Consider the following 57,671-nt stretch of genomic DNA (forward strand, 5'->3'; position numbering starts at 1 on the left):
CCTGTCCTACGTGGCGATCAACCCCAAGGTCGCGCCGTTCGACAAGGTGGAGTGCCGCAAGGCCGTGCAGCACGCGGTCGACAAGAAGGCCGTGCAGACCGCGCAGGGCGGGCCGATCCGCGGTGACATCGCCACCACCGTGCTGCCCACCGACCTCGACGGGTACCGGAAGTTCGACCTGTACCCGCAGAAGTACAACGGTGACGCCCTCGACCTGACCGAGGCCAAGAAGCAGTGGCAGGCGTGCGGCGCCGGCAACGTGAGCACCACGATCAGCGCCCGCAGCGACCGGCAGGACGAGGTGGACGCGGCGACCTCGGTGGTCGGCTCGCTGAAGAAGATCGGCATCGACGCCAAGATCCAGACGTACCCGAGCGGCAAGTACTTCTCGGACTACGCGGGCGTGCCGGAGTTCACCAAGAAGAACAACATCGGTCTGATGATGATGCAGTGGGGCTCGGACTACCCGACCGGCTTCGGTTACCTGAACCAGATCGTCAACGGCAAGGCGATCCAGAAGTCCGGCAACTCCAACCTCTCCGAGCTGGACGACGAGGCCATCAACAAGCTGCTCGACGACGCCATCGCCACCAGCGACAAGGCGCAGCGCGAGAAGGACTACGCGGAGATCGACAAGAAGACGATGGAGCAAGCGGTCATCGTCCCGCTGACCTACTTCAAGATCCTGCTGTACCGCTCGCCGAAGGCCACCAACCTGGTGTCCACCTCCGCCTACAGCGGTGAGTACGACTACCTCAACATCGGCGTCAAGAAGTAGCAGCCCCGGAAGGCAGGTGAAGGCATTGGTGTCCGCGGGCCGGCCGGTCCGGCCCGCGGCCCCGACGCCGCAGTCCCGTGTTCGCGTACATCATCCGCAGGTTGATCAGCGCTGTGATTCTGCTGCTGATCGTCAGCGCGGTCACCTTCGGCATCTTCTTCGTGCTGCCGAAACTGGCCGGACAGACCGCTGACCAGTTGGCCGCGCAGTACATCGGAAAGGCCCCATCGGCCGCGGACCTCGCCGCGGTGAAGAAGAACCTCGGCTTGGACAAGCCGGTCTTCGTACAGTACTGGGACTTCCTGAAAGGCATCTTCGCCGGGGTCGACTACAAGTTCGGCCCGGAAGCCGCCACATGCAACCGGCCGTGCTTCGGCTACTCCTTCAAGACCCACCTGGAGGTCTGGCCGGAGATCCAGACCCGGCTCCCGGTGACCGTCTCGCTGGCCGCCGGCGCGGCCGTCGTGTGGCTGGTCTCCGGCGTCGCCACCGGCGTGCTCTCCGCGCTGCGCCCGGGCTCGGTCTTCGACCGGGTGGCCATGAGCATCGCGCTGGCCGGCGTGTCACTGCCCATGTTCTTCACCGGCGCGCTGGCGCTGGCCCTGTTCACCTACCAGTGGCCGATCATCGAGCGCAGCGACTACGTACCGCTCTTCGAGGACCCCTTCATGTGGGCCCAGACGCTGGTGCTCCCCTGGATCACCCTGGCCTTCCTCTACTCCGCCCTCTATGCACGCCTGACCAGAGCGGGCATGTTGGAGACGCTGAGCGAGGACTACATCCGTACCGCGCGCGCCAAGGGTCTGGGCGAGCGCAAGGTCGTGGTGCGCCACGGCCTGCGTGCCGCGCTCACCCCGATCATCACGGTGTTCGGCATGGACGTGGGCCTGCTGCTCGGCGGTGCGCTCATCACCGAACAGGTCTTCTCCCTCAAGGGGGTCGGCGCGTTCGCCGTCGAGGCGATCAACGCCAACGACCTGCCGAACATCCTCGGCGTCACCTTGCTCGCCGCGTTCTTCATCGTCATATGCAACCTGGTGGTGGACGTTCTGTACGCCGCCGTCGACCCGCGGGTGAGGCTCTCGTGACCGACTCCCCAGACTCCACCGCCGGCCCGGGCGCCGGTGGCACCACCCCGGAGACCACCGCCCCGGACGGCACCACGGCCGGACCGCCCGCCGCCGCGACGGACCTGACGAAGACGGGCGCCGCGGTCGGCGAACCGGCCCCGGCCGGTTCGGGGGCGCCCACCGCCTTCCTCGAAGTGCGCGACCTGAAGGTGCACTTCCCCACCGACGACGGCATCGTGAAGTCCGTGGACGGCCTCTCCTTCACCCTGGAGAAGGGCCGCACCCTCGGCATCGTCGGCGAGTCCGGCTCCGGCAAATCCGTCACCTCGCTCGCCGTCATGGGCCTGCACCGGGCCTCCCGGCGGCAGCGCGCCAAGGTGGACATGTCGGGGGAGATCTGGCTGGACGGCAAGGAGCTGGTCGGCGCCGACCCGGACGAGGTGCGCCGGCTGCGCGGCCGCGAAATGGCGATGATCTTCCAGGACCCGCTGTCCGCGCTGCACCCGTACTACACGGTCGGCAACCAGATCGTCGAGGCGTACCGGGTTCACAACGACGTCGGCAAGAAGACCGCGCGCAAGCGGGCGGTCGAGATGCTGGACCGGGTGGGCATCCCGCAGCCCGACAAGCGGGTGGACGACCACCCGCACCAGTTCTCCGGCGGAATGCGCCAGCGCGCGATGATCGCCATGGCGCTGGTCAACAACCCCGAGCTGCTCATCGCCGACGAGCCGACCACCGCCCTGGACGTGACGGTCCAGGCGCAGATCCTCGACCTGATCCGCGACCTCCAGAAGGAGTTCGGCTCGGCGGTCATCATCATCACCCACGATCTGGGCGTGGTCGCCGAGCTCGCGGACCAGCTCCTGGTGATGTACGGCGGCCGGTGCATCGAGCGCGGCCCGGCGGAGAAGGTCTTCCACGAGCCGCAGCACCCCTACACCTGGGGCCTGCTCGGATCGATGCCGCGCATCGACCGGGAGCAGACCGAGCGCCTGATCCCGGTCAAGGGATCACCGCCCAGCCTGATCAACGTCCCCGGCGGATGTGCCTTCAATCCCCGCTGCCCGTACGCGGACGTCCCCAAGGACAACGTCACCCGCACGGTCCGCCCCGACCTGCGCGAGGCCGGCGGCGGCGGACACTTCGCCGCGTGCCACATGGCGCAGGAGGAGCGGGAGCGTATCTGGACCCAAGAGATTGCGCCGAAGCTGTGACCGAGACAGATGAGACCGGCGTCGCCGCCGGCACGACGGACGAGAGCGCCGACGCCGCGCCGCTGCTGAAGGTGCGCGGCCTGGTGCGGCACTTCCCGATCACCAAGGGCCTGCTCAAGCGGCAGGTGGGCGCGGTGCAGGCGGTCGACGGCATCGACTTCGACGTACGGCCGGGGGAGACCCTGGGCGTGGTCGGCGAGTCCGGCTGCGGCAAGTCGACGATGGGCCGGCTGATCACGCGGCTGGACGAGCCGACCGGCGGCCGCATCGAGTTCGAGGGCCGGGACATCACCCACCTGTCGTCGGGGCGGCTGCGGCCGATGCGCCGCGACGTACAGATGATCTTCCAGGACCCGTACGGCTCGCTGAACCCGCGGCACACCATCGGCGGCATCGTCGGCACTCCCTTCCGCCTCCAGGGCGTCGAGCCCGAGGGCGGGGTGAAGAAGGAGGTACAGCGGCTGCTGGAGCTGGTGGGCCTGAGCCCGGAGCACTACAACCGCTATCCGCACGAGTTCTCCGGCGGCCAGCGGCAGCGCATCGGCATCGCGCGGGCGCTGGCCCTCAAGCCCAAGCTGGTCGTTGCAGACGAGCCGGTCTCCGCGCTGGACGTCTCCATCCAGGCGCAGGTCGTCAACCTCATGGACGATCTCCAGGACGAACTGGGCCTGACCTACGTCATCATCGCGCACGACCTGTCCGTCATCCGGCACGTCTCGGACCGGATCGCGGTGATGTACCTCGGCAAGATCGTGGAGCTGGCCGACCGCAAGGCGCTGTACGAGGCGCCGATGCACCCGTACACCAAGGCGCTGCTGTCCGCCGTGCCGGTGCCCGACCCCAAGCGGCGCACCCAGCGCGACCGCATCCTGCTCACGGGCGACGTGCCCTCGCCGATCAACCCGCCCTCGGGCTGCCGGTTCCGTACCCGCTGCTGGAAGGCGACCGAGGTGTGCCAGACCACAGAACCCCCGCTGGTGGCACTGCGCAGCGGGCACAAGGTGGCCTGCCACCACCCGGAGAACGCGCCGGAGAGCGCCGGCGCGGGGGCCCCGGGGGCCGCGGGGAGCTGAGGCCGCACCGGAGGACGTGAGAGGCGCGGGGCCGGTACGGGGCGGGCGGGAACGCCGTCCGCGTACCGGCCCTCTCGCCTTCGCCACCGCCCTTGACCGGCCGGTTTTACCGACCATAGATTCAGCGGCGCCCCGGCGGCGCCCGCCGCGACAGCATCCGGGCGGCACCATCCGGGCGGCAGCCGCGCCGGTGCCCGCCGGCCGGTCCCATGGAGAGGTAGTGCCTTGTCCGCGCAGCACGAAGACCACGACGCCACGGCCACCGACCCCGCGCTGACCGCCTACGCGGCGGTGGCGGCGGACTACGACACCATCGTCGAGGACCCGTACCTGCTGCGCTGGGTCACCTTCTACCGCAAGCTCATCGAGCGGTACGGGCCGGCCGGCAAGCGGCTGCTGGACGCGGGGTGCGGCACCGGGCGCGGCACCTTCGCCCTGCGGGACCACCTGGGGTTCACGGTGACGGGCTGCGACCTCTCTCCGGAGATGATCGAGGCCGCCCGCGCCAAGCCGGAGGCGGCCGGCACCCCGTTCGTCGTCGCCGACCTGCGGGACATGCCGGGCCTCGGCTCCTTCGACGTCGTCACGTGCATGGGCGAGCCGCTGAGTTACCTGTCCGGTGAGGAGCTGGCGGCCGCGTTCGCGGGACTGGGCCGGCAGCTCGCGGACGGGGGTGTCGTGGTCTTCGACATGACCACGCTGGGCAGTTTCCGGCGTGACTACGCGGTGACCAAGGTCGTGGACCGGGACGGCCGGTTCGACGTGTGGCGGGGCGGGCCCGTACCGGTCGAACCGGACACGGTCGTGGACGTCACCCACGACTACTTCGCGCGCACCGGCGACGACTCATGGCGCCGGGTGTCCTCCCGGCACCTCTACCACCACCACTCCGACGCCACGGTGCGCCGCCGGCTGGCCGCCGGGGGCCTGCGCCTGATCGCGGCACACGGTGTGGAGGGCCGCAAGCTGACCGACACCCCGGACGAGGACGCCTGCCGCAAGATTCTCTACGTGGCCGGAAAGCAGTCCGGGTGAAGCGCCAACCGGTCTGACCGGTCTGAGTGGCATGACGAGTTGGCAAAGTCCGCCGTGAAGAGCGACAGAGGAGTGCAGAGTCGGCGCGGTTGTTCACCAGACGACATCCGTGTGTTCGAAGGGACGGCTCATGGCACTCTCCCGTTCAGCACGTCGCCCCGCTCGTCTGCTCCCGCTCGCCACGGCGGCGGCCGCCGCCTTCTCGATCGCCGCGGCCCCCGCCGCCGCGCCCGGCGCCCCGGGCGTCGGCGACCCGTACTTCCCGAACCTCGGCAACGGCGGCTTCGACGCCCTGCACTACGACCTCGGCGTCAGCTACCAGCCCGCCACCGGCCGCCTCGACGGCCGTACGGAACTGACCGCGCGCGCCACCCAGGACCTCAGCTCCTTCCACCTCGACCTGCAGAAGCTGGAGGTCACCTCGGTCGAGGTGGACGGCAGACGCGCGCGGTTCACCCGCTCCGGCGACGAGATCACCGTCACACCCAAGTGGCCGCTGGAAGAGGGTGAACGTTTCACCGTCGAGGTGGTCTACGGAGGCGTGCCGCTGCCGCTCAGCGGGCCCATCGTCTTCGGCTCGGACTACGGCTGGATGAAGACCGACGACGGAGTCTTCGTGGCCTGCGAGCCGAACGCCGCGTCCACCTGGTTCCCCTCCAGCGACCACCCGGGCGACAAGGCCACGTACGACATCCGCATCGACGCGCCCGAGGGGCTGACCGGCGTCTCCAACGGGCGGCTGGTGGACCGCTACGACGAGGACGGGCGCTCGTACTTCCACTGGCGCGAGCGCAAGCCGATGGCGACGTACCTGGCCACCGCCACGATCGGGAAGTTCGACGTGCGGACGGGCACCACCCCCGGCGGCGTCCCCGTCTACGTCGCCACCGACCCGAAGCTGCCGACCGGGACCGTCGACGTCTACGGCATCACCGCCGCCACCACCGACTACTTCTCGCAGGTCTTCGGCCCGTACCCGTTCGAGGAGACCGGCGCGATCGTCGACGACATGCCGCAGGCGGGCTTCTCCCTGGAGACCCAGACCAAACCGGTCTACTCGGCCGTCCGCAGCGAGACGACCATCGCCCACGAGGTCGCCCACCAGTGGTTCGGCGACTCCGTCACGCCCCGCGACTGGCGGCACATCTGGCTGAACGAGGGCTTCGCCTCGTACGCGCAGTGGCTGTGGGACGAGCACAAGGGCACCCGGACCGCCCACGACGCCTTCCGCGCGGCGTACGCGGCCCGGCCGGCCGAGTCGGACTTCTGGAAGGTGAGGATCGGCGACCCGCAGCGGGACACCATGTTCGCGCCGGCGGTCTACACGCGCGGCGCGATGACGCTCCAGGTGCTGCGCGAGCGGATCGGCGACCGGGCGTTCTTCAAGCTGCTGCCCGCGTGGACGAAGCAGCACCGCCACGGCAACGCGGACACCCGGCAGTTCGTCGCGCTGGCCGAGAAGGTCTCCGGACAGCGGCTCGGCGACCTCTTCCACACCTGGCTGGACACCACCGGCAAGCCGGCCCTGCCCTGACGCACCGGCGGGCCCGCGCGGCGCAGCCCTTCCGGCGCGCGGGCCCGCACCCGGGGCGCGACAGGTCATGTCACGTACCGTCGGAGGCGGTACGCGCGGTGGAAGGGGACGCGGATGAGCCTGACCGGAACCCCGTTCTTCGTGGTGCTGGTGATCGCGACGGTCCTCGCGGTCCTCGCCACGCTGCTGCTGTGGGGGAGAGTCCGGGGGCCGCGACGCCTGCGCCGGCTGGCCCGGGTCGTCCTGATCGTCCTGTGCCGGCTCACCGCCGTCTGCGTCGTCGCGGTCGCCATCTTCGGATACTGGAGCGGCAGCTTGGCCGCGCAGTACCCGCCCGTGGAGAAGCCCAGCAGGCCCCGGTTCCCGGGCCCGGCGCGGTACGGAAGTGGTGGCTGATCAGGTCCGTGACGTCGGTCGCGAGCCAGGTGGCGGTCTTGCGGTGCGGGGTGTCGGAGCAGTCCGTGTCCACGCTGACGTTCCGCGCGGGCGTGGCCTTCGACCCCGACCCGCTGACCGGCGACCCGGACGTGCTCACCGACCCGGCGCTGCGGCACCGCAACAGCCCGCAGTGGCTGGTCCGGCACGCCCAGGCCGACGTGGGGCTGTTCCTGGCGACCTCGGCACAGGGTCCGATCAGCCCGCCCGCCGGCATCGAGCGCTTCAAGAAGGCCGCCGAGGGCACCAGGACCCGGGTCAGGACGCTGGTGCTGCCGACCGGCGGCCACCATTACGGCACTTGGACGCGGATGTATCCGGCGGCCTTCGGCTGGCTGAGCGAGGAACTGGAGTCGCCACGGCCGGCGGCGTAGTACGGGCAGGGTGTGTTGCCCGGTGAGACCGGTGACGATCCCTTGGGAGCGCCGCGCACCACCGAGCCACCTCCCGGCAGGAGCCGCGCCCGTCGGCCCAGCAGGCCGTCAGCGCGGAGGCGCCTCTTCCTGGCCGCCGTGATCCGTGCGGCGAATGCGCACCGTGCCGGTGTCCAGGTCCACCCGCACGGGCGGGTCCTGCGCCGGCCTGACGTTCTTGCGCACGCGTTCCTGCTCCATGGCGCGCTTGACGGCCTGCGCCCCCGGGAGAGCCCTCCTGGACCAGGTCGACGCCGATGGACGACAGACGCTTGGTCTTGCGCCAGTAGATCCAGCCCCGTGCCTCCATCGCCAGCAGAACACGGTCCGCCAGGAACACCGCGGGGATCGCGAGCAGAACCAAGAACGGTAAGAACGCACCCATGGGCAGGAGCCTACTTCGCTGATCCTGCCCGCGGCGCCTCCGCCGCATGGGGGAGACGGCTCGTCCTCGGGGCCGATCCCCGCGCGCCGCGGACCCGGAACAGTGGTCCCCATGGTGATCAACGGGACGCGTGCGACTGCGGTACGGACGGCGGGGGGCCGCCCGTGACGGTCTGGCTCATGTCGTTCCCGGCCTTCGCGTGTCTGCTGACCTTGTTCGCCCTGGTGGAGAGCGGATGGCGGTGGCTCACGGGACTCGGCTTGATCCCGTGGCTGCGCAGGCGCTCGGGGCCTTCGTTGTCGAGCATCGCCTTCGACGAGTTCACGGCGGTGGTCAACGGGAACAAGGCGGCGGAGCTGGAGCAGCGGCGGGTGGAGCTGCTGCGGCGGGACGACGAGAGCGACGGTGCGCCGCCCTGCTCCCGTATCGACCTGACCGGTGGCACGGCGTTCATCGTGGTGCCGGAGGAGGCGGGCGGCCCGTGCGCTGAGCGGGACGATGTCCGCGGGGGCCGGCGGTGAGCCGCGGACCGGAGGGCGCAGGCGGGCGACGCTCCCCGTGGTGGGGGCACATCGCGTGCTCGTGGGCGGCCGCATTCGCCGGTCTGCACTTCTACTGGGCCGTCGGCGGCGAGGTGGGGCTGAGCGTCTCCGCCGGTCCGCTGGCCACCGAGCGCCCGCTGTGGTTCGTCGTGGCCGGCTTGTGGGGCGTGGGGGCGCTCTGTCTTCTCGGCGCCTTGCTGGGATGGCTGCTCGCCCACCCCGGGCTCCGGGGCGTTCCCGCTCTTCCGGTCAGGTGGCTGGGGTGGAGCGTCAGTGCCCTCCTGCTGGCCCGGGGCATCGGTATCGAGGTACTGCTGCTGACCGGCACGACGCCCCTGGACACTTCGGTGAGCCAGGAGCAGCGGGCCTGGACGCTGGTCCTGTGGAACCCCTGGTTCATCGCCGGAGGCCTGGCCTTCGGCCTCGCGGCCCTCCGATTCCGCAGCCGCGCGTCGATTACCTAGGGCGCTTCTGATAGATCTCCGTGGCCTCGCGACGCCCGGCACGCACCCTCGCCGCACGGCGCGAAGGGACAGGTGGCTCCGCCACATGACCCTTCACACCGCACTCCCCCAAGCTCTTCGAGCAGGGGGACCCCCAAGCGCACGCACCGAACGCCGCTCGGTGCCCTCCACGGAGATCCATCAGAAACGCCCTAGCCCCGCGGCTTGAGCTGCTGCGGGCGCGGCAGGTGGAAGTTGAAGTAGACCGCTGCCATGCGGAGCGCGAAGACCAGCCCGGCGCAGACCACGGCGGCGACGTCGGCGCGTACGTGGAGGTGGTGCAGGCCCAGGTAGGAGGCGGCGCCGGCGAGGGCCGCGATGGCGTACACGTCCTCGCGCAGCAGCAGCGGCGGGAACTCGCCGCACAGCACGTCGCGGATCACCTCGCCCGCCACCCCGCTCATCACCGCGAGGATGATCACCGCCAGGGGGGTCACGCCCGCCGAGATGGCGGCGCGGGCGGCGATGACGGTGACGACGGAGAGCCCGACCGCGTCGACCACCAGCAGCGACTTGCGGGGCAGCTGCCAGTACCGCAGGTAGATGATGGTGCCCACGCTGACGCAGACGATCAGTGTGAGCAGGACCCAGTCGTGCGTCCAGTACAGCGGGTGGTCGTCGAGGATCAGGCTGCGCAGGGTGCCGCCGGAGGTGGCGGCGGCGAAGGCGAGCACCAGGCCGCCGAACGGGTCCATGTTGGCGCGGTACGCGGCCAGCACCCCGCTCGCGGCGAAGGCCGAGATGCCGACCAGGTAGAGCACGTGAAGCATGGGCCCATGATCTCAGGCCGCCGGGGCGCGGCGCGCGGGCCGCGGGCAGGCGGCGGGCGGGAAGGCCCGAAGGTTGAAGAAAAAAGGGTCTACCGGTCAGTAACAAATCCGTGTAGCGTGCCGCGCATGGCACAGGTGACCATAGGTAACAGCGAATTCGACCGTGACACGGCGGTCGTCCGCCGGGCCCCCGGCCACTACGAGGCGGACCTCTCCGCCGGCTGGACGATCATCCACGCGGTCAACGGCGGCTACCTGCTCGCCCTGATGGGCCGCGCCCTGGGCGACGCCCTTCCGCACCCGGACCCCTTCTCGGTCACCGCGCACTACCTGACCGCCTCGGTCCCCGGCCCCGCCGTCATCCGTACCGAAACCGTCCGCACCGGCCGCACCATGTCCACCGGCACCGCCACCCTCGTCCAGTTCGAGGAGGACGGCAGCGAGGTCGAGCGGATGCGCGTGCTCGCCGCGTACGGCGACCTCGATACGCTCACCGACGACGTACGGACCACCGCCAAGCCGCCCGTCATCCCCCCGTACGAGCACTGCCTCGGTACGGACAGCGCGCCCGAAGGGCAGCCCGCCATCCCCGGCAGCACCGCCATCGCCGACCGGCTCACCATCCGGCTGGACCCGGCCACCTGCGGCTGGGCCGTCGGCACGCCCTCCGGCAACGGCGAGATGCGCGGCTGGTTCGGCCTCGCCGACGGCCGCGACCCCGACCCGCTGTCACTGCTCCTGACGGTCGACGCGCTGCCGCCCACCGCCTTCGAGATCGGCCTGACCGGCTGGGTCCCCACCGTCGAACTGACCACCCACATCCGCCGCCGCCCGGCCCCCGGCCCGCTGCGCGTCGCCATCACCACCCGCAACCTGGCGGGCGGCTTCCTGGAGGAGGACGCGGAGGTCTGGGACAGCGCGGACCAACTGGTCGCCCAGTCCCGTCAGCTGGCCCGCGCGCCGAGGGCGGCCGCCGGCGCGGCGTGAACAGCTCCTCCAAAGGGGGCGCGGCGGTCCCGATGACGTGCCAGACTGATCACATGGGGGACATGCCACTGAGCATCGACGAAGGCACCGGCGAAAGCACGGTCGTCTGGCTGCACTTGGCCCCGGCCGGCGCGCACGGCGGCAACGGCACGCAGCGGCCCGCGGACGCGCCCGACCGCAAGCCCGACGAGGACGACACCGGACTGGAGCTGCCCGACGGCTTCGGCCACTCCCGCCCGGTCAGCGTGGACGGACGGGTCGCCCGGGCGCTGACCCGGGGCGGCGAGGCGCTGGAGGGCGCGCTGCGGCCGCTGGGCGCCGTACTGGGCAGCATCCACCGCTCGCTCGCCGCCGGCGACCACCGGCCGGACGAGGTCACGGTGGAGTTCGGGGTCACCCTCGGCTCGGACCTGAGCCTGGGGGTCTTCTCCGGCACCGGCGAGGCCAGCTTCAAGGTCTCCGCCACCTGGAACCTCGGCAGCGGCAGCACGACCTGAGGACGGCATGGTGGTGTCCGGCGTGGATCAGCCGCTGTACCGATCCTTCGTCTCGGTCCGCGACACCGGACGGGCCGTGGGCGCCGGCGTCCTGCTCGGTGACGACCTCGTACTCACCTGCGCGCACGTCGTCAACAGCGCGCTGGGCCGGGACCGTTACGACCAGACGCTGCCGGGACCGGGCCACACCGTCCGCGTCCGGCTGCCGCACGTCGCGCCCGACCGGGACCTGACCGCCCAGGTCGAGCCCGCCCTGTGGAGCCCGCCGCGGGCCACGGCGGGCGGCAGCGGACCCGTACCGCCCGGCGCGCTGCTCTACCACGGCGACCTGGCCGTCCTGCGCCTGCCGGGCGCCGCGCCCGCCGGCGCCGAACCGGCCCCCTTCCTCCCGCACGCGTACGGCAACGAGGTCATCGCCCTGTGGGCCAGCGGCCACCCGCTGCCCACCGTGCGCGCGGTGCCCCGGGTCTCCGCGCCGCCCTGGGTGGCGCTGGACGTCGTCGGCGGCACGGAGGTCAAGGAGGGGTTCAGCGGCGGGCCGCTGTGGGACCGCGACCGGCAGGCCGTCGTCGGCCTCGTGGTGGCCGACCTCCAGGCACCGCCCGGCGCCCGGCAGTCCCACGCCGCGGCCACCCTGTACGCGATCAGCGTCCCCGCGATCGAGGCCGAACTGCCCGACCTGCCGCCGCCCGTGGTGCCCACCGCCCGGCGCGGCGTCCAGCAGCTGCTGGCCGTCCTGGAGACGGTCCTGACCACCCCGGACGTGGTCCGCGCCTGCGAGGAACTGCTCGCCTCCCGGCTGCGGCGGCCCTCCCAGGGCCCCGGCGCCGACCTCGACCGGCTGGTCGGCCTGGCCGTGGGCGTCCGGCGCGGCGTGCCCGAACTCCTCCAGGCCGTACGGGAGGTGATGCCGGCCGGCAGCGGGCCGCAGTGGGAGCGGCTGCGCCGGGTGGCCCGCGCCGTCAGCCCCGGCGAGTGCCTGACCCGAAAGCAGCAGCGCGACCTGACCGGCCTGCTGGCGCACTGCGGCCGCACGGACCCGCGGGAGCTGCTCACCGCCGTACTGCCGCACGCCATCGAACTGCCCGCGGTCACCGGTCTGGCCGACGCCGTCGACGTCCTGGAGGGCTTCGAGGCCCAGGGCGCACAGCCCATGCCGCCGCTGCTGCAAGGCGTGGTGCGCATCGGGGTGGACGAGAGCGAGGCGGGCGCGTACCCGGCCGAGGACCTGGAGGCCTGGACGGAGCGGACCGCCTTACGGCTGGGCGTGGACGTGGCCGCCGTACGCCAGTACACGGCCGACGTACGGGGCTACCGTGCGGAACGGGCCCGGTACGCGGCGGCGGAACACCCGGCCCACCACGGCGCCCACCACGCCGCCCACCACACCGCCCGTCCCGGCGTGCGGCCGCCCGCCGGCTGGGCGGGGACCGGGAGCACGGCGGTCGGGGGCGCCGGGACAGGGATGGCAGAGGTGGGCGGGGGCCTGGCGGACGTGGCCCCCTCACCGAACGGCAGCCGTCCGCCCCACGCCACGGCCCGGGGCGGCACGCGGCTGTCGAAGGTGCCGCGCGTCCAGGTGGAGCTGCTGCCCACCGCCACCGGACGGCACTACACGTACCAGGTCTGGGCGTGGAGCGGCGGTGACGCGCCGCACCACCTCGTCCTCGCCCGGGACACCGAGGTGACCAGCGAACAGGTCGTGGACGACATCCACCGCGTCCTGGTCGACGAGATCCGCGAGGACCCCGAGCCCGCACTCGTCGAGTTCTTCCTGCCCGCCGCCTGGCTCGGCCTGCCGGTGGACCGCTGGGAGTCCTTCGACACCGACGAGGACGGCCCCTTCGGACTGGGCTTCACCCGCCGGGTGGTGATCCGTACCGCCCGGCGCTCCCGCGAGAGCTACGCCGGGTGGAAGCGGCGCACCGCCGCGCTGGACACCGCCCGCAGCCTCGTCCTGGACCACGGCTGCACCGACCGCAAGGTGGCCCGCGCCCGCCTGGAGATGCAGCCCGAGGTCGGCACGGTGATCGTCTGCTGCGAGCCCCGCCACCACGGCGCGCTGCTGCGCCAGTGCGTCCAGGCGGGCGTCCACACGGTCCTGTGGCACCGCGAGGAGCACGGCGAGAGCGTCGCGGCGGGCCTGCTCGAACTGGTCGAGGGCGGGCACCACACCCAGCTCCCCGAGACGGTGCGGCTGGAGCGGGCCAAGGCGGTCGCCGAGATCGCCTCCGCCGGCCACCGCGGACGCCAGCTCTCCTTGATGTACGACGCGCCGGACCACCGGCCACCGCAACTGGCCCCGGACGCCTGGGTACTGACCCAGCCATGACGCAGCACCTGAGCAAGGACGAAGGAGAACGCCCCGTGGCCCGACAGAGCACACCCGATCACGGCCCGGGAGCCGGGCCGCAGCCCGAGGGCTGGTGGGTGTTCCGCGGCCCCGCACCCCTGCCGGCGGCGCCCCCGTGGCGGTACTTCGCCGCCGCCCGCAGGAGGGCCGAGGCGCCCGCGCCGTACCTGATGGACCGCAACGAGGTGTCCGTCGTCAACGCGGCCCTGCACCTGCACCGCCCCCTGCTGGTCACCGGCCGCCCGGGCACCGGCAAGAGCTCGCTGGCCCGCGCCATCGCCGCCGAGCTGGGGCTGGGCGACGTCCTGCGCTGGTCCGTCAACTCCCGCTCCACCCTCGCCGACGCGCTCTACCGCTACGACGCGGTGGGCCGGCTGCGGGAGGCGTCGCTGCGCCGCGAGCGGGAGGCGGCCCGTACGGCGCCGCGTCGGCTCAAGGAGCACCGCGGCTCCTACACCACCGACATCGGCCACTACCTGCGCCTGGGGCCGCTCGGTACGGCGCTGGCCGCCACCGAGCGCCCCCGGGTGCTGCTCGTCGACGAGCTGGACAAGTCCGACATCGACCTGCCCAACGACCTGCTGGTGGTCCTGGAGGAGGGCGAGTTCGAGATCCCGGAGCTGGCCCGGCTGTCCGAACAGCACCAGGACGTGCACGTGCTCACCGACGGCAGCCGGGAGCGGGTACGGGTGCACCGCGGCGTCGTCTCCTGCGCGCACTTCCCGGTCGTGGTGATGACCAGCAACGGCGAACGGGAGTTCCCGCCCGCCTTCCTGCGCCGCTGCGTCCGCCTGGACCTGCCCGACCCGACGCCCGAGCGGCTGCGCGAGATCATCGCCCACAATCTGGGCCCGGCGGCGCTCGCCGAGGCCGAGGACCTCATCGACGGCTTTTTGCAGCGGTCCAAGACCGAGACGCTCGCCACGGACCAGCTGCTGGCCGCCGTCCACCTGCGCATCACCGGCGCCGACCTGACCAAGGACGAACTGCTCTCCGCGGTCATGCACCGCCTGGACGAACCCATGTCGCCATGATCGACCGGCTGCGGCAGGTCCTCGCAGGCCAGGGGTACGACCTGGGCGCGAGCGAACTGCTGGACGTCCTGTGGCTGGCCCGCGCGGTGCGCGAGGGCGAGCGCCGCGCCGCGCTGCCCGGAGAGCGGCGGGGAGAGGATGGCGGGTCAGGGCAGGACGGCGGCCCGGCGCCGGTCGCGGAACCGGCGGACGCGCGCGCGGACGGGGCCGGTGGCGGACCGGGCGAGGCCGACGGCCCGGACGGTACGGGCGGTACGCGGGAGGACGAAGGGGACGAGGGTCTGCCCGACGGTGTCTCCGCGGCCGCACTGCCGTCGCAGCGTGCCCTGTACGCGATGGGCAGCGAGGGCGGCAGCGCGCTCAGCCGCCGGGCCCGGCCCGCCCGGGCCCCTGGCCGCCGCGCGCTCGCCAGGCCCCAGCACCTGTCCCGGGCCCTGCGCCCGCTGCGCCGGTTCGAGCCGCACCCCGACCGCTCGGTGCCCGACGTGGAAGCCACCGTCCGGCTCGCCGCGGAGACCGCGCTGTTCGACGTCGTCTCCCGGCCGGACCAGGAACACCGCTGGTCCGCCGTCCTGCTGGTGGACGACGCGCCGTCGATGCAGGTGTGGAGCCAGCTCGCCGGTGAGCTGCGGGCGGTGCTGGACCGGGGCGGCATCTTCCGCGGCGTGCGGGTGTGTTCCTTCGACCCCCGGGACATGGCCGTCCTGGGCCGGCTTCCGTGGGCCGCGGGCCCCACCCTGACCTTCGTCCTCACCGACGGCACGAGCCCGGGATGGCGGACCCCGGACGCGGCGCGCGCCGTGCGCCGCTGGGGCCGGTACGGGCCGGTGGCGGTGCTGCATCCACTGCCGCGGCGGCTGTGGCGGGGCACCGCGCTGGACGCCCAGCCCCGGCTGCTGACCTCCCCCGTGGAGTTCGGCGGCCCCGGCCGGACCACCGTGCTCGACCCGCTGACGGGCGAGCCGGACCCGGAGGCCGAGGAGCCGGGCACGGTCGCGCTGCCCGTCGTCCCGCTGACCCCCGGCGGGCTCGGCCAGTGGGCCGCGCTGCTGACCCGCCCCGGCGTCCCACGCCTGGTCGACACGGTGCTGCTGGGCGAGGACCCGGAGCAGGACCCGCCGCGGCCCGCGGGCTCGGCGGCGGACCTGGTCGCGCACTTCCGCGGCGCGTTCTCGCCCGAGTCGTACCGCCTGGCCGTACGGCTCTCCGCCATCAACCCGCTCACCGTGCCCCTGATGCAGCTGGTGCGGGCCGCCACGATGAGCGACGCCGGACCGACCCAGGTCGCCGAGATCCTCCTCGGCGGCCTGCTGGAACGCGTCCCCGCCCCGCGCGGGGCACGGTCCCTCGGCGGGCTCGACGGGCCGCTGGGCACCGGCTCGGGGCAGCCCGTCTACGACTTCCGGCCCGGCGTGCGCGAACTCCTCTTCAGCGGCCTCGGCACCCAGCAGTCCCTGGCCGTCGTCGAGGCGGTCGGGCGCGCGCTGGAGCCGTACATGGGACGGCTGCCCGACTTCCCGGCCCTGGTCGCCGACGACACCGGGGAGATGCGGCTCCAGGAGTCGGCGCAGGCGTTCGCGGTGCTCGCCAGTCCCGTACTGGAGCGGCTGGGCGGCAGCGTGCCGGGGGTGACGGACGTACGGGGTACGGGCACGGGGGCCGGGGACGGGCGCCCGGGGGCGGAGGGCGGACTGCCGGGCGCATTCGGGGGAACGGCTGTGGTGGACGCGGCCGTCGAGGCGGCCGAGTCGGTGGTGGCGCCCGTGGAGGCTCCGGGCGAGGGCGCCAGGGCCGTCGAGGAGCCCGCCCGTACGGGGGCCGGGGCGTCCACCCGTACGGAGGCCGAAGAACGCATCCGTACGGAGGCCGAGGAGCCCGCCCGTACGGAGCCGGACGCACCCGCAGAGCACCCGGGAGCACCGGAGGATCACCCAGGAGCACCGGAGGAGCGTCCGGAGGCGCCGGAGGAGCCCGCCGCCGAGCCCGCTCCGCCCCCGGCCGCGGCCCGGCCCCTCCCCGTCCTGCCCGGCGAGGAACTGCGCGAGCCGCTGCGCTTCACCGTGCTCGGGCCGGTCGGGCTGTGGCGGGGCGACCAGCGGATCGAGATCCCGTCCCGCATGGACCGGGCGCTGCTCGCCGCGCTCCTGCTGCGCCACGAAGGTGTCGCCTCCGAGGCCGAACTGCTCAACGCGCTCTGGGGCGGCGACCCGCCGCGCAGCGCCCGTTCGATGCTGGACCACAGCGTCGCGCGGCTGCGCAAGGCCCTCGGCGAGGACGAACACGTCCTGGTCCGCGAGCGCGTCGGCTACGCCCTGCGCGGTGACGCCGGAACCGACATAGACATGGACCTGGAACGCGCCCAGGGGTACGAGCGAGCCGCCCGCGCCGCCCGGGACGCGGGGGAGTGGGGCCGCGCCCGCACGCTGCTGAACGCCGCCCTCGCCCTGTGGCGCGGCGAGCCGCTGGCCGGGCTCCCCGGCCCGTACGCGCAGTCCGAACGGCTCCGGCTGGCCGAGTGGCGGCACACCCTCGTCGAGGACCGCATCGAGTGCGACCTGTGGCTCCGCCGGTACGACGAAGTCCAGGCCGAGCTGACCGAGCTGCTCGCCCGCGCCCCCTCCCGCCCCCGCCTGCGCGAACTGCTGACGCTCGCGCGCGCCCAGGGCAAGGCCCGGCGGAGCGACCCGGCCCTGCGGCCCCCGCGCGAGCCGCTGCGCATCACCGTGCTCGGGCCGGTGCGGATGCTGCGCGGCGGTGTGGACCTGGCGACCGGCTCACCACAGCAGCGCGCGCTGCTCGCCGTCCTGGTGCTGCGCGCGGGCCGCGTCATCTCCGAAGCCGACCTGATCGACGCTTTGTGGGGCGACGACCCGCCGAACTCCGCGCACGCCGCCCTGCGTACGTACGCCTCCCGGCTGCGCAAGGCCCTGGGGCCGGATGCGGAGGTTCTCGTCGGTGAGGACGGCGGTTACGCGCTGCGCCGGACCGCCAGGACCGACCTGGACGTGGACCTGCGCCGGGCCGACGACCTGGTCACCGCCGCCCGTGACGCCCGCGCCGCCCGGGACTGGGCCCGCGCCAGGGACCTGCTGGACGCGGCCGTCGCCCTGTGGCGGGGCGGTCAGCCGCTGGCGGGCCTGCCCGGGCCGTATCTGCGCGCCGAGTCCCGGCGGCTGGCCGACCGGCGGCGCACCCTGGTCGAGGACCGTACCGAGATGGAGCTGCGCCTGGGCCGGCACGCCGCCGCCGAAGAGGCGCTGACCTGGCTGCTGTACCTGGATCCGGCCCGCGAACGCACCCGTGAACTCCTCGCGCGCGCCCTGGCCCACGACGAGCCGGTCTCCCCCGGGCTGCGCAGCCTCCTGCGGGCCGGCCGGTACGGGCCCCGGCAGGACCGCGCGGGCGGCAGCCGGACGGCCGAGCTGGGGCAGCTGGCGGACCACCTGACGCGGCAGCGGCCGACGGTACGCAACGCCTGTGTCATCTCCGGGGGCGCGGGCGTCGGCAAGACGAGCCTGGCAGCGCGGGTGGCCGACGCCGTGCAGGAGTGGTTCCCTGACGGGCGGCTGTACGCGATCATGCCGGCGGACGGCGGACCGGAGGCCGCGGTACCGCAGCTGGCCGGTGTGCTGCTGCGCCAACTCGGCTACCGCGACGAGGAGATCCCCGCCGCGGCCGGGGAGCGGGTGGCGTTCTACCGGTCGGCGGTCGGCGCCCTGCGCCTGGTCGTCGTCCTGGACGAGGTGCGCGAGGTGCTCCCCGTCCTGCCGCTCCTCCCGGACGCCACGGGCGCCGCCCTGGTCATCGGCCGCGACCGGCCGCCGGCCGGCCTGACCGGCGTCCTGTCCCTGCACCTGGAGAGCCTGAGCCTCACCGACGCGCTGGAGCTCCTCGCGCTGCGGGTGGGCGAGGAGCGGGTCGCGGCCCGCCGCGCGGTGGCGCGCGCGGCGCTGGAGGCGTGCGGCTGTTCGGAGGCCGCGGTCGAGGCGGTGGCCGCGGAACTGATGCTGGACGGGCCTGCGGACCGTACGGCGGCCGAGGCCATGATCAACAGCACCGCGCTGCGCCTCACCCACGACCTCGCCCCGCCGGCACTCGCCGCCTTCCGGCTGCTGGCCCTGCCGCACTGTCCCGACCTGCCGGCCGCCGCCGTCGCCGCCCTGACCGGCACCGGTCCCGCCACCGCCCGCACGCACCTGGACACCCTGGTGCGGACCGGCCTGCTGAAGACCTCGGCCCCCGGCCGCTACCGGCACCGCGAGGCGCTCGCCACCTTCGCGTACGACGAGCTGACCCGCCACACCACGCCCGAAGACCGCAACGCCGCGCTGTCCCGGCTGCTCGACTGGTACATGGTCACCGCCCACCGGGCGTACGGCCTCGACGCGCCCGGCGCCCTGCTGCTCGAACACACCGCCTCGCCCGCTTCGTCCGTCCCGGACCTCCCGCTCGCGGACCGCAGGGCGGCGTCGGACTGGTGGGCGGCGGAGGGGCCCGGCGCGCTGTCCGTCGTCCGGCAGACGGTGGAACTGCCGTCCGGGGCACACGCCGCCCGGTGCGCCGACACGCTGCTCCTCCTCGAACCGCTGCTGGGGACCGGGCGCTTGACGGACCGGTACGAGCAGGCCGCGCTGGCCGTGGCCGGCCGGGCCGTCGCAGGGCGCGACAAGCGCGCGGAGGCGCGGGCCCGGCTGGCCCGCGCCCGTGCCTGCCTGACCGCCGACCGGTTCGCCGAAGCGGACGACGAGGCCCGCCGCGCGTACCGGCTGGGCCTCGATGTGGGAGACCCGGTGACCAGTGGCCGGGCACCGCTGGTGCGCGGCGCCTGCGCGGCCGGCCTGCGCAGGCCCGACGCCGAACAGCACTTCACCCTGGCCATGAGCCACTGCCAGGTGCAGGGCGACCGTCTGGGCGAGGCCGCCGTACTGATGGAGCGCTCCCGGCTGTGCGTCCGCGACCGGGACGTGGCGCGGGCCGTCGGACTCGCACGGCAGGGCGTGGACATCTACCGGGCCGCGGGGCAGGGTCAGCGCCTCGGCACGGGCCTGTACTTCCTCGCGGTGGCGCAGGCCGAAGCGGGCCGTCACGAGGAAGCGCTGGTCGCCCTCCAGGAGGCCATGCCCCTCTTGGACGGGGCCGGACAGCGGCTCTGGACGGGCCTGGCCCAGTTGCGGACCGCCGAGTCCTGCCTGGCCACCAACTGGGCGGACGGCGCCGTACAAGCGGCGGAGGAGGCGGTACGCCTGTTCGCGGAGGCGGGCGGCGACCGGCGGACGGCCGACGGCCTGAGCCTCCTGGCCCACGCACTGGACGCCCTGGGCCAGGAGAAGCGGGCCCGGGAGCGCTGGAGCGAGGCCCTCGCCCTGTACGAGACGCTGAACGTGACCGGCGCGGGGGGACCGCGGGTGCGGCCGCCCTTGGAGCCGGGCGGGGCGTAGGGGACGGATCCCTACGCCGCGAACGCCGCCAGCAGCCCCGTCAGTTCCGCCGGGGCGTCCTCCTGTACGAGGTGCCCGGCCCCCTCGAAGAGGTGCAGGCGGGCGCCGGGGATCATCGCTGTGAGGTCGTGTGCCAGTGCGGCGGGGTTCCAGGCGTCCTCCGCTCCCCAGGAGACCAGGGTCGGTACGGAGATTCTGCTGTACTCCTCCTTGAGGTCCGCCGTGGCGAGCAGCCCGTTCTGCTCGATCTGCCGGTAGAAGGCGGGCTGCCCCTCTTCCGTGCACCACGGTTCGACGAGCTGTTCCAGGACGAACGGGTGCAGGCCGGGGCTGCTCGCGGAGGAGATGTACTCCGTCACCAGAGCGCGGTGCAGGGCGGTGGGCAGCTGCGCGAAGACGCCGGAGTGCGCGCCGAGCAGGCGGTACGTGGCGGAGCCCCAGCCGGGGAGGGTGGTGGGGCCGACGAGGGCGAGGCGCCCGTAGCGCGCGCCGTGCGCGAGGTGGGCGCGCAGGGCCACGTAGCCGCCGAAGTCGTGGGCGACGACGGTGGGTTCCCGGTCGGTGAGTTTCCAGTGGGCGAGCAGTTCGGTGAAGACCTCGGTCTGTTTGCGGAGGGACACGTCCTGGCCCGCGGCTTTCGCGGAAGCGCCGTAGCCCGGCAGGTCCCAGGCGTACACCCGGAAGCGGGTGGACAGCGCCCGTGCGACGCCTCGCCAGACGTACGAGGAGAACGGCGTCCCGTGCAGGAGGACCAGGGGCGGCGCCCCGTCCTCGCCGAGAGCGGTCCAGCGCACTTCACCGGAGGTACTGCGGTACGTGCGGTCCAAACGCCACGATGTCATGACCGTAAGCGTAGTTACTCCTTACCGGGGTGTCGAGGGTCTTACCGGGGTGCCGAGCGGTCCGCGCGGGCGCCCGCCGCGAAGGCCCGGGCGTGCGGCGCGGCCGGGGGAGTGGGGCCGAGCCCCCACGCGCCCGGTATGCGCCCCCGCGCCTGCTCGTAGAATCGTGCGCACCATGGTTTACCTCGACCACGCCGCCACCACCCCGATGCTCCCGGAGGCGGTGCAGGCGATGACCGCCCAGCTGACCGTCACCGGCAACGCGTCCTCGTTGCACGCCGCCGGCCGGCGTGCCCGGCGCGCCGTCGAGGAGGCGCGGGAATCCCTCGCCTCCGCGCTCGGCGCGCGCCCCAGTGAGGTGGTCTTCACCGCGGGCGGCACCGAAGCCGACAATCTCGCGGTCAAGGGCCTGTACTGGGCCCGCCGGGACGCCGAACCGGCCCGTACCCGTATCCTCGCCAGCCCCGTCGAGCACCACGCCGTCCTGGACGCCGTGGAGTGGCTCGCCGAGCACGAGGGCGCGCGCGTCGAATGGCTGCCCGTCGACGTGTACGGGCGGGTGCACGCCGACGCGCTCCGCGAGGCGATCGCCCGTGACCCCGACGACGTCGCCCTCGCCACCGTCATGTGGGCCAACAACGAGATCGGCACGATCATGCCGGTCCGTGAACTGGCGGACGCGGCAGCGGAATTCGGCATTCCGCTGCACTCCGACGCGGTCCAGGCGTTCGGACAGGTGGAGGTCGACTTCGCGGCCTCCGGCCTGGCCGCGATGACCGTCTCCGCCCACAAGATCGGCGGACCGTACGGCGTCGGCGCGCTGCTGCTGCGCCGCGAGTACGCGCCCGTCCCCGTCCTGCACGGCGGCGGCCAGGAGCGGCAGGTGCGCTCCGGCACCCTGGACACCCCGGGCATCGCCGCGTTCGCCGCCGCCGCGCGGTACGCCGTCGCGCACCGCGAGGAGTTCGCCCGCGATATCGGCGCCCTGCGCGACGACCTCGTCAAGGCGGTACGGGCCGCCGCCCCGGACGCCGTCCTCGGCGGCGACCCCGACCCGGCGGGCCGCCTCCCCGCCAACGCGCACTTCTCCTTCCCCGGCTGCGAGGGCGACTCCCTGCTGCTCCTCCTGGACGCCCAGGGCATCGCCTGCTCCACCGGCTCCGCCTGCACGGCGGGCGTCGCCCAGCCCAGCCACGTCCTGCTCGCCACGGGCCTGAACGCCGACCTCGCCCGCGGCACACTGCGCTTCTCCCTCGGCCACACCAGCACCGCTGCGGACGTGGCGGCGGTGGCGGAGGCGATCGGACCGGTGGTGGAACGGGCGCGGAGCGCGGGGCTGAGCTGAGGCGCGGGCCCGGGGCGGCCCAGCGGCTCACAGAACCGTGTCGAGCACGGCCTGGAGGAGCAGCCGCCAGGTCGGCTCGGCGCCGGTGCCGAAGGCCGCGGCGAGGGCGTACCCGACCGCGGCGTCCTCGCGCAGCGGCGGCGCCACGTCCGGGTGCCAGTCGGCCCAGACGTGACCGGTGCCGTCCGAGGAGAAGTCCGCGATGCGGCGGCCTTCCTTGACCAGCCGGCTCCCGTTGGGCGAGTCCGGGAGGAGCCGGTACACGGCGCCGCCGTAGATCGCCTCCACCCGGTGGGAGCGCCGGGTCAGCCGCCCCTTGGCGGGGGTGAGGTGCGCGGGCCGGCCGTCGACGGTCAGCCGCAGGTACGCGCCGTCGCGGGTGCCGACGGGGACGTGCTCGGCCGCCGGCGCGCCCGGTGAGCGGCGCAGCTCGGCCGTCGCCACCCGCTCGCCCCGCACGGTGAGCAGGCCGGCGTCGGCGTCCAGGTCCAGCACGACCCGGCCGAAGGTGCGGTCCTCGGCGAGGCCGGGCCCGCCGTCGGTGCTCCGGCCGGCCGGCCCGGCGGCCGGAGCTCTGTCGTACGCCATGAGTGGTCCGTTCCGCGAGGGGCGCCGCGCGGCGCCCGGACGCCCCGGCGGCCCCGCGTCACGCCCCCGGCGTGGGGGACGGCCGGCGCAGCTCGGCGCGCACCAGGTCCAGATACAGCCTCCAGTTCCAGTGTGGCCCGGGATCGGTGTGGTCGGTGCCCGGTACCTCCACATGGCCCACGATGTGCCGCCGGTCGGCGGGGAAGCCGTAGCGCCGGCAGATTCCGGCGGTCAGCCGCGCGGATGATGCGTACATGGCAGCGGTGAAGGACGCCGGGCGGTCCACGAACCCCTCGTGCTCGATGCCGATGCTGCGCTCGTTGTACGCGCGGTTGCCCGCGTGGTACGCCACGTCCAGCTCGCGGACGGTCTGCGCCACCTGCCCGTCCTTGCGCACCACGTAGTGCGCCGCCGCGCCGTGCAGCGGGCTCTGGAAGACCCGCAGCGCGTCGGTGTAACCGCCCTGGACGACGTGGATGACGACCCGGTCGACGGTGTAGTCGTCCGGGCGGTCCGCCTGCCGCCAGTTCGCCTGAGCGGCCGGGACCCAGCGCGCGCCGCCGTAGTCCACCGCGCCGTCCGTCCGCGGCCTCTTGCGGCCGGGCAGCCGCCACCACCAGCGCAGCAGGTCGTCGTGGAACGCGTACGCGGCGCCGCCTGCCAGTGCCGTGCCCGCGCCGCCGAGCAGCAGAGCCCGTCTGCTGAATCCCTGGCCGGCCGTCCGCCCGGTCTCCCCCGCGTCTCCCATGCGCTGCACAACGCTTGGAGGGCTGTCGGTGGTTCCGTCTACCCTGGAAGGGTTATGACGACTGACGCTCCCCGCCGCCTCCGCGTGCTCGCTGCCATGTCCGGCGGTGTCGACTCCGCCGTCGCCGCCGCCCGCGCCGCCGAGGCCGGCCACGACGTGACCGGCGTGCACCTCGCGCTCTCCGAGAACCCGAAGTCCTTCCGCACCGGAGCCCGGGGCTGCTGCACGATCGAGGACTCGCACGACGCGCGCCGCGCCGCCGACGTCATCGGCATCCCGTTCTACGTGTGGGACCTCGCCGAGCGCTTCCGCGAGGACGTGGTCGAGGACTTCTTCGCCGAGTACGAGGCGGGCCGCACGCCCAACCCCTGCCTGCGCTGCAACGAGAAGATCAAGTTCGCCGCGCTGCTGGACAAGGCGCTCGCCCTCGGCTTCGACGCGGTCTGCACCGGCCACTACGCCACCGTCGTGGAGCGCCCGGACGGCACCCGCGAGCTGCACCGCGCCTCCGACATGGCCAAGGACCAGTCGTACGTCCTCGGCGTGCTCGACGACCAGCAGCTCGCACACGCCATGTTCCCGCTCGGCGACACGCTCACCACCAAGGCGGAGATCCGGGAGGAGGCCGCCCGGCGCGGCCTGTTCGTCGCCAAGAAGCCGGACAGCCACGACATCTGCTTCATCGCCGACGGCGACACCCAGGGCTTCCTCGCCAAGCGGCTGGGCCGGGCCGAGGGCGACATCGTCGACGAGTCCGGCGCCAAGGTCGGCACCCACGAGGGCGCGTACGGCTTCACCATCGGCCAGCGCAAGGGCCTGCGCATCGGCACCCCGGCCCCGGACGGCAAGCCCCGCTACGTCCTGGACATCTCCCCGGTCGACAACACCGTGACCGTCGGCCCGGCCGAGGCCCTGGACGTGACCGCGCTGACCGCCGTCCGCCCCCGCTGGTGCGGCGCCGCACCGTCCGGCCCCGGCACGTACACCGCCCAGCTGCGCGCCCACGGCGGCGAGACCGAGGTCACCGCCGAGCCGGTCGACGGCGGCCTGCGCGTCACCTTCACCGAGCCGGTCCGCGGCGTGGCCCCCGGCCAGGCCATCGTGCTGTACGACGGCACGCGGGTGGTCGGCTCGGCGACGATCGCGACGACGGACCGGGCCCGCGCGGTCGCCTGACGGCGGGCGCACCCCGGCCCTGACCGGGGTGCGCCCGAGCCTCAGAGCACCCCGCGTACCGACCTGCGGTAGCCGGACCGCCGCTCCTCGATGGCGGTCCAGCGGTCGCCGTACACGTTCCGGGTGATCCCGGGCTCCGCCAGGAAGTCGTGCGGGAAGCCCAGCGGGACGGCGCTCACCTCGTCCAGCCGCCGCAGGGCGGCCGCGTCCAGCTCGACGTCGACGCTCGCCAGGTTGTCGGCGAGCTGGCTCTCCTTGGTGGCGGCGATGACCGGGACGATGTTCCCGGGCTGCTGCCGCAGCCACGCCAGGGCCACCTGGGCCGGGCTCCAGCCGCCCTGCTCGGCGACCTCCAGCACCGCCTCGATCGTGGCCTCCTCGTGGTCCGCCGCGCCGCCGTCGTCGCCGACGACGTCCAGCCGGCCCGTCCCGCCGCGGCGGTACTTGCCGGTGAGCTTGCCGGCGGCCAGCGGGGCCCACGCCAGGACGGCCAGGTCGAAGGCGCGTGCCTGGGGGAGCAGCTCGCGCTCCGGTGTGCGCTCCAGCAGGCTGTAGCGCAGCTGCGAGCCCGCGAACGCGGTCCAGCCGCGCAGCTCGGCGAGGGTGTTGGCCTGCGCGATCTCCCAGGCGGGCCAGTCGGACACACCGACGTACAGCACCTTGCCCGACCGTACGACGTCGTCCAGCGCCCGCATGGTCTCCTCGACGGGCGTGAAGTTGTCCCGTGCGTGCACCCAGAGGACGTCGAGGCGGTCGGTGCGCAGCCGGGCGAGGCTCTGCTCCACCGACTGGAGCAGGTTCTTGCGGTGACTGCCCGCCGCGTTCGGATCGCCCTCGCGGGTCGCGCAGGTGTACTTGCTGGCGAGCACGAAACGGTCCCGGCGGCCGTCGAGCAGCTTGCCGAGGATCTTCTCGGAGCTGCCGTCGGTGTAATTGTTGGCGGTGTCGATGAAGTTGCCGCCCGCGTCGTCGTACGCGTCGACGATCCGCGCGCTGGTGTCCTCGGAGGCGCCCCAGCCCCAGTCCGAGCCGATGGTCATGGTGCCGAGGCTCAGCTCGCTGACCCGCAGACCGGTCCTGCCGAACAGTGTGTAACGCACGAAGAGTTCCCCTTCGGTGGTCGGTTGCCGCCTCAGACGCTAGAAGCTGGAGGGTGCTCCAACGCAAGCACCGGGCCGTACGGAGGGCAGCCGTGCGACCGGGCAGCCGTACGGCCGGGCACCGGAGCACTGACAAATGTCACGTCGATGTGAGGACACCCGTGACTGCCGGGGTGCGCGGACCGGAGGCGAAGCTGGGGGCAGCACCAGGACGGCGCGGACAGCGACACGGAGGACCCTCATGAACAGCCAGGCCCCGCACGGCACAGCGGCCGGAACCGGAAGCGCCACCGGCAAGGCCACCGGGCAGTTGGAGGGCCCCTGGGCGCTGTTCCTGGACGCGGGCGTCCCGATCGCGTCGTACTACCTCCTCACCGGCGTCTTCGGCCTGAGCACCCTCGCCGCGCTGGGCTGGAGCGGCGCCCTGCCCGCCGCGCGCTCCCTGTGGAGCCTGATCAGGGAGCGCCGCTTCAACGCCGTGGCCACGCTGATGACGGCGACCAACGTCATCGGCCTGCTGCTGAGCCTGCTGGCCGGCGACGAGCGGCTGATGATCGCCAAGGACGGCGCCGTGAGCAGCACCTTCGGCCTGGCGGTGCTGGTGTCCGCGCTCATCGGACGGCCGCTGATGGCGCCGGTGCTCAAGCCGTGGATCACCCGGGGGGACGCGGACCGGAGCGCCGCGTGGGACCGGCTGACGGTGGAGTCGGCCGGGTTCCGGCGGGTGCAGCGCCGGCACTCCGCCGTGTGGGGCGCCGCGCTGCTGGGCGAGTGCGTGGCCCGCGTGATCGGCGCGTTCACGCTGCCCGTGGACACGATGGTGTGGCTGGGCACGGTGCTGGTGGTCGTGGCCGTCGTCCTCGCCATCGTGGTCAGCGGCGTGATCGGCGTGGACAGGCTGGAGAAGATGGTCAGGGCCGAGGCGGGTGCGTGCGCGGCGGCCGGGACCGAGGACGCTGCCGCGGCCCCGGCCGCTGCGGTCAGCGCAGTACCGGCAGGGACCGCAGCTCGGTGATCCGCAGGGCGCGCGCCAGCAGCAGGAAGAGCAGGACCATGGTCACCGCCCCGGCGGCCAGGGCCAGAGCCGTGGACCAGAAGGCGTCCCCGGCGGCACCGGCACAGGCGTGCGCCGCCGCCCAGCCCACCGCCCCGGCGGCCAGCGCGGCACCGGTCAGCTTGCCGTACGTACGGCTCAGGCGGCGCCCGTCCAGCCGCCCCTCCAGCTGCCGCCGCAGGAGGTACGCGCTGGCCAGCAGCCCGACGGCGTACGACACGGCGTACGCGGCAGCCATGCCGACGACCGCCCACCGGGCCGGCAGCAGCAGGTGGCAGGCGGTGGCGAGCGCGATGTTCACCCCGGAGATCCAGGCGGCCATCAGGAACGGCGTACGCGTGTCCTCGAAGGCGTAGAAGCCACGCAGCAGCAGCGACTGGGCGGAGAACGGGATCAGGCCCAGCCCGAGGGCCTGGAGCATCTGCCCCAGCGGCACGGCGGACTCGGCACTGGCGGCGCCGTGCGCGTACAGCAGCTGCGCCATCTCCGGGCCGAAGGCCACGAAGAAGACGGCGGCCGGGACGATGACGGCGCCACTGATCCGCAGCGCGCGGGAGAGGTCGCCCCGCAGGTCGTCCAAGCGCTGCTCGGCGACCGCCCGGGTCATCCGCGGCAGCAGCGCGGTGATCAGCGAGACGGTGACGACGGACTGCGGCAGGCCCCAGATGTTCTGCGCGTACGTGTACGAGGAGAAGCCCACACCGGCCGTGGGCAGTTCCTGGTCGGCGGCCGTCGCGTAGTGTGTGACGACGGTCATCGAGACCAGGTTGACCAGTACGAACAGCAGTGTCCAGCGCGCCGCGTCGGCACTTTTGCGCAGCCCGGTGCCGCGCCAGTCGAAGCGCGGCCGGAAGCGGAAACCCGCCTCGCGCGCGTACGGGATCAGCGCGAGCGCCTGGAGGGCGATGCCGATGGTGGTGCCCACACCGAGCATCCGCACCTGCGCGCCGGTGATGTCCGCCACCGTCTCCGGGACGGTCAGCAGGCCGATGTACGCGCCGAACATGGCGATCAGGACGACGTTGTTGAGCACCGGCGTCCACATCATCGCGCCGAACTTCCCGCGCGCGTTGAGCACCTGCCCCAGGATGCCGAACACCCCGTAGAAGAAGATCTGCGGCAGCAGGAACCGGGCGAAGACGACGGTCAGTTCGTAGGCGGTGTGGTTGCGCGGCGTGTCCGTCGTGTACAGGCTGACGATCTCGGGCGCGGCCCACACCGCGAGCAGCGTGCCGATGCCGAGGACCGTCAGCACGAGGGTGACGAGCCGCTGCTCGTGCGCCCGTCCGCCGTCCGGGTGCTCCACCCGGGCCCGGACGAGCTGCGGTACGAGCACCGCGTTGAGGGCGCCGCCGATCAGCAGCGTGTACAGGCTCATCGGCACGAGGTTGGCGGTGTTGTACGTGGTGGCCAGCAGCCCCGTACCCAGGGCACCGGCCTGGAGGACGCCCCGGATCAGGCCCGTCGCACGGGAGACGACCGTGCCCGCGGCCATCAGGAGGGAGGAGCGGCGCAGACCGCCGCCGCTCGTCCCCGTTCCCCCGTCGCCATCGGCCGTATGCGATATGTGCGCGCTTGAACGCGTTCCCTCCACCATGACCGCAACCTAAACCCAGAAGTTCACGCACCGCGACTTCCGCCCCGGTGGCCACCAGCGGCCCCCGGGCCCCTAGGCTCGGCGGCAGCGACGGGACGCCCAGGGCCGCCCGGCCGGACACCGGTGCCACCCGCGGTGATCCGGGCCGGCGGCGGTCCTTCGTCGGCCACGAAGGGAAGTACGGACATGTCGACAGTTCACGCCGGGGCCGGTGCGGCCGGACGGAACTCAGCGGTCTCACTGGAGTCGCTGCACAAGGAACTGGTCCGGCGCAACCCCGGGGAGCCCGAGTTCCACCAGGCCGCCCTCGAAGTACTGCAGACCCTCACCCCGGCGCTGGCGGCCCGTCCCGAGTACGCCGAGGCCAGGATCCTGGAACGGATCTGCGAACCGGAGCGCCAGATCCTCTTCCGCGTGCCGTGGCAGGACGACTCCGGGGCCGTCCACATCAACCGCGGCTTCCGGGTGGAGTTCAACAGCGCGCTCGGGCCCTACAAGGGCGGGCTGCGCTTCCACCCGTCCGTCAACCTCGGCATCGTCAAATTCCTCGGCTTCGAGCAAATCTTCAAGAACGCCCTCACCGGACTGAACATCGGCGGCGGAAAGGGCGGCAGCGACTTCGACCCGCGCGGCCGCTCCGACGCCGAGGTGATGCGCTTCTGCCAGTCCTTCATGACCGAACTGCACCGGCACCTGGGCGAGCACACCGACGTACCGGCGGGCGACATCGGCGTCGGCGGCCGGGAGATCGGCTACCTCTTCGGCCAGTACCGGCGGATCACCAACCGGTGGGAGGCCGGGGTGCTGACCGGCAAGGGCCTCGGCTGGGGCGGCTCCACGGCCCGTACGGAGGCCACCGGCTACGGCAACGTGCTGTTCACCGCCGAAATGCTGCGGCAGCGCGGCGAGGACCTGGACGGCCAGCAGGTCGTGGTCTCCGGCTCGGGCAACGTCGCGGTCTACAGCATCGAGAAGGCCCAGGCACTCGGCGCGAACGTGCTGACGTGCTCGGACTCCGGCGGCTACGTGATCGACGAGAAGGGCGTCGACCTCGCCCTGCTCAAGCAGGTCAAGGAGGTCGAGCGGGGCCGCGTCGAGGAGTACGCGCAGCGGCGCGGCGCCTCCGCCCGGTACGTGCCGGGCGGCCGGGTCTGGGACGTGGCGTGCGACGTCGCGCTGCCCTCCGCGACCCAGAACGAGCTGGACGCCGACGCCGCGCGCGTCCTTGTGCGCAACGGCGTCAAGGCCGTCTCCGAAGGCGCCAACATGCCGACGACGCCCGCAGCGGTGGCCCTCTTCCAGGAAGCCGGCGTGGCCTTCGGGCCGGGCAAGGCGGCCAACGCGGGCGGCGTGGCCACCAGCGCCCTGGAGATGCGGCAGAACTCCGGCCGCGAGTCCTGGAGCTTCGAGCGCACCGAGGGCGAACTGGCGGCGATCATGCGCGGCATCCACGACACGTGCCACGAGACCGCCGAGCGCCACGGCCTGCCGGGCGACTACGTCACGGGCGCCAACATCGCGGGCTTCGAGCGGGTGGCGGAGGCGATGCTGGCGCAGGGACTGATCTGAGGGGCCGATCCGGGAGCCTGGACCTGAGGGGCTGGTCGGAGGGCCTGGACCCGGGAGCCGGCCCGAGTGCCCGAGCGGCAGGTCGGGGGATACGGGCCGGGGCGCGGCCGGCCCGGCGCCGGTGTCGGTGCAGGCTCGTAGAGTGACCGGCATGAACATCTGCGTCTTCTGCTCCGCCGCCGACCTCGACGCCCGCTACACCGGACCCGCCCGCGAGTTCGCCCAGCTGATCGGCAAGGGCGGCCACACCATGGTGTGGGGCGGCTCGGACACCGGACTGATGAAGGTCATGGCGGACAGCGTGGAGGCGGCGGGCGGCCGGCTCGCCGGCGTCTCCGTGGACTTCCTCGCGCACAAGGTGCGCCCCGGGGTCGACGACATGGTGGTCACCAAGGACCTCGCCGAACGCAAGGCGGAGCTGCTGGCGCGGGCCGACGCGATCGTCGTCATGGTCGGCGGCACGGGCACGCTCGACGAGGCCACCGAGATCCTGGAGCTGAAGAAGCACGGACTGCACACCAAGCCCGTGGTCCTCCTGAACGCCGCCGGTTTCTACGACGGCCTCAAGGAGCAGTTCCAGCGCATGGAGAAGGAGGGCTTCCTGCCGATCCCGCTCACCGAACTGGTCTTCTTCGCGGAGGACGGCGCCGGGGCGCTCGCGTACCTGGAGGAGCGGGCGGGCCTCCAGGGCTGAGGCGTACGGGACGGGCGGGGCCTGCGAGGCGAGGGCCGGACCGTTCGACCGGCAGGGGGCCGGACCGACCCGGACGGGCGACGGAATGAACTATTCCGCTCCACGCGGACGCGCCCGCCCGGCACCCGCACCCCTCGTTAGGATCGGGTGCATGGGTACGCACTTGATCACGGGCGCAGGATCGGGCATCGGAGCGGCGGTCGCACGGCGGCTCGCCGACCGCGGCGAGGACCTCTGGCTGCTGGCGCGCGACGCCGGCCGGGCCAAGGAACTGGCCGGGCAGTTCCCCGGCGCCCGTACGGTGGTCGGCGACCTCGCCACCCCCGAGAAGCTGGACTGGGCCTTCGGCAAGCAGTCGCTGCCGGACCGCCTCGACTCCCTGCTGCACATCGCGGGCGTCGTCGAACTGGGCGCCGTCGGCGACCTCGGCCCCAAGGCCTGGCAGCGCACCCTCGCCGCGAACCTCGTCTCGCCCGCCGAGCTGACCCGCCAGTTCCTCCCGCAGCTGCGGATCGCCAAGGGCCACGTCGTCTTCGTCAACTCCGGCGCCGGCCTGCACGCCCACGCCCAGTGGGGCGCCTACGCCGCCAGCAAGCACGGCCTGAAGGCACTGGCCGACTCCCTGCGCGCCGAGGAACACGGCAACGGCGTACGGGTCACCTCCATCTACCCGGGCCGCACCGCCACCCCCATGCAGGAGAGCGTCTTCCGCCAGGAGGGCCGCGAGTACGACGCCGCGCAGTGGATCGACCCGGAGTCGGTCGCCACCACGCTGCTGACCGCCCTCGACCTGCCGCGTGACGCCGAGATCAACGACCTGACGGTCCGCCCGGGGCGGTGAGCGGACACTGACGGGCCGCCGGTCCGCACCATCAAGCCCGCCCGGCGCTTGCGGACGAGCGAGCCGCAGGCGATGCGGCAACGGCGAGCCCGGCCCCGGGCAACCGCCCCTCCGGCCCTCTGTGGCCGGAGGCCGCATACCCTCGGAACGTGACCGAGAACAACACTCCCACCCGCCTCGCCGGCGCCGCCGGCACCGCCACCGGCGTCGGTTCGATGCCCGGAGGCGACGCCCGCGAGGCCGCCCGGACCGTGACCGGCTCGCTGGAGACCTTGCCGTACCTGCCGGAGCTGCCCGCCCGAGGGCCCGGCGCGGACATGATCGGCCGTACCGCCGGGCTCCTCGTCGAGGTGTACGCGCACGTGGAGCCGAGCGGCTGGCGGATCAGTGACCGGCCGGGCCGGGACACCCGGCGCGCCCGTTCCTGGATGGGTGAGGACCTGGACGCACTGGAGGAGTTCACCCAGGGCCACGAGGGGGACCTGAAGGTCTCGGCGGTCGGCCCGTGGACGCTGGCCGCCGCGCTGGAGCTGCGCAACGGCGAGGCGGCCCTCAGCGACCCGGGGGCCTGCCGGGACCTGACGGCGTCGCTGGCCGAGGGCCTGCGCGCGCACCTCGCCGACCTACGGCGGCGGGTGCCGGGCGCGCGTCCGGTCCTCCAGCTGGACGAGCCGTCGCTGACCGCCGTCCTCCAGGGGCGGGTCAAGTCCGCGAGCGGCTACCGCACGCACCGCGCCGTGGACCGGGCCGTCGTCGAGGGCGCGCTGCGCGACCTGGTCGCCGTCGCCGGGGAAGCGGGCGCGCCGGTGGTCGTCCACTCCTGCGCCCCCGAGGTTCCCTTCGCCCTGCTGCGCCGCGCCGGTGTGACCGGTATTTCGTTCGACTTCGGACTGCTCACCGAGCGTGAGGAGGAGGCGGTCGGGGAGGCGGTCGAGGGCGGTACGACGCTGCTGGCGGGCGTGGTGCCGGGCGTGGACGGCCCATTGTCAGACCCTGCCGGTAGCGTCATGGGTGTCAGGACGCTGTGGCGCAGGCTGGGGCTGGCGCCGGGGACTCTCGCGGAGTCCGTGGTGGTCACCCCGTCGTGCGGGCTGGCGGGCGCTTCGCCCGCATATGCCCGTTCGGTGCTCGCCCACTGCGTCCGGGCCGCGAGATCGCTCGCAGACAACCCTGAGTGACGGCACTCAAGGACCACGGGAGGACGTAACGGTGGCCGGCGAACAGCACACGGCGGGGCACGCGGTGCCCGCGAAGGCGCGGGAAGAGCACGACCGTCTGGCCGAGCAGATCGAGGAGCACCGCTTCCGCTATTACGTGAAGGACGCCCCCGTCGTCAGCGACGCGGAGTTCGACAAGCTGCTGCGGTCCCTGGAGGCGCTGGAGGAGGAGTATCCGGAGCTGCGGACGCCGGATTCGCCGACGCAGAAGGTCGCCGGGCAGTACGAGACCGAGTTCACCGAGGTCGCGCACCGCGAGCGGATGCTCTCGCTGGACAACGCCTTCGACGACGAGGAGCTGGCGGCGTGGGCCGAGCGGCTGGCGGCGGAGCTGGGCGGTGACCCGAAGAGCGCGGGCTACCACTTCCTGTGCGAGCTGAAGGTCGACGGCCTGGCGGTCAACCTGACGTACGAGAACGGCCGGCTGACCCGCGCCGCGACCCGTGGCGACGGCCGTACGGGCGAGGACATCACGCCCAACGTCCGCACGATCACCGAGATCCCGGAGCGCCTGAAGGGCGACCGCGTCCCGGAGCTGGTGGAGGTGCGCGGTGAGGTGTACTTCCCGATGGAGAAGTTCCTGGAGCTGAACGAGCGGCTGGTGGCCGACGGCAAGCCGCCGTTCGCCAATCCGCGCAACGCCGCCGCCGGTTCGCTGCGCCAGAAGGACCCCAAGGTCACGGCGACCCGCCCGCTGCACATGGTCGTGCACGGCATCGGCGCCCGCGAGGGCTTCGACATCGACTGCCAGTCGCACGCGTACGGCCTGCTGCGCGAGTGGGGCCTGCCGACCTCCGACCACAACGAGGTCGTCGACTCCCTGGAGGCCGTGCGCGATTTCATCAAGCGCTACGGCGACCCGGAGACCCGGCGCACGGCCGTCGCCCACGAGATCGACGGCACGGTGGTCAAGCTGGACGAGATCGCCCTCCAGGGCCGGCTCGGCGCCACCTCGCGCGCCCCGCGCTGGGCGATCGCCTGGAAGTACCCGCCGGAGGAGGTCAACACCAAGCTGGTGGACATCCGTGTCGGCGTCGGCCGTACGGGCCGCGTCACGCCGTACGCGGTCGTCGAGCCGGTCACGGTGGCCGGCTCCGAGGTTGAGTTCGCCACGCTGCACAACCAGGACGTGGTCAAGGCCAAGGGCGTCTACATCGGCGACACGGTCGTGCTGCGCAAGGCGGGCGATGTGATCCCGGAGATCCTGGGGCCGGTGGTGGACCTGCGGGACGGCAGCGAGCGGGAGTTCGTGATGCCTGCCGAGTGCCCCGAGTGCGGTACGGCGCTGCAGCCCGCCAAGGAGGGCGACGTCGATCTGCGCTGCCCCAACGCCCGCTCCTGCCCCGCCCAGATCCGCGAGCGGCTGTTCTACCTGGCCGGCCGCAAGTCGCTGGACATCGAGAACTTCGGCTATGTGGCGGCCACGGCGCTCAGCCAGCCTCTGGAGCCCGCCGAGCCGCCGCTGAAGGACGAGGGTGACCTCTTCAGCCTGTCCATCGAGCAGCTGCTGCCCATCAAGTCCTACGTCCTGGACCCGGACAGCGGCCTGCCCAAGCGCGACCCGAAGACCGGCGAGGAGAAGGTCGTCACGTTCTTCGCCAACCAGAAGGGTGAGCCGAAGAAGAACGCCCTGGCGATGCTGGAGAACATCCAGGCGGCCAAGGAGCGTCCGCTGGCGCGGATCCTGACGGGCCTGTCGATCCGTCATGTGGGTCCGGTGGCGGCGCAGGCGCTGGCGATGGAGTTCCGTTCCCTGGACCGGATCAGGGAGGCGAGCGAGGAGGAGCTGGCCGCCGTGGAGGGCGTCGGCGCGACCATCGCGGCCTCGCTTAAGCAGTGGTTCGCCGAGGACTGGCACCGCGAGATCGTGGAGAAGTGGCGGGCCGCCGGGGTCCGGATGGAGGAGGAATCCTCAGGAGACGAAGGCCCGCGTCCACTTGAAGGCGTCACCGTCGTTGTAACGGGCACACTTCAGTCACACACCAGAGATGGCGCGAAAGAAGCCCTGCAGCGTCTCGGAGCGAAGGTGACCGGTTCCGTTTCGAAGAAGACCGGTTTCGTGGTGGTGGGAGACAATCCTGGTTCGAAGTACGACAAGGCCATGCAGTTGAAGGTGCCTGTGCTAGACGATGACGGCTTCGCGGTGCTGCTGGAGCAGGGTCCCGATGAAGCACGAGCGGTAGCTGTCACTCCGCCTGAGGGCGAGTGAGAAGTCACCTCATCGGCGCATAGCAGATGGTTCCGGATGGCCGGGTCGCATTCGGGCAACCGCTGCCGATCGCTGCCCGCGGCGGCCTTCTGCGGCCTACTGTTGAGGTGTGCGCCTGCCGTGGCGCGGGCACAGCCGGCTGTGAGAGGTATCGGAATGAAACCGACCGACAGCGCCGCTCCGGCGTCGCGGCTCCGCCGGCTCGTCGTGCCCGCGCTGCCCGCGGCCGTCGTGCTGATGGCGGGCACCGCGCTCGCGGCAGGGGTGATCCGGACGCTCGGCGCCGGCCGGGCCCTGTTCCCGGAGGGCGCCGTCGGCTGGGCCCTGGCCATCCTGACCGGCGTCATCGTGGGCCATCTGGTCGCGCTCGGCCGCGACCGCTGGTGGGGCGGCACGGGCTCGGGCGCGGCCCTGGCCCTCGCCGTCCTGCTGCTGTACGGCTGGGTGCCCGCCGTCCTGGTGAGCGTGGCCGTCGTGCTGCTGGTCGGCGCCGCGCGCCGGCACCGCTGGCGACAGGCCCTGCTGCACGGCGCGGTGGACATCCTCGGGATCGGCGCCGCGGCGCTGGGCCTCGCCGCCTTCCACGTCGTACCGACCATCGAACACCCGTGGCAGCCCGCGGCCTGGGACCTGTCCGTGCTGCCCGACATACTGGTCGCGGCCGCCGCCTACCTGGTCGTCACCCGCGCCCTGCTGTGGTTCACGATGGCCTCGCGCAGCGGCAGCCTGCCCACCATCGCCCGGACGGCCCTGGCCCGGCAGGCCCTGGTGGGCGTGGCGCTGCTGGGCATCTCGCCGCTGATCGTGGTGGCCGCCGTGCACGCGCCGTTCCTGCTGCCGATGTTCGCCGTGCCGCTGATCGCACTGGACTCCACCCTGTGGATCGCCCGCGCCCGCGCCGAGGAGCAGCTGCGCGACCCGCTCACCGGCCTGCCCAACCGCCAGTGGCTGCTGGAGCGCACATGGACCGCGCTGGACGACGCCGAGCGCATCGGCGCCCGCTCCGCCCTGGTCCTGATCGACCTGGACCGCTTCCGTTCGGTCAACGACACCCTCGGGCACCTCGCGGGCGACCGGCTGCTGCTCCAGATAGCCGACCGGCTGCGGCACGCGCTGCCGCGCGGCGCCGAGGTCGCCCGGCTCGGCGGTGACGAGTTCGCCGTCCTGCTGCCCACCGCCGACTCCCTGACCAGCGCCCAGCGGGTGGCCCGCAACCTGGTCGCGGCTCTCGGCTCGCCCCTCGACCTGGACGGCCTGACCCTCGTACTGGAGGCCAGCGCGGGTGTCGCGGTCTTCCCTGACCACGCCCTGGACGCCGAGGGCCTGCTGCGCCGGGCGGACGTCGCCATGTACCAGGCCAAGCGGGACCGCAGCGGCGTCGAGGTGTACGAGGCCAAACGGGACGGCAACACTCCCGACCGGCTGGGCCTGTTGGGTGACCTGCGCCGCGCGCTGGACGCCGGCGACGTGGAGCTGCACTACCAGCCCAAGGTCGGTTTCGACGGGCATGTGGCCGGGCTGGAGGCACTGGTCCGGTGGGTCCATCCGGAGCGCGGCAGGGTCCCTCCGGACGAGTTCATCGCCATCGCCGAGTCGTCCGGGCTGATGCCGCGCCTGACGGAGTACGTCCTGGAGACCGCGCTCGCCCAGGTGGCCCGGTGGCGCGCGTCCGGCCTGGAGGTGCCGGTCGCGGTCAACGTCTCACCGCGCGACGTGCACACCCCCGGCTTCGCCGGTGCGGTGGCCGCGCGGCTGGCCCGTCATCAGGTGCCGCCGGGCTCACTCCAGTTGGAGATAACGGAACACGTCCTGCTGGAGGACCCGCAGCGGGCTGCCGACACGCTGGCCGGGCTGACCGGACACGGCGTCAAGATGTCCCTCGACGACTTCGGCACCGGCTATTCGTCCCTCGTCCACCTGCGCCGTCTGCCGGTCAGCGAGCTGAAGATCGACCGCTCCTTCGTCGCCCGGCTGGCGATCGACAACGAGGACGCCGAGATCGTCCGCTGCACGCTGGACCTGGCCCACTCGCTGGGCCTGCTCGTCGTCGCCGAGGGCGTCGAGGACGACGAGACCTGGGAGCGGCTGCGCGATCTGGGGTGCGATGCCGTACAGGGCTGGCTGGTCGCCGCCGCGATGCCGCCGGACGAGACCACGGCCTGGCTGCGGGCCCGCGGCGAGCGCGGCTGGCAGCGTGAGGCGGAGCGCCCGGCCGCCGAGCCCCAGCACGAGCGCGCCACGGCGGTCGAGGAAGCCGACCAGCGCGTCACCTGACCGGGCCCGGCCACCGGTCTCGGCCCGGCCACCGGCCTCCCCGGCCGTCCGCCGGTCCGCTGCCCCGGCCCGCCGCCCGGGACCCGGCCACGCCCCGGCCGCCCCGGCACCCCGGGCGGCCCGCCCTCGCCGTACGCACCCGAAGCCCGCCGCCGTACGCCGCCCGGCCCCGCGCCACGCGGTCCGCCCCGCACCCGTACGACTCGCCCGCACCCGTACCGCCGGTCCCCGCACCCGTACCGCTGCCCCCCCTGCACCCGCACCACCTGCACCACCCGCCCCACACCGCACCCGGCAGCCGATCACCGCGCCCACCCGCGCCCCGGAAAGCCCCCATGGCGAGGCCCTCCGGGAATGCGTTTCGAACCCCTATCGGCTACGCAATAGGATTGGCCCGGACAACACAGCCAAGACACTCACCCTGAGGATCGCTGCATGCCTGGCATCACGCGCGAGGAGGTTGCCCACCTCGCCCGGCTGGCGCGCTTGGAGCTGAAGGACGAAGAGCTCGATCACTTCGCCGGACAGCTCGACGACATCATCGGCGCGGTCGCCCGCGTCTCCGAGGTCGCCGACCAAGACGTACCGCCGACCTCCCACCCGCTGCCCCTGACCAATGTCATGCGGCCGGACGTGGTCCGTCCGTCGCTGACGCCCGAGCAGGCGCTGTCCGGCGCCCCGGCCCAGGAGCAGCAGCGTTTCAAGGTGCCGCAGATCCTGGGGGAGGAGTGACCGACATGGCAGACCTGATCAAGCTCACCGCCGCCGAGACCGCGGCGAAGATCGCCGCCGGCGAGGTCACGGCCGTCGAGGTCACCGAGGCGCACCTGGCCCGTATCGAGGCCGTCGACGAGAAGGTGCACGCCTTCCTGCACGTGGACCGCGAGGGCGCGCTCGCCCAGGCCCGCGCCGTGGACGCCAAGCGGGAGCGCGGCGAGAAGCTGGGACCGCTGGCCGGCGTACCGCTCGCCCTGAAGGACATCTTCACCACGGAGGGCATTCCCACCACCGCCGGTTCGAAGATCCTCGAAGGCTGGATCCCGCCGTACGACGCGACGCTGACCAAGCGGCTCAAGGCCGCCGACGTGGTCATCCTCGGCAAGACCAACATGGACGAGTTCGCCATGGGGTCCTCCACCGAGAACAGCGCCTACGGCCCGACCGGCAACCCCTGGGACCTCACCCGCATCCCCGGCGGCTCCGGCGGCGGCTCCTCCGCCGCGCTCGCCGCCTACGAGGCCCCGCTCGCCATCGGCACGGACACCGGCGGCTCCATCCGCCAGCCCGCCGCCGTCACCGGCACGGTCGGCGTCAAGCCCACCTACGGCGCGGTCTCCCGCTACGGCATGGTGGCCTTCTCCTCGTCCCTCGACCAGGGCGGTCCCTGCGCCCGTACGGTCCTGGACGCGGCCCTGCTGCACGAGGCCATCGCCGGCCACGACGAGCTGGACTCGACCTCCATCGACGCGCCGGTCCCGCCGGTCGTCGAGGCGGCCCGCAACGGTGACGTCAAGGGCATGCGCGTCGGCGTCGTCAAGGAGTTCTCCGGCGAGGGCTACCAGGCCGGCGTCATGCAGCGCTTCAACGAGTCCGTGGAGCTGCTGCGCGAGCTGGGCGCGGAGATCGTGGAGATCTCCTGCCCGTCCTTCGACAAGGCGCTCGCCGCGTACTACCTGATCGCGCCCTCCGAGTGCTCCTCGAACCTGGCCCGCTTCGACGCCATGCGCTACGGCCTGCGGGTCGGCGACGACGGCACCCGGTCGGCCGAGGACGTCACGGCCCTGACCCGCGAGGCCGGCTTCGGCCCCGAGGTCAAGCGCCGCGTGATGCTCGGCACGTACGCGCTCAGCTCCGGCTACTACGACGCGTACTACGGCTCCGCGCAGAAGGTGCGCACCCTGATCACCCGGGACTTCGAGAAGGCCTTCGAGCAGGTCGACGTGCTGATCTCGCCGACCACGCCCACCACGGCCTTCCCGATCGGCGAGCGCGCCGACGACCCGATGGCGATGTACCTCGCCGACCTGTGCACGATCCCGACGAACCTGGCAGGCAACGCGGCCATGTCGCTGCCCTGCGGCCTGGCCCCCGAGGACGGGCTGCCGGTGGGGCTGCAGATCATCGCTCCTGCCATGGCCGACGACCGGCTCTACAAGGTCGGTGCCGCGGTCGAGGCCGCGTTCACCGCCCGTTGGGGGCACCCGCTGCTTGAGGAGGCACCGTCCCTGTGAGTGGAAAGCTTGCGAAGGCCAAGGGCTTCAAGAAGTCCAAGGCCGGTACGTATCTGTCCATCGGCACCACGCTGTTCGGTGCGGTGAGCGTCGTCAAGCAGGCGAAGGCGGCCAAGGGCGAGCAGGACAAGCTCCAGCTCCTCGATGCCGTCGTCTCCGCCGCCGCCATCGCCACCGGAGTCGCGCTGCTGATCCGCGATCTGCGTCGTCTCGGCGACGACGATGTGCTCGCGGGCTGAGCGGGACTGAGAGGTTAGTTTTCCGTGACCGTCACTGAACTGGTGTCGTACGAGGACGCGCTGGCAACTTACGACCCTGTGATGGGTCTTGAGGTGCACGTCGAACTCGGCACCAAGACCAAGATGTTCTGCGGGTGCTCGACCGCCCTGGGCGCCGACGCCAACTCGCAGACCTGCCCCACCTGCCTGGGGATGCCCGGCTCGCTCCCGGTCGTCAACGCGGTCGGCGTCGAGTCCGCGATCAAGATCGGCCTGGCGCTGAACTGCTCGATCGCCGAGTGGTGCCGTTTCGCCCGGAAGAACTACTTCTATCCGGACATGCCGAAGAACTTCCAGACGTCGCAGTACGACGAGCCCATCGCCTTCGACGGGTACCTGGACGTCCAGCTGGAGGACGGCGAGGTCTTCCGCGTGGAGATCGAGCGCGCCCACATGGAGGAGGACACCGGCAAGTCGACGCACGTCGGCGGCGCCACGGGCCGTATCCACGGCGCGTCCCACTCCCTGCTGGACTACAACCGCGCCGGCATCCCGCTCATCGAGATCGTCACCAAGCCCATCCAGGGCGCGGGCGAGCGGGCCCCCGAGGTCGCCAAGGCGTACGTCGCCGAGCTGCGCGAGCTGATCAAGGCGCTGGGTGTGTCCGAGGCCCGTATGGAGATGGGCCAGATGCGCTGCGACGTGAACCTGTCGCTGCGCCCGAAGGGCACCGAGAAGTTCGGCACCCGCTCGGAGACGAAGAACGTCAACTCGCTGCGCAGCGTCGAGCGGGCCGCCCGCTTCGAGATCCAGCGGCACGCGGCCGTGCTGTCCTCGGGCGGCACGATCATCCAGGAGACCCGTCACTTCCACGAGGAGGACGGCTCCACCACCCCCGGCCGGGTCAAGGAGGAGGCCGAGGACTACCGGTACTTCCCGGAGCCCGACCTCGTCCCGGTGGCCCCGTCCCGCGAGTGGGTCGAGGAACTGCGCAAGGGCCTGCCCGAGCTGCCGCGCGTACGCCGTAACCGGCTGCGCGAGGAGTGGGGCGTCTCCGAGCACGACATGCAGTCGATCCTCAACGCCGGCGCCGTGGACCTGATCGTCGCCACCACCGAGGCCGGCGCGGACTCCGCCGCCGCCCGCAAGTGGTGGATGGGCGAGCTGGCCCGCCGCGCCAACGAGGACGGCGTCGACCTCGCCGCCCTGCCCATCACCCCGGAGCAGGTCGCGCGGGTCGCGGCGCTGGTCGCCGAGGGCTCCCTCAACGACAAGCTGGCCCGCCAGACCATCGAGGGCGTCCTCGCGGGCGAGGGCGACCCGGACACCGTCGTCGACAAGCGCGGCCTGAAGGTCGTCTCGGACGAGGGCGCGCTGGGCAAGGCCGTGGACGAGGCGATCGAGTCCAACGCCGCCATCGCCGACAAGATCCGCGGCGGCAAGGTGGCCGCGGCCGGCGCGCTGGTCGGCGCGGTCATGAAGGCCACGCGCGGCCAGGCCGACGCGGCCCGCGTCCGCGAGCTGATCCTGGAGAAGCTGGGCGTCGAGGGCTGACACCCGGTTCCGGTACGCGAGGGGCGGCACACCACCGGTGTGCCGCCCTTTCGTGTACTGCCGGTGAACCGTTACGGCAGGTTGTGCACGTGCGGTCCCACCGAGTTCGACCAGGCGTTGCCGGTCGCGGCGTCCCAGTTGGTGGACCAGGTCATGGCGCCGCGCAGGGACGGATAGGTCCTGGCGGGCTTGAAGGAGCCGCAGCCGGTGCCCTTGGTGAGGCAGTCCAGCGCGCTGTTGACGACGCTGGGGGAGACGTAGCCACCGCCGGCGGCCCGGGTCGAGGCCGGAACGCCGATCCCCACCTGGGAGGGGTCGAGGCCGCCTTCGAGCTGGATGCAGGCCAGGGCGGTGAGGAAGTCGACCGTGCCCTGCGAGTAGACCTTGCCGTCGCAGCCGAGCATTGAACCGCTGTTGTAGTACTGCATGTTGACGACGGTGAGGATGTCCTTGATGTTCAGCGCGGTCTTGAAGTAGCCGCCCTGGGTGGACTGCATGTCGATGGTCTGCGGGGCCATGGTGATGACCAGCTTGCTGCCTGCCTTCTGGGACAGCGAGCGCAGGGCCTGCGACATATAGGTCGGGTTGATGCCGTTTTCGAGGTCGATGTCGACCCCGTTGAAGCCGTATTCCTGCATCAGCGCATAGGCACTGTTGGCGAAATTGTCCGCCGAGGCGGAGTCGTTGACGGAGATGGTGCCTTTCTCGCCGCCGACGGACAGGATGACGTTCCTGCCGGCCGCCTGCTTGGCCTTGATGTCGGCTTTGAACTGCGCGACCGTATAGCCGCCCAGGCCTGCCGAGTCGAGGTTGAAGGTGATCGCGCCGGGCGTGGTGGTGGCGTCGGCGAAGGAGACCGCGATGATGTCGTACTGGTCCGGCACGTCGCTGATCTTCTGTACGGTCGCGCCGTTGTCGAAGTTCTGCCAGTAACCGGTGACGGCGTGCTTGGGTATTGCGGGGCCGTCGCCGCCGCCCGGGGACGTGGTGGCGGTGACAGCGGCGGACTTGGCCGACTCGCCGGCCGCGTTGACCGCGGTGACCTGGAAGCGGTACGCGGTGGCGGGGCTCAGGCCGGTCACGGTGGCCGACGTGCCGCTGACCGCCTGGACCTTGGTGCCGTCGCGGTAGACGTGGTAGCCGGTGGCGTAGGTGGCCGGGTTCCAGGACAGCGCGACCGAGGACGCGGTGACCGCGCCGGTGGTCAGGCCGGCGGGCGCGTCGGGGACCGGGTCGCCCGGGTCGCCGTTGCCCCCGCCGTCCGGCCCGAAGACGCTGATGTCGTCGGCGAAGTAGGCGGACTGCCCGTACCAGCCGTGGGTGTAGACGGTGACGGAGGTGGTGGAGGGACCGGTGGTGAAGGTGGTCTTCAGCTGCTGCCAGGTGGTGGCGCCGGGCGTCCAGGTGGATACGTCGGTGGTGCCGGTGCCGCTCGCGCCGAGGTAGACGTACGAGCCCTGGACGTACGCACTGAGCGTGTACGCGGAACTGGGCTTGACCGCCACGGTCTGGGAGCACTTGGCCTGGTCGGAGCCGGACGGGGTGGCCTTCAGGGCCGAGCTGCCGCCGTGCACGGGCGAGGACACGGTGGAGCCGGCGGCCGACGAGCAGGTCCAGCCGGAGAGTCCCGACTCGAAGCCGGGGTTCTTGGCGTTGTTGACGTCGGCTGCGGCCCGGGCGGCGGTGTGGGGAGCCGCCGAGGCGCCTGCCTGGGTGCCGGTCACGGCCAGAGCGGCCGCGGCCAGCCCGGTGAAGGCGGTGGTGAGCCACCGTCTGTGCCGGGAGCGGGGGGTGCGGGACATGAGGGGGTGCGGCATGGCTGTCTCCAAGTCATGAGCCCGGAAGGGCCGTCCGCCGGGCCCGGAGGCGGGGCGGGCGTTGCGCACAAAATGGTCCAGACCAATGCGGTTGTCAAGACTTCGTGAAGACTTCCGCCGGTGTTCGGCGCCGTCGCCCTGGGGGCGAGAACCGTTCTCCGGGATGATGCGCGCCGCCCGCGCGCCCTCCTGAGGTAGGGGTGGCGACGAGCGGCGTACATCGTCCTCCCTACGGAGCAGGTGGTCACCGTGGACGATGATCCGGCGCCCGCCGGGCCCGAAGGTGGAGAGGTGCAGCAGCACCGAACACCGTCACCACCATCACAGTTACAGGAGCCGACGACCATGGCTGAAGTGAAGCGCCGGAGCCTGCTCGCGGGAGCGGCGGCGCTGGGGGGAACGGCCGCCGCACTGGCGGCGCCGGGCGTCGCGGCCGCGGCCGCCGCACCGGGCGCGACCGTCACACCGGACCCGGCGGCCGCGGCCGGCCGGCCGCCCGCCACCGGCCTGGTCACCCTGGGCCCCGACGACCCGCGCTACGCCTCCCTGACCCGGCGCGGCGCCAACGGCCGCTTCGTGGGCAAGCCCGACCACGTACACGTCGTGAGCACCACCGGACAGGTCGTCGCCGCCGTACAGCGGGCCGTACGGGACGGCAAGCGCATCGCCGTACGCAGCGGCGGCCACTGCTTCGAGAACTTCGTCGACGACCCGTCCGTCACCGCCCTCATCGACACCTCCCCCATGCGCGCGGTCTCCTACGACGCCGCCCGGCGGGCGTTCGCCGTCGAGCCCGGCGCCCTGCTCGGCGAGGTCTACCGCGCGCTGTTCCTCGGCTGGGGCGTGACCATCCCGGCGGGCGCCACCGCCGAGGTCGGGGTCGGCGGACACGTACTCGGAGGCGGATACGGCACGCTCTCGCGGCGGTACGGCCTGTCTGTGGACCACCTGCACGCCGTCGAGGTCGTCGTCGTGGACCGCTCCGGCACCGCCCGCAGCGTGGTGGCCACCCGCGACCCCGAAGACCCGAACCACGACCTGTGGTGGGCGCACACCGGCGGCGGGGGCGGCAACTTCGGCATCGTCACCCGCTACTGGTTCCGCGACCCGCACGCCGAGGGCGACGACCCCGCCCGGCTCCTGCCCGAGGCCCCGGCGCAGATGCTCAGCTTCGCCGCCACCTGGGACTGGAAGAACCTGGACGAGCGCGCCTTCAGCCGCCTGGTGCGCAACCACGGCGCCTGGTACGAGCACAACAGCGGCCCGGACTCCGCGTACGCCGACCTGTTCAGCGTCTTCATGCTCAACGCCCGCAACAGCGGCACCATCCTCCTGGTGGGACAGATGGACGCCACCACACCCGACGCCGAGCGGCGGATGCGGGCCTACGTGGACGCCGTCGGGCGCGGCGCCGGCGCCCGGCCCAGACTCGACCACGCCGTGCGGCCCTGGCTGGAGGCGGTGGCCCTCGTCCAGGAGAGCGAACCGGCCCCGTTCAAGGTCAAATCCGCCTACCTCCGCAAGCGCTGCACCGACCGGCAGATCGCCGCGGTCCACCGGCACCTGGCGGGCCCGGCGGGCAGCAAGGACGCGGTCCCCGAGGGCGCCAACGGCTCGCTGTGGCTGGTCTCGTACGGCGGAAAGGTCAACACCGTCGCACCGGACGCGACGGCGGTCGCCCAGCGGGACTCGATTCTCAAGGCGGTCTACTTGACCGGCTGGGAGGGGGAGGAGGCGGCCGGGGCGAAGCCCCTGGCGTGGCTGCGGGACTTCTACCGCGACGTGTACGCGGACACCGGCGGCGTACCCGTCCCGAACGCCGTCAGCGACGGCTCGTTCATCAACTACCCGGACCGGGACCTCGCCGACCCGAAGCTGAACACCTCCGGTGTCCCCTGGCACACGCTCTACTACAAGGACCACTACCCGCGCCTCCAGCGGATCAAGGCGCGCTGGGACCCGCGGGACGAGTTCCGCCACGACCTGTCCATCCGTCCGCCGCGGTGACGTGAGCAGGTCGGGCGGGATGCGCTCCGTGCGCACGCCTGATCGAACGCACGGATGACTCCTCCGCACGCCCCCGCGGCGTGCGGACGAGGCAGCTCGTGCCGATGGCTGAGCTGTCGTTCCTCGCAGGGGTTTCGCGCTGATGCCGCACGCCCTGGCCGGTCCTGCGGGTGCCCGGGAACGACAGCGGTCCGGGGCCGCCTCGTGCGGTTCCGCGACGACCCGTGCCCCGGGACTCGACCGGACGGGCGCAGGGCTCGACGTGCCGCGAGTCGCACTGACACAGATCGTCAACTGATTGATCCTCACGGGTCTGGTCGCTGTCGCGGTGCTGCGTAGGGTTCCAAGAAGGCGGCAGTGCGGCTTTCGCGCACTCGATCCGTTGCCGCGCCGAGTGCTCAGGCACCTCCACGAGAGAAAGAAACACGTCCCTCATGCGCGCCCTTGTGGTCGATCACAGTGAGGCCGGACCCGTCCGGTTCGCCGATGTCGATGAGCCCGTACCGGCTGCCGGTGAGGCGTTGGTGGAGATACGGCACATCGGGCTCAACTTCGGAGAGCTGAATTACGTGCACCAGTGGCCGGCCGGCCATGTGCACGGTCACGACGCGGCCGGTGTCGTGGTGCGCGCCGCATCCGACGGCTCGGGGCCGCCCGAGGGCACGCGCGTCGCAGTGGGAATGGCTCCCCACGCGTGGGCGGAGCGGATGGCAGTCAGCCCCGCCTCGCTCGGCACCGTCCCCGAGGGCGTGGACCTGGCCGACGCCGCAGCGCTGGGGATCGCCGGAGTCACCCCGTTCCGGGTGCTGCGCAAGCGTTCCCTGCTGGCGCGTGACGTTCTGATCACCGGCGCCAGCGGCGGCGTGGGGCACTTCGCCGTCCAACTGGCGGCGCTGGCGGGCGCCCGGGTGACGGCGCTCGTCGGTTCGCCGGAGCGGGCCGCCGGGCTCCGTGAACTCGGGGCCGACACGGTCCTGACCGACCTGACCGACCTGGCCGGGACCGGGGGCCGGTTCGACCTCGTCCTGGACACGGTCGGCGGGCCGCTGACGGCCCAGGCGTGGAGTTCCCTCGCCGAGGGCGGCACCCTCCACCTGGTCGGTTACTCCTCCGGGCAGGACACCACCTTCCCGTCAGGGGCCTTGTTCGGCTTCGGCGAACCCCGCAGCATCGCCACCTACGGCGACATGACGCCGACCGGCGGGGAGCTGACGGACCTGCTGGGCCTCATGGCCGCCGGGAGGCTCTCGGCGCCGGTCGGACTGCGAGGCGACTGGCAGGGCGTGGACGACGCCGTGCAGGCGCTGTTCGCGCGGAAGGTGCACGGAAAGGTCGTTCTCGACGTGGCCTGACGCCGTGGACGAGGACACCTGCGCCGTCGCCCACCGGTGAGCGGTTCGACGGCGGTGGACGAGGATGGACCCATGGACGTACTGGCGGAGGGCTTGCGTGTTTCGGGTGCGCGCGGGGCGCTCGGGGTCGTGCTGAAGGCCGGAGGAACCTGGGGGCTGTGGCTGGACTCCTCCTCAGGAGCGGCACTGCACGTGGTGTCCCGCGGCACCATGTGGCTCCACGTCACGGGCGGGAAACCTCTTCGGGTGCAGGACGGAGACGCCGTCCTGGTGCCGCCGGGCACCGCACACGGGATAGCCGGCGGCGCCGGCGTGACGATGGGTTCCTGCGACCGTGCGGCGGCGGCCCGGTCGTTCGGCGACGGCCGGGCCCTGCGGCTGGGCTCGGCGCCGGTGCAGACGGAAGTGATCGTCCTGCACTATGAGCAGGATCCGGAGGTGCGCACACCGGTGCTGACCTCCCTCGCTCGGCCGACGCACGTCACAGCCGGCCAGAACGCGCAGCTCGGAAGGACCGTCGAACTTCTCACTGCTGAGCTCGCACAGCCGCAGATCGGCACCACCGCGGCCGTCAACAGCATCGTCGACCTTCTGCTCGTCCAGTTCGTACGCGCCTGGCTGGCCCGCCACCCGCAGGAGCGGTCCGGCTCATGGCTGGGAGCGATGCGTGATCCGGTCGTGCGCGACGCCCTGGCGTGTGTCCACGCCCGACCGGGGCACCCCTGGACCACGGAGACCCTGGCCGCCGCGACGAGCGTCTCCCGGGCGACGCTGTCCAGGCGTTTCCGGTCTGCCCTCGGACAGACGCCGGGCGCGTACGTGACGCAGTGGCGCATCGACCTGGCGTCCGTCCGGCTCCGCGACACCGATGAGCCGGTCGAGTCGATCTCCGGCGCGGTCGGTTACGGCTCTCCGCACGCTTTCAGCCGTGCCTTCAGACGTGCCCGAGGCACGGCCCCGGGCGAGTACCGTTCCCGATTTCGCGAGGGATCGCAGGCAGGCGATCACCGGTAGGCGCGGCAGTTCCGGCGGGCCCGCATGATCCACGAAGCGACCGGAGCGGGGCCTGACAGGGCGCCGGAAGCGGCGGGATCGCCGTCCGGCCCTCGTTCAGTTCCAGGCGGCGTACGAGCGCCACGTCCTCGTACGTCCGGGCGAACGCCGGGTGACCCGTACGGCCCGTGTGCGTCATCATCGCCAGGTCGGCCGCCTTCAGGTCGGCGGTCGCCGCCAGCGTCCACCCGCAACCGGCGCTCAGGCAGTGCGCCGTGAGGGTGATCTCGCTCTGCGGGTGGGTGCCGATGGCGTGCTGCACGGCGCGGAACACACCGCGGATATTCACAGGCGTACCGCCGGGGTGTTGAGCGGCAGCCCTGTCACGCGCGGGTGGTACGGGTGGTTGCGGATCTCCAGGGAACAGTCCACGGCCGCCGACCGGTTCGTGCAACCGTCCGCCGTGCCTTGTCCCGTCCGGTACGCCTGCCGCCACGCCGCCGCGTGCGCGCAGGCGTCACAGCCCTCGACCGGCACCGGTTCGAGTGACGCGGCCGGCGCCGGGAGCACGACCGGCGGGTTCCGGGTAGCTGCGGTGCGGTGGGGGTGGGGGTCAAGTTCTCGACCATGATTCCTCGCCGTTCCCTCGGTACTTCGTGAGGCGATCGTCGTGCCGGAACCGATGTGGCCACCAGCGGCCCCGTGTAGGCCAGTTGTCGGCCTGACTGGCCCCATGCGAAGCGGCATCGGGGCCAACATCCGGCGTGAGCGGGAGCGACGGGGCTGGAGCCAGGAGCGTTTGGCGCATGAGATCTGCCGCGGCGCCGGGGTCAGAGGCAAACCGGTCGGCCGCCAGGAGGTCAGCCGTTGGGAGAAGGGGAAGCGCACGCCCCGCCAATGGCTGCCGTTCATCGCCGCCGCCCTCGGGGTGTCCGTGGATGTGCTCAAGGAACCGTGGCAGGCCGATGAACCGCCCCTGCCGACCCTGGAGGACTTCCTGCCCGCCGGTGATCCGCTGGCCCCGCTCAGCGCCCGCGAGGGCCGACGTGTCGGCCTGGGGCAGGTGGGCGACCTGCAAGAACGCGTACACGGGCTCAGACTCGCGGATGACGTGCTGGCCGGGGGGGACCTGATCCGTCCCGCGCTGCGGGAACTCCGCGCTGCCGTACGGGTCTACAAGGAAGGCACCCACTCCGGAGAGGTGGGGCGCGCTCTTCTCAGGCAGATCGGCGAGCTGGCGCAGATCGCGGGCTGGATCGCCGGCGACGCCGGGCAGCACGCGGACGCGGAACGGGTCTACCGGCTGGGTCTCAGCGCGGCGATGCAGGCGGATGACCGGACGCTGGCCGGAAACCTTGCTGGTTCGCTGGCCTATCAACTCAGTAACACCGGCAGGGAGGCCGAAGGGCTTCAGCTCGCACGGGCAGCCCTCGACGGAGCAGGACCGGGGGCACCTGCGAGAGCCCGCGCGCTGTACCTCGATCGGGTGGCGTGGGCCCACACCAGGGCAGGCGAAGCCCAGCCCGCCATGCGGGCACTCGGAGAGGCCGGCGAAGCGCTGGCAGCAGACAGCGCGGGAGCCGAGTCACCCGCTCACCTGTACTGGGTGGACGCGGGGGAGGTACGGGTCATGGAGAGCCGGGTGCACACGGAGCTACGCCGCCCCTTGCGGGCCGTGCCCCTGCTGCGGGACGTGCTCAGCCGGTACGACACGACGCACACCCGGGAACTCGCCCTGTACCTGTCGTGGCTGGCCGTCGCGCTGGCCGACGCGAACGAACCCGAAGAGGCGGCCGCGACAGCGGAACGGGTCATCGCGCTGAGCGGAGCCGTGACCAGCGACCGCACGGCCCAACGGGTTCGCGTCGTGCTGGGGCGGCTGGAGGGTTACCGGGACGTTCCGGAAGTCCGGGCGGTACTCGACGGCGCCGCGTGAACGCCGTAAAGGCAGGGAACGGGCCGCCCGCCGCCTGAGCCGGTAACCGGAACCGGACCCATCTGTTCTCGAAACCGTCACCCCGACACCTGTCGCCCGCCACCGCGCTCCACTACCGTCCCGCTCGCAGCAGCCAATGGGCTGTAGGGGAACCATTGCCCGACCGTGGGCAGTCGACTGGGAGGTCGAGCGTGGCATCCGAGGTATCTCGCAGACGGGTCATGGGACTTGGCGTGGCGGCGGCGGGTGCGGCCGCCACCGCGTCCCTGCTGCCGCCGTCCCTTCAGCAGGCGCTGGCCGCCGGGCCGGCCGCCGCCGAGCGTGGGCACGGGCACGGCCGGGGTGGCCTCGGAGACATCAGGCATGTCGTCGTGCTGATGCAGGAGAATCGTTCCTTCGACCACTACTTCGGGATGCTGCGCGGCGTACGCGGCTACGGCGACCGCAACGCCGTGCGGCTGCCCGGCGGCGACCGGAGCGTCTTCGAGCAGCCGGGCGCGCTCGGCGTCGGCACCGTCCTGCCGTTCTCCGTCCGCGAGGCCGCGGCGGCCCAGAAGAAGGACCTCCAGTACATCGGGGCGCTCAACCACGAGTGGGCCGGCGGCGCCAAGGCCTGGCGCGACGGCTGGATGGACAACTGGGTCACCGCGAAGACGGCCGCCACCATGGCCCACTACGACCGCCGGGACGTACCGCTGCACTACGAGCTCGCCGACACCTTCACCGTCTGCGACGCCTACCACTCCTCGATCCACTCCTCCACCAGCCCCAACCGCAACCACCTGGTCAGCGGCTGGACCGGCTTCGAACCGGGTTCCGGCAAGCGCGCGGTCGGCAACGACGCCTACGCGGAGGACACCCACACGGGGTACACGTGGCCCACGTACGCCGAGCGCCTGGAGAAGGCCGGGCACAGCTGGCGCGTCTACCAGGAGTGGGACAACTTCACCGACAACAACCTGGAGTTCTACGCCACCTTCAAGGCGGTCATGAAGAAGGCGCTGGCCAAGGTCGGCGGCGTGCAGAACATGACCGCGTTCTACGGGAAGGTCGCCGCGGCCGGTGAGGCGGAGCGCGCGCGGCTCCAGGGGCTGCTGGAGGAAGGCGTACGGGCGCTGGGCGCGGCCGACCGGAGCCTCTTCGAGCGCGCGCTGCGCCGCGGGGAGCCGGACTCCACGGCCACCGCCTTCGCCGCCGACGTCGCCGCGGGCAAGCTGCCCGAGGTGTCCTACATCGTCCCCTCCGCCGCGGACTCCGAACACCCCGGCTCGTCCTCACCGGTCGCCAGCGCCACCATCGTCTACAAGGTGCTCGACGCGCTCGGCAAGAACCCGGACGTATGGCGGCACACCGCCCTGTTCCTGACCTACGACGAGAACGACGGCTTCTTCGACCACGTGCCGCCGCCGGTGCCGCCGCAGGGCACGGACGGCGAGTTCTGGGACGGCAAGCCGACCGGGCTCGGGATGCGCGTCCCGATGCTCGTCATCTCGCCCTGGTCGGTGGGCGGCTACGCCTGCTCGCAGGTCTTCGACCACACCTCGATCGTCCGCTTCCTGGAGCGCTGGACGGGCGTGCGCGAGCCCAACATCAGCGCCTGGCGGCGCACCGTCTGCGGCGACCTGACCACCGCCTTCGACTTCTCGCGCGGGCGCCGGCAGCCCGCCGTGGAGCGGCCCGGCGCGATCCCGCCGTTCAGCGGGCGCTGGGCGCCGCGCCCACCGCGCGAGCAGCAGCTGCCGCGCCAGGAGCCGGGCACCCGGCCCGCGCGCCCGCTGCCGTACCGGCCCGACGCGGACGGCGCGTACGACGCGCAGGCGGGGCGCTTCCGGCTCGCGGTGCGCAACGGCGGCCGGGCCAGCGCGCACTTCGCGCTGTACCCGTACGCGGGGGAGTACGGCACGCCGCAGCACCGCGACGTACTGGGCCGGGCCGACTGGGAGGTGCCCGTCAAGGACGGCGCGTACCGCTTCACCCTCACGGGCCCCAACGGGTTCCGGCGCGAGCACGCGGGCACGGCCGCCGGGGCGGCCGCCGCGGTCCGGATCGGCACCCGCCTGGACGCGCACCGGCGTGAGCTGCACCTCACGCTCGTCAACAAGGGGCGCACCGACCTCACCTGCACGCTGAAGCCGCTGGCGTACGGGGATGCCGCGCCCCGCGAGATCACGGTACGGGCCGGCAGCACCCGAACCGTCGCGCACTCCGCCGCGGCCGCGCACGGCTGGTACGACCTGGAGCTGTCCGTCGCGCAGGACGCGTCCTTCCACCGCCGCTTCATGGGCCACATCGAGAACGGGAAGGAATCGGTCACCGGCTGACCGCGGACGTACGGAACCGGCTGCCTTCCGGTCACCGGCCGGGTTCCGCTTCCGGGTCCCTTTGTGGGGAAGTCCACAAAGGGGTCAAAGGATCTTTTCGTCCTGTCACTCTGCAAAGAGGTACGGGCCCGCCGCCCCTTCGTCGGCAGGCGGCGGTCCCGTGCTTCCCCCTCCATTACGCGTTCGGCACCACGGGTACATCCCGGGAGACATCGGCGCCTGACCCGGGAAGCAGACGAAGAGCTTGATGACCGGACTGACCCGGTGGTGCCTGCGGCGCCGCATCGTCGTGATCGTGCTCTGGCTCGCCGCCTTCGCGGGAGCTGCCGCCGCGGCCGGAGCCGCCGGCTCCGCCTACTCCGACCACTACGATGTCCCCGGTACGGAATCGGGACAGGCCGGAGCCCTGCTGGAGCGGGCCTTCCCGGACCGGTCAGGGGACCGCGACACGATCGTGTGGCACACGGAGTCCGGCACCGTACGCGCGAGCGCCGTGCAGAAGGAGCTCCAGCAGACCCTCGACACGATCGCCCGGCTGCCGGGCGTCGCGTCCGTACAGAGCCCCTACGGGCCGCAGGGCGCCGGGCAGATCAGCCAGGACGGGCACACCGCCTACGCCGGCCTCACCTTCGACGCCCCCACGGAGGACCTGGACAAGGCCCGGGTCCAGCGTGTCGTGGACACCGCCGAAGCCGCCGCCGGCGACGGACTCCGGGTGGAGCTGGGCGGCACCGGCATCGCGGTCACCGAGTCCTCGGGCGCCCAGCTCGCCGAACTGATCGGACTCGGCGCCGCCGCCGTCGTCCTCTTCCTCGCCTTCGGCTCACTCGCCGCCACCCTCCTGCCGCTGGTCACGGCGGTGGTCTCGGTCGGCACCGCCGCGGCGGGCATCTCGCTGCTCGGCCACGCCATGACGGTGGCCGACTTCGCCCCGATGCTGGGCATGCTCATCGGCCTCGGTGTCGGCATCGACTACGCGCTTTTCATCGTGACCCGGCACCGCAGAGGACTGAAATCCGGCCTCACCGTCCAGGCGGCCGCCGAGCGCGCGGTCAGCGTGTCGGGGCGCGCGGTGGTCTTCGCCGGGGCCACCGTCTGCATCGCCCTGCTCGGCATGCTCGTACTGCGGCTGGGCTTCCTCAACGGCGTCGCCATCGCCGCCTCACTCACCGTCGTCCTGACCGTCGCCGCCTCCGTCACCCTGCTCCCGGCCCTGCTCGGCGTCATCGGGCCGCGGGCGCTGAGCCGGCGCGAACGGCGGCAGCTGGCCGCCGACGGGCCCAGCCCCGAGCCGCCCGCCGGCTTCGCGGCGTGGTGGTCCGGCTTCGTGGAGTGCCACCCCAAACTGCTGGGGGCGGTCGCGGCCGCCGTCATGCTGATCCTCGCGCTGCCCACGCTCTCCCTGCACCTGGGCACCTCCGACCAGGGCAACAATCCCGCGACGAGCACCACCCGGCAGGCGTACGACCTGCTCGGCGAGGGCTTCGGACCGGGCTCCAACGGGCCGCTGACCCTGGTCGGCGACCTCGACGGGGCCAAGGACCGGCTCGCCTTCGACCGGCTGCCGGACGAGCTGCGGAGCACACCGGGCGTGGCCCGGGTACAGGGCCCGGAGTTCGACGGCAGCGGCAGCACCGGCGTGATCACGGTCGTACCGGACGGCTCCCCCCAGTCCCGTCAGACCTCCGACCTGGTGGAACGGCTGCGCGACGGGGTGCTGCCGAAGGCGGCCGAGGGCACCAGCATGCAGGTGCACGTGGGCGGGGTGACCGCGAGTTACGACGACTTCGCGTCCGTCATCGTCGGCAAGCTGCCGCTCTTCGTCGGCGTCGTCATCGGCCTCGGCTGCGTCCTGCTGCTCCTGGCGTTCCGCAGCATCGGCATACCGCTGAAGGCCGCCGCGATGAACATCGCGGCGGTCGCCTCCTCCTTCGGGATCGTGGTGGCGATCTTCCAGTGGGGGTGGGGGAGCGAACTGCTCGGGCTCGGCAGCGCGGGCCCGATCGAGCCCTTCCTGCCCGTGATCATGGTCTCGGTCCTCTTCGGGCTCTCCATGGACTACCAGGTCTTCCTGGTCAGCCGCATGTACGAGGAGTGGCGGCTGACTCGCGACAACCGCCGCGCGGTACGCGTCGGGCTCGCCGAGACCGGCCGAGTGATCAACTCGGCGGCCGTCATCATGATCGCGGTCTTCGCGGCGTTCGTGCTCAGCGGCGACCGCATCATCGCGATGTTCGGCATCGGCCTGGCCGCCGCCGTCGCACTGGACGCCTTCGTCCTGCGCACCCTGCTCGTACCCGCCCTGATGCACCTGCTCGGCGGCGCGAACTGGTGGCTGCCGGGGTGGCTGGAGCGGCGGCTGCCGCGTATCAGCATCGAGCCGCCGGCGGAGCGGGAACCGCTCGCGGCTCCGGGGGAGGGCCCCGCAGAGCCGGGTCCGGAGGGCACGCCGGTGGTTCCGGTTGCGGTTCCGCTTGCCGTTCCGGAGGCGCGGCGGGGCGGCGAGGGGCTGGTACGGAAGTAGCGGGCGGGGCGGGCCGCCTCCGTACGTCCCGTACGGCCCTCGCGTCCGCCGCAGCGGCCGGTTTCCCCTGCGCCCCGGGGATTCTCATACGTCTCTCAGACGGGGCACCTACCGTCGCGCCCATGGACACCACCAAGACCGAAGAGCGCACCGACGACACGAAGGCCGACGAGGCCAAGGCGGCCACCGGGACGACGGAGGCCGACGGGGCGTCCGAGGCCGCCGGGACGGAAGGGAAGACCCCGGCCGGTGCCGCGGCCGACGCGGACGCCCCGCGCGGTGCGGACGCCGACGTGGCGGACGAGGAGGACGGCGAGGAGACCGCGGACGCCGACGCGGCGCCCGCCGCCGCGGCCGCGACCGGCTCGGTGGCGTCCGGCGCCGGAGCCGTCGTCGCCGCCGGGCTGGGGCTCGCCTCACTCACCGGCACCTGGGTCGGCACGGTGCTGGCCGAGCGCCAGACGCTGCTCGGCCAGATCAAGCTGCAGACCGGCAAGGCCACCGACCAGATCGGCACCGTCTACGGCGCTCCCTGGCACACCCACGCCCTCGTCAACGGCCTCTTCGCGCTGCTCGCCGTCGTCGTCGCCGGCCTGGTGCTCACCCGGCCCCGCCCGGCCTGGATGCGCGCCGTGGCCTGGGGCGGGCTCGTCCTCGGCGTACTGGGCCTGATCGTCTCCGCGGGCATGTACTTCGACCTGTTCGCGAGCCTGCCCACGCTGCCGAAGGCCGGTGCCGGAACTCCCGGTTCCTAAGGCCGTAGGCACCGGCGGGCCCCGGAGCCGGGCAGCACCTAAGGCCGTACGCGGCCGCCTGAGGAACTGCCGGTCCGGGGCCCCGTTCCGTCTAAGGCCCCCGCACCCCACAAGATCGGGAACCTTCCCGATGCGGGGCGCCCCCCTGGGCGAGCAGGCTGAGCACGTCAACAGGACACCGTCATCAGGTGTCACCGTGCCGACGCCGTCACCAGGGAGCAGAGCATGTACTACGGGGAACTCGAACTCCGGGCCCGCTACGAGGAACTGCGCCGCGAGGCCGACCGGCAACGGCTGGCCCGCCAGGCCCGGGAGGCGCGGCGGGCCGCGCGCCGGGGCGGCGGCTTCGGGACCGGCGACGCGGAAGGACGGGTGAACGGCGCGCCGGACCGGTTCACCCGCGCCGCCTGACCGGTGCGAAGGGCCCGTGCCGCCCTCCGCGCCGGCCATCCCGCGGTCGCCCGCGCCGCCCCGCGGGCCGTCTCACGTGGCGGTGATCACTGCCGCGTTGTCAGACCCCTGTGCGATGCTCAGCGACGTGGAAACCAGGTCCGTCAGTCCGGTGTTCGTCGGCCGCGGCAGCGAGCTAGGCACGCTGCGCGGCGCTCTCGCCCGTATCAAGGAGTCGGGCGAGCCCCGGGCACTGCTCATCGGCGGTGAGGCGGGGGTCGGCAAGACCCGGCTCATCGAGGAGTTCGCGCAGGCCGCGCGGGCCGACGGCGTCCTGGTCGCCATAGGCGGCTGCATCGAGATCGGCTCCGAGGGCCTGCCGTTCGCCCCGTTCTCCGCGGTCCTGCACCTGCTCAACGCGCGGCTGCCGAAGGAGCTGGCCGCCGCCGTCGCCGGACAGGAGGGCGAACTGGCCCGCATCCTGCCGGAGCTGGGCGAGCCCGCTGGCGAGGGCCATGACGACGAGCAGGGCCGGGCCCGCCTGTTCGAGCTGACCGCCCGTCTCCTGGAGCGCCTCGCCGCCCACCGCCCGCTCGTCGTCGTCATCGAGGACCTGCACTGGGCCGACCGCTCCACCCGCGAGCTGTTCTCCTACCTCCTGCGTGCCCTCCACGACGCCGGCATCCTCCTCGTCGCCACCTACCGTTCCGACGACATCCACCGCCGCCACCCGCTGCGCCCCTTCCTGGCCGAGATCGACCGGACGCGTACGATCCGCCGCGTCGAACTGGCCCGCTTCACCCGCTCCGAGGTCCGCACCCAGATCGCCGGCATCACCGGCAGCGCCCCCGAGGAAGCGCTGGTCGACCGGGTCTTCAAGCGCTCCGAGGGCAACGCCTTCTTCGTCGAGGAACTGGCCCGCGGCATCCAGGACGGCTGCCTGACCGGGCTCAGCGACCCGCTGCGCGACCTGCTGCTCGTCCGGGTCGAGGCGCTCCCCGAGGACGCCCAGCGGGTGGTGCGGGTGGCCGCCGAGGGCGGCTCCACGGTCGAACACGAACTGCTCGCGGCCGTCTGCGGCCTGTCCGAGGACGACCTCATCGAGGCGCTGCGCGCCGCCGTCGGCTCCAACACCCTGGTGCCCGACCGGGACGGCACCGGCTACCGCTTCCGGCACGCCCTGGTCCGTGAGGCCGTCGTGGACGACCTGCTGCCCGGTGAGCGCACCCGCCTCAACCGCCGGTACGGCGAAGCCCTGGAGGCCGATCCGTCGCTGGTGCGCGCCGACACCTGCGCCGCCCGCCTGGCCAGCTACTGGTACAAGGCCCACGACCCGGCCAAGGCGCTGCCCGCCGTCCTCGCCGCCTCCGTCCAGGCCCGCCGCCGCCATGCCTACACCGAGCAACTGCGGCTGCTGGACCGGGCCCTGGAGCTGTGGGACGAAGCGCCCAAGGAGGTCCGCCTGGCCGTGCGCCCGGTGGACTACGCCGAGGCGTACCCGGCCTGCGGCGTCGACGACGACGCGCTGCGCTTCATGGACCTGCTCGCCGAGATCGCGGTGGCCGCACGCCTGTCGGGGGACACCGAACGGGCCTTCACGATCACCAAGCGCGCCCTGCGCTCCCTGGACACGGAGGCCGACACCCTGCGCACGGCGTGGTTCCTGCTCCAGCGCTCCCGCCTGGTGCAGAGCACCGGCCGCGGAGACGGCTGGACCGAACTGGCCCGCGCCCAGGAGCTGGTGCGCGGCCTGCCGCCGTCCTCGGTGCACGCCGCGGTGCTCGCCCAGTCCGCCGCGTGGGCGGTGCTGCACAACCCCGGCCCCGACAGCTTCGCCACGGCCGAGCGCGCCGTGGAGCTGGCCCGGCTGGTCGGCGACGAGGAGGAGGAGCTGAACTCCCTCGTCACCCTGGCCGGGCTGCGGGTGGACGCGGGCGACGTGGACGGCGGGCTGGCCGAACTGCGTACGACCCTGGAGCGGGCCGTGGCCTGCGGCTGCTCCCCGGTGGTCGCCCGCGGCCACATCAACCTCTCCTCGGCCCTGGAGGGCGTGGGCCGCTCCGCCGAAGCCGTCGAGGTCGCGGACCGGGGCATCGCGCTCGCCGAGCACTACGGCCTGAAGGAGAGCACGAGCTGGGTGAGCGGCAACCGCGCCGAGTCGCTGCAGTCGCTGGGCCGCTGGCAGGAGGCGCGGGAAGCGGCGCTGGACGCCCGCCGCCGTTCGCTGAGCGCCCGGTCCCTGGCCCTGGCCACCA

General features: G+C 72.8%; 46 protein-coding genes (2 of these 46 running past the window's edge). 37 read left to right on the forward strand and 9 right to left on the reverse strand.

From position 1 onward, the window contains the following. From ACZ4Z1_RS12795 to ACZ4Z1_RS12840, 10 genes are all read left to right on the forward strand, one after another. A protein-coding gene (locus ACZ4Z1_RS12795) for an ABC transporter substrate-binding protein (protein ID WP_468486588.1) crosses the window boundary here: on the forward strand, window positions 1–778 show its end. It extends 971 nt beyond the left edge of the window; only the last 778 of its 1,749 coding nucleotides appear in the window; its start codon lies off the left edge, out of view; its stop codon occupies window positions 776–778. A gap of 77 nt (window positions 779–855) precedes the next feature. Further along, window positions 856–1,866 (forward strand): ABC transporter permease, encoded by a 1,011-nt coding sequence (locus tag ACZ4Z1_RS12800; protein ID WP_468486589.1) that lies wholly within the window; start codon window positions 856–858, stop codon window positions 1,864–1,866. Beyond that, window positions 1,863–3,065, forward strand: coding sequence for an ABC transporter ATP-binding protein (locus ACZ4Z1_RS12805; RefSeq protein ID WP_468486590.1), 1,203 nt, complete (start codon window positions 1,863–1,865; stop codon window positions 3,063–3,065). Before ACZ4Z1_RS12800 ends, ACZ4Z1_RS12805 begins: the two co-directional genes overlap by 4 nt. Beyond that, window positions 3,062–4,138 (forward strand): ABC transporter ATP-binding protein, encoded by a 1,077-nt coding sequence (locus ACZ4Z1_RS12810; protein ID WP_468486591.1) that lies wholly within the window; start codon window positions 3,062–3,064, stop codon window positions 4,136–4,138. The genes ACZ4Z1_RS12805 and ACZ4Z1_RS12810 overlap by 4 nt, the downstream gene beginning before the upstream one ends. 225 nt (window positions 4,139–4,363) lie before the next feature. After that, a complete protein-coding gene (locus ACZ4Z1_RS12815) occupies window positions 4,364–5,173 on the forward strand; it encodes a class I SAM-dependent methyltransferase (protein WP_468486592.1) in 810 nt (269 codons plus the stop codon). Window positions 5,174–5,303: 130 nt separating this feature from the next. Continuing rightward, window positions 5,304–6,707 (forward strand): M1 family metallopeptidase, encoded by a 1,404-nt coding sequence (locus ACZ4Z1_RS12820; protein ID WP_468486593.1) that lies wholly within the window; start codon window positions 5,304–5,306, stop codon window positions 6,705–6,707. A 114-nt stretch (window positions 6,708–6,821) separates the two neighbouring features. Beyond that, entirely contained in the window at window positions 6,822–7,103 is a 282-nt protein-coding gene (locus ACZ4Z1_RS12825) for a hypothetical protein (protein WP_468486594.1), read from the forward strand. Between the two features lie 65 nt (window positions 7,104–7,168). Further along, complete coding sequence (locus ACZ4Z1_RS12830) at window positions 7,169–7,516, forward strand: hypothetical protein (RefSeq protein ID WP_468486595.1); 348 nt, start codon at window positions 7,169–7,171, stop codon at window positions 7,514–7,516. Window positions 7,517–8,104: 588 nt separating this feature from the next. Further along, window positions 8,105–8,461, forward strand: coding sequence for a DUF6191 domain-containing protein (locus tag ACZ4Z1_RS12835; RefSeq protein ID WP_468486596.1), 357 nt, complete (start codon window positions 8,105–8,107; stop codon window positions 8,459–8,461). Beyond that, window positions 8,458–8,946 carry a DUF3995 domain-containing protein gene (locus ACZ4Z1_RS12840; protein ID WP_468486597.1) on the forward strand — a complete coding sequence of 163 codons (489 nt, stop codon included), beginning with the start codon at window positions 8,458–8,460 and terminating at the stop codon, window positions 8,944–8,946. The genes ACZ4Z1_RS12835 and ACZ4Z1_RS12840 overlap by 4 nt, the downstream gene beginning before the upstream one ends. A gap of 191 nt (window positions 8,947–9,137) precedes the next feature. On the opposite strand, the gene ACZ4Z1_RS12845 is transcribed toward ACZ4Z1_RS12840, so the two are convergent. After that, complete coding sequence (locus tag ACZ4Z1_RS12845; protein WP_468486598.1) at window positions 9,138–9,755, reverse strand: trimeric intracellular cation channel family protein; 618 nt, start codon at window positions 9,753–9,755, stop codon at window positions 9,138–9,140. Window positions 9,756–9,881: 126 nt separating this feature from the next. On the opposite strand from ACZ4Z1_RS12845, the gene ACZ4Z1_RS12850 reads away from it, so the two are divergent. Genes ACZ4Z1_RS12850 through ACZ4Z1_RS12870 form a run of 5 tightly spaced genes read left to right on the forward strand, consistent with a single transcriptional unit; the run spans window position 9,882 to window position 20,064 of the window. Further along, complete coding sequence (locus ACZ4Z1_RS12850) at window positions 9,882–10,742, forward strand: thioesterase family protein (RefSeq protein WP_468486599.1); 861 nt, start codon at window positions 9,882–9,884, stop codon at window positions 10,740–10,742. Between the two features lie 53 nt (window positions 10,743–10,795). Continuing rightward, window positions 10,796–11,239 (forward strand): CU044_2847 family protein, encoded by a 444-nt coding sequence (locus tag ACZ4Z1_RS12855; protein WP_468486600.1) that lies wholly within the window; start codon window positions 10,796–10,798, stop codon window positions 11,237–11,239. A gap of 22 nt (window positions 11,240–11,261) precedes the next feature. Beyond that, entirely contained in the window at window positions 11,262–13,571 is a 2,310-nt protein-coding gene (locus ACZ4Z1_RS12860) for a VMAP-C domain-containing protein (RefSeq protein ID WP_468486601.1), read from the forward strand. A gap of 35 nt (window positions 13,572–13,606) precedes the next feature. Beyond that, window positions 13,607–14,626: an AAA family ATPase gene (locus ACZ4Z1_RS12865; RefSeq protein WP_468486602.1), complete on the forward strand. Its 1,020-nt coding sequence runs from the start codon at window positions 13,607–13,609 to the stop codon at window positions 14,624–14,626. Next, complete coding sequence (locus ACZ4Z1_RS12870; RefSeq protein WP_468486603.1) at window positions 14,623–20,064, forward strand: SAV_2336 N-terminal domain-related protein; 5,442 nt, start codon at window positions 14,623–14,625, stop codon at window positions 20,062–20,064. The genes ACZ4Z1_RS12865 and ACZ4Z1_RS12870 overlap by 4 nt, the downstream gene beginning before the upstream one ends. An 11-nt stretch (window positions 20,065–20,075) precedes the next feature. On the opposite strand, the gene ACZ4Z1_RS12875 is transcribed toward ACZ4Z1_RS12870, so the two are convergent. After that, the gene (locus ACZ4Z1_RS12875) at window positions 20,076–20,906 is read right to left on the reverse strand and encodes an alpha/beta fold hydrolase (RefSeq protein ID WP_468486604.1); all 831 of its coding nucleotides are present in this window, start codon (window positions 20,904–20,906) and stop codon (window positions 20,076–20,078) included. 175 nt (window positions 20,907–21,081) lie between these two features. Here ACZ4Z1_RS12875 and ACZ4Z1_RS12880 point away from each other — a divergent pair, with 175 nt between their 5' ends. Next, window positions 21,082–22,251, forward strand: coding sequence for a cysteine desulfurase family protein (locus ACZ4Z1_RS12880; RefSeq protein WP_468486605.1), 1,170 nt, complete (start codon window positions 21,082–21,084; stop codon window positions 22,249–22,251). Between the two features lie 27 nt (window positions 22,252–22,278). Here ACZ4Z1_RS12880 and ACZ4Z1_RS12885 read toward each other — a convergent pair whose 3' ends face one another. Together ACZ4Z1_RS12885 and ACZ4Z1_RS12890 are read right to left on the reverse strand one after the other, a co-directional pair. Continuing rightward, the gene (locus ACZ4Z1_RS12885; protein ID WP_468486606.1) at window positions 22,279–22,839 is read right to left on the reverse strand and encodes a hypothetical protein; all 561 of its coding nucleotides are present in this window, start codon (window positions 22,837–22,839) and stop codon (window positions 22,279–22,281) included. 58 nt (window positions 22,840–22,897) lie between these two features. After that, window positions 22,898–23,587, reverse strand: coding sequence for an N-acetylmuramoyl-L-alanine amidase (locus ACZ4Z1_RS12890; RefSeq protein WP_468486607.1), 690 nt, complete (start codon window positions 23,585–23,587; stop codon window positions 22,898–22,900). A 54-nt stretch (window positions 23,588–23,641) separates the two neighbouring features. On the opposite strand from ACZ4Z1_RS12890, the gene mnmA reads away from it, so the two are divergent. Next, complete coding sequence (mnmA, locus tag ACZ4Z1_RS12895) at window positions 23,642–24,763, forward strand: tRNA 2-thiouridine(34) synthase MnmA (RefSeq protein WP_468486608.1); 1,122 nt, start codon at window positions 23,642–23,644, stop codon at window positions 24,761–24,763. Between the two features lie 41 nt (window positions 24,764–24,804). Here the strand turns inward: mnmA and ACZ4Z1_RS12900 are convergent, their stop codons facing one another. After that, window positions 24,805–25,863, reverse strand: a complete 1,059-nt coding sequence (locus tag ACZ4Z1_RS12900; protein ID WP_468486609.1) for an aldo/keto reductase — start codon at window positions 25,861–25,863, stop codon at window positions 24,805–24,807. Between the two features lie 241 nt (window positions 25,864–26,104). Here ACZ4Z1_RS12900 and ACZ4Z1_RS12905 point away from each other — a divergent pair, with 241 nt between their 5' ends. Further along, the gene (locus tag ACZ4Z1_RS12905; protein ID WP_468486610.1) at window positions 26,105–26,878 is read left to right on the forward strand and encodes a VC0807 family protein; all 774 of its coding nucleotides are present in this window, start codon (window positions 26,105–26,107) and stop codon (window positions 26,876–26,878) included. On the opposite strand, the gene murJ is transcribed toward ACZ4Z1_RS12905, so the two are convergent. After that, window positions 26,844–28,514, reverse strand: coding sequence for a murein biosynthesis integral membrane protein MurJ (murJ, locus tag ACZ4Z1_RS12910; protein ID WP_468486611.1), 1,671 nt, complete (start codon window positions 28,512–28,514; stop codon window positions 26,844–26,846). The two genes, ACZ4Z1_RS12905 and murJ, sit on opposite strands and share 35 nt — an antisense overlap. Window positions 28,515–28,700: 186 nt before the next feature. Between murJ and gdhA the strand changes: the two genes are divergently transcribed. The 10 genes from gdhA to gatB all read left to right on the forward strand — a co-directional run bounded on the left by gdhA (window position 28,701) and on the right by gatB (window position 41,321). Next, entirely contained in the window at window positions 28,701–30,083 is a 1,383-nt protein-coding gene (gene gdhA / locus ACZ4Z1_RS12915; protein WP_468486612.1) for an NADP-specific glutamate dehydrogenase, read from the forward strand. 151 nt (window positions 30,084–30,234) lie between these two features. After that, the gene (locus ACZ4Z1_RS12920; protein ID WP_468486613.1) at window positions 30,235–30,777 is read left to right on the forward strand and encodes an LOG family protein; all 543 of its coding nucleotides are present in this window, start codon (window positions 30,235–30,237) and stop codon (window positions 30,775–30,777) included. A gap of 151 nt (window positions 30,778–30,928) precedes the next feature. Further along, window positions 30,929–31,618, forward strand: a complete 690-nt coding sequence (locus ACZ4Z1_RS12925; RefSeq protein WP_468486614.1) for an SDR family oxidoreductase — start codon at window positions 30,929–30,931, stop codon at window positions 31,616–31,618. A gap of 215 nt (window positions 31,619–31,833) precedes the next feature. Continuing rightward, a complete protein-coding gene (locus tag ACZ4Z1_RS12930; protein ID WP_468486681.1) occupies window positions 31,834–32,796 on the forward strand; it encodes a methionine synthase in 963 nt (320 codons plus the stop codon). Window positions 32,797–32,827: 31 nt separating this feature from the next. Further along, entirely contained in the window at window positions 32,828–35,044 is a 2,217-nt protein-coding gene (gene ligA, locus ACZ4Z1_RS12935) for an NAD-dependent DNA ligase LigA (protein WP_468486615.1), read from the forward strand. A 156-nt stretch (window positions 35,045–35,200) separates the two neighbouring features. Continuing rightward, entirely contained in the window at window positions 35,201–37,318 is a 2,118-nt protein-coding gene (locus ACZ4Z1_RS12940) for a putative bifunctional diguanylate cyclase/phosphodiesterase (protein WP_468486616.1), read from the forward strand. A 435-nt stretch (window positions 37,319–37,753) separates the two neighbouring features. After that, window positions 37,754–38,050 carry an Asp-tRNA(Asn)/Glu-tRNA(Gln) amidotransferase subunit GatC gene (gene gatC / locus ACZ4Z1_RS12945; protein WP_003984986.1) on the forward strand — a complete coding sequence of 99 codons (297 nt, stop codon included), beginning with the start codon at window positions 37,754–37,756 and terminating at the stop codon, window positions 38,048–38,050. A gap of 5 nt (window positions 38,051–38,055) precedes the next feature. Further along, on the forward strand, window positions 38,056–39,549 hold the full coding sequence (gene gatA / locus ACZ4Z1_RS12950) for an Asp-tRNA(Asn)/Glu-tRNA(Gln) amidotransferase subunit GatA (protein WP_468486617.1): 1,494 nt from the start codon (window positions 38,056–38,058) through the stop codon (window positions 39,547–39,549). After that, the gene (locus ACZ4Z1_RS12955; RefSeq protein ID WP_468486618.1) at window positions 39,546–39,788 is read left to right on the forward strand and encodes a hypothetical protein; all 243 of its coding nucleotides are present in this window, start codon (window positions 39,546–39,548) and stop codon (window positions 39,786–39,788) included. Before gatA ends, ACZ4Z1_RS12955 begins: the two co-directional genes overlap by 4 nt. Before the next feature lie 24 nt (window positions 39,789–39,812). Next, the gene (gene gatB, locus ACZ4Z1_RS12960; protein WP_468486619.1) at window positions 39,813–41,321 is read left to right on the forward strand and encodes an Asp-tRNA(Asn)/Glu-tRNA(Gln) amidotransferase subunit GatB; all 1,509 of its coding nucleotides are present in this window, start codon (window positions 39,813–39,815) and stop codon (window positions 41,319–41,321) included. A gap of 71 nt (window positions 41,322–41,392) precedes the next feature. Here the strand turns inward: gatB and ACZ4Z1_RS12965 are convergent, their stop codons facing one another. Beyond that, a complete protein-coding gene (locus ACZ4Z1_RS12965) occupies window positions 41,393–43,138 on the reverse strand; it encodes a chitinase (protein ID WP_468486620.1) in 1,746 nt (581 codons plus the stop codon). A 345-nt stretch (window positions 43,139–43,483) separates the two neighbouring features. Here ACZ4Z1_RS12965 and ACZ4Z1_RS12970 point away from each other — a divergent pair, with 345 nt between their 5' ends. The 3 genes from ACZ4Z1_RS12970 (at window position 43,484) to ACZ4Z1_RS12980 (ending at window position 47,511) form a co-directional block, all read left to right on the forward strand. Beyond that, window positions 43,484–45,145: an FAD-binding oxidoreductase gene (locus tag ACZ4Z1_RS12970; protein ID WP_468486621.1), complete on the forward strand. Its 1,662-nt coding sequence runs from the start codon at window positions 43,484–43,486 to the stop codon at window positions 45,143–45,145. A 434-nt stretch (window positions 45,146–45,579) separates the two neighbouring features. Continuing rightward, complete coding sequence (locus ACZ4Z1_RS12975; protein WP_468486622.1) at window positions 45,580–46,497, forward strand: zinc-binding dehydrogenase; 918 nt, start codon at window positions 45,580–45,582, stop codon at window positions 46,495–46,497. Window positions 46,498–46,569: 72 nt separating this feature from the next. Beyond that, window positions 46,570–47,511 (forward strand): AraC family transcriptional regulator, encoded by a 942-nt coding sequence (locus ACZ4Z1_RS12980; RefSeq protein WP_468486623.1) that lies wholly within the window; start codon window positions 46,570–46,572, stop codon window positions 47,509–47,511. Here ACZ4Z1_RS12980 and ACZ4Z1_RS12985 read toward each other — a convergent pair. Then, window positions 47,432–47,839, reverse strand: a complete 408-nt coding sequence (locus tag ACZ4Z1_RS12985; RefSeq protein WP_468486624.1) for a DUF7848 domain-containing protein — start codon at window positions 47,837–47,839, stop codon at window positions 47,432–47,434. The genes ACZ4Z1_RS12980 and ACZ4Z1_RS12985 overlap by 80 nt on opposite strands. Continuing rightward, window positions 47,836–48,060 carry a hypothetical protein gene (locus ACZ4Z1_RS12990; RefSeq protein WP_468486625.1) on the reverse strand — a complete coding sequence of 75 codons (225 nt, stop codon included), beginning with the start codon at window positions 48,058–48,060 and terminating at the stop codon, window positions 47,836–47,838. Before ACZ4Z1_RS12990 ends, ACZ4Z1_RS12985 begins: the two co-directional genes overlap by 4 nt. Window positions 48,061–48,223: 163 nt before the next feature. Between ACZ4Z1_RS12990 and ACZ4Z1_RS12995 the strand changes: the two genes are divergently transcribed. The 6 genes from ACZ4Z1_RS12995 to ACZ4Z1_RS13020 all read left to right on the forward strand — a co-directional run. After that, entirely contained in the window at window positions 48,224–49,426 is a 1,203-nt protein-coding gene (locus tag ACZ4Z1_RS12995; protein WP_468486626.1) for a helix-turn-helix transcriptional regulator, read from the forward strand. 191 nt (window positions 49,427–49,617) lie between these two features. Next, a complete protein-coding gene (locus tag ACZ4Z1_RS13000) occupies window positions 49,618–51,747 on the forward strand; it encodes a phosphocholine-specific phospholipase C (RefSeq protein ID WP_468486627.1) in 2,130 nt (709 codons plus the stop codon). A 247-nt stretch (window positions 51,748–51,994) separates the two neighbouring features. Further along, a complete protein-coding gene (locus ACZ4Z1_RS13005; RefSeq protein WP_468486628.1) occupies window positions 51,995–54,271 on the forward strand; it encodes an MMPL family transporter in 2,277 nt (758 codons plus the stop codon). 122 nt (window positions 54,272–54,393) lie between these two features. Further along, on the forward strand, window positions 54,394–55,026 hold the full coding sequence (locus ACZ4Z1_RS13010; protein WP_468486629.1) for a hypothetical protein: 633 nt from the start codon (window positions 54,394–54,396) through the stop codon (window positions 55,024–55,026). Window positions 55,027–55,251: 225 nt separating this feature from the next. Next, window positions 55,252–55,437, forward strand: a complete 186-nt coding sequence (locus ACZ4Z1_RS13015; protein ID WP_468486630.1) for a hypothetical protein — start codon at window positions 55,252–55,254, stop codon at window positions 55,435–55,437. Window positions 55,438–55,552: 115 nt separating this feature from the next. Continuing rightward, window positions 55,553–57,671 carry the 5' portion of a helix-turn-helix transcriptional regulator gene (locus ACZ4Z1_RS13020; protein ID WP_468486631.1) on the forward strand. It continues 962 nt past the right edge of the window, so the window shows 2,119 of its 3,081 coding nt (coding positions 1–2,119); the start codon lies at window positions 55,553–55,555; its stop codon lies beyond the right edge, outside the window.

This window comes from Streptomyces sp. NPDC030165 (genome assembly GCF_055573595.1).

Bases quoted from the DNA above. Each gene is read 5' to 3' on its own strand.
- ACZ4Z1_RS12870 (WP_468486603.1), top strand. From the start codon at position 14,623: ATGATCGACCGGCTGCGGCAGGTCCTCGCAGGCCAGGGGTACGACCTG.
- ACZ4Z1_RS12925 (WP_468486614.1), top strand. From the start codon at position 30,929: ATGGGTACGCACTTGATCACGGGCGCAGGATCGGGCATCGGAGCGGCG.
- ACZ4Z1_RS12995 (WP_468486626.1), top strand. From the start codon at position 48,224: ATGCGAAGCGGCATCGGGGCCAACATCCGGCGTGAGCGGGAGCGACGG.
- ACZ4Z1_RS12850 (WP_468486599.1), top strand. From the start codon at position 9,882: ATGGCACAGGTGACCATAGGTAACAGCGAATTCGACCGTGACACGGCG.
- gatA (WP_468486617.1), top strand. From the start codon at position 38,056: ATGGCAGACCTGATCAAGCTCACCGCCGCCGAGACCGCGGCGAAGATC.
- ACZ4Z1_RS12920 (WP_468486613.1), top strand. From the start codon at position 30,235: ATGAACATCTGCGTCTTCTGCTCCGCCGCCGACCTCGACGCCCGCTAC.
- gdhA (WP_468486612.1), top strand. From the start codon at position 28,701: ATGTCGACAGTTCACGCCGGGGCCGGTGCGGCCGGACGGAACTCAGCG.
- ACZ4Z1_RS12855 (WP_468486600.1), top strand. From the start codon at position 10,796: ATGGGGGACATGCCACTGAGCATCGACGAAGGCACCGGCGAAAGCACG.
- ACZ4Z1_RS12825 (WP_468486594.1), top strand. From the start codon at position 6,822: ATGAGCCTGACCGGAACCCCGTTCTTCGTGGTGCTGGTGATCGCGACG.
- ACZ4Z1_RS13015 (WP_468486630.1), top strand. From the start codon at position 55,252: ATGTACTACGGGGAACTCGAACTCCGGGCCCGCTACGAGGAACTGCGC.
- ACZ4Z1_RS12930 (WP_468486681.1), top strand. From the start codon at position 31,834: ATGCCCGGAGGCGACGCCCGCGAGGCCGCCCGGACCGTGACCGGCTCG.
- ACZ4Z1_RS12975 (WP_468486622.1), top strand. From the start codon at position 45,580: ATGCGCGCCCTTGTGGTCGATCACAGTGAGGCCGGACCCGTCCGGTTC.
- murJ (WP_468486611.1), bottom strand. From the start codon at position 28,514: ATGGTGGAGGGAACGCGTTCAAGCGCGCACATATCGCATACGGCCGAT.
- ACZ4Z1_RS12820 (WP_468486593.1), top strand. From the start codon at position 5,304: ATGGCACTCTCCCGTTCAGCACGTCGCCCCGCTCGTCTGCTCCCGCTC.
- ACZ4Z1_RS13010 (WP_468486629.1), top strand. From the start codon at position 54,394: ATGGACACCACCAAGACCGAAGAGCGCACCGACGACACGAAGGCCGAC.
- mnmA (WP_468486608.1), top strand. From the start codon at position 23,642: ATGACGACTGACGCTCCCCGCCGCCTCCGCGTGCTCGCTGCCATGTCC.
- ACZ4Z1_RS12970 (WP_468486621.1), top strand. From the start codon at position 43,484: ATGGCTGAAGTGAAGCGCCGGAGCCTGCTCGCGGGAGCGGCGGCGCTG.
- ACZ4Z1_RS12940 (WP_468486616.1), top strand. From the start codon at position 35,201: ATGAAACCGACCGACAGCGCCGCTCCGGCGTCGCGGCTCCGCCGGCTC.
- gatC (WP_003984986.1), top strand. From the start codon at position 37,754: ATGCCTGGCATCACGCGCGAGGAGGTTGCCCACCTCGCCCGGCTGGCG.
- ACZ4Z1_RS12845 (WP_468486598.1), bottom strand. From the start codon at position 9,755: ATGCTTCACGTGCTCTACCTGGTCGGCATCTCGGCCTTCGCCGCGAGC.
- ACZ4Z1_RS12965 (WP_468486620.1), bottom strand. From the start codon at position 43,138: ATGCCGCACCCCCTCATGTCCCGCACCCCCCGCTCCCGGCACAGACGG.
- ACZ4Z1_RS12875 (WP_468486604.1), bottom strand. From the start codon at position 20,906: ATGACATCGTGGCGTTTGGACCGCACGTACCGCAGTACCTCCGGTGAA.
- ACZ4Z1_RS12885 (WP_468486606.1), bottom strand. From the start codon at position 22,839: ATGGCGTACGACAGAGCTCCGGCCGCCGGGCCGGCCGGCCGGAGCACC.
- ACZ4Z1_RS12905 (WP_468486610.1), top strand. From the start codon at position 26,105: ATGAACAGCCAGGCCCCGCACGGCACAGCGGCCGGAACCGGAAGCGCC.
- ACZ4Z1_RS12890 (WP_468486607.1), bottom strand. From the start codon at position 23,587: ATGGGAGACGCGGGGGAGACCGGGCGGACGGCCGGCCAGGGATTCAGC.
- ACZ4Z1_RS12980 (WP_468486623.1), top strand. From the start codon at position 46,570: ATGGACGTACTGGCGGAGGGCTTGCGTGTTTCGGGTGCGCGCGGGGCG.
- ACZ4Z1_RS12880 (WP_468486605.1), top strand. From the start codon at position 21,082: ATGGTTTACCTCGACCACGCCGCCACCACCCCGATGCTCCCGGAGGCG.
- ACZ4Z1_RS13005 (WP_468486628.1), top strand. From the start codon at position 51,995: ATGACCGGACTGACCCGGTGGTGCCTGCGGCGCCGCATCGTCGTGATC.